This window comes from Paenibacillus farraposensis, assembly GCF_020736845.1.
In the GTDB taxonomy this organism is placed as follows: domain Bacteria; phylum Bacillota; class Bacilli; order Paenibacillales; family Paenibacillaceae; genus Paenibacillus; species Paenibacillus farraposensis.
This window is the reverse complement of the sequence record NZ_JAFFQR010000008.1, coordinates 1-57,671: the sequence shown is the minus strand read 5'-3', so window position 1 is coordinate 57,671 and position 57,671 is coordinate 1. Positions and strand designations below refer to the sequence as shown.

Below are 57,671 nucleotides of genomic sequence, written 5' to 3'. Positions count from 1 at the left end.
AAGGGTTTGGACGCGTACGCTATACCGTGTATCCGGCTGTCCGTGGGGATGGCGATACTTTTGTAATCTGTCAGTCGGACGGAGCCAATCAGTTGGAGCTGAGCACGGGCAGAGCTAAAATCAGATATGCGGTTCACCACAAAAAAAGCTGGTTTCGCAGCCGTAAAACAGTCCAGATCCAGGTGACAGCCGAAGTTCCTGTTCCACAGAAGGCGCTGTGCTATGTGAAGAAGCGTGGCGGTTATCCGGCAGACCGTGAGGATGGAACCTTGTATCCGTTCACGTCACCTTTTGCGGCAGGACGGAATGTGTTGCCCGCGATTGAAGTGGGCGGAGACGAATATGTGCGGTTGTTTTTTACGGACGGCCAGAAATATGGCACGATATATGAATTAGTTCCTGAATGAAAGGAGGCCGCAACCGATGAGTTTTCTTAACAATTTATTCCGAAGAAAGCCTCAGGCCGCGCCAAGGCCATTATTTTATGATATTGTGTGCCCGTATTGCTTTAGTAAATTTTCACCGGAGGAAGTGGTTTTCCGTGCCTCTCATCATCGTGAAGATGACGAGGACTATGCTTTGGGGGAAGATGAGCTGTTGAATAAATATCGGGAACGCTTCGGCTTGGACAGCGTGCATGATATGGAGGCGATTCTTCATCCCCATGATGTCCCCGAGGAGCATCGATTATATTCCGATCATATACTGACAGGTCTGACGGACCGTTATGGTGAGCTGACGCGTCATCGCTTGTGTCCGCACTGTCATAACGGGCTGCCTGTGACTGCAGGCAAGGTGCCAAGTAATATTATTTCGATTATTGGGGCTTCGCAGGCTGGAAAATCGGTTTATATGACCTCCCTGATCCACACCTTGCAGCATACGACGGCCGATCATTTTGATGCAGCCTGCATGCCGCTCAATACAGAGATCAGCCGCAAATTCCGCAGCATGTATGAGGAACCGCTGTTTGAACGGGGCGATCTGCTTACATCGACACAAAAAGAAAAGATGCAGGAGCCTTTTATTTTCCAGTTTGTATTTAAGGATGAGGAAAAGCCGCCGCTGACGCTGGTATTTTTTGATGTGGCCGGCGAGGGAATGGTCGATCAGGACTACCTGGGGCTGCACGGACAGCATATTAAAAATTCGGCGGGTATTTTGTTTATGGTCGATCCGCTGCAAATTCGCTCGATTCGGGAGCGTATTAAGATCAACCTTGGTGACAAGCCGGGTGAATGGGTGTCGCAATATGATGAACCGCGTGATGTCGTCCTTACGCTGTTCGGTGATTTTATCGCTTATCAGGAAAAGGGGAAAACAGATATTCCGACCGCAGTCGTCCTGACCAAAAGCGATATGCTTACTGCGCTGGCAGATGACGAAGGCACCTACATCAAGACGAACAGCAACATTTTTAATCCGATGGAGCATCGCAAGTATGTGGATTTGGATGAGTTCGCGAACATTGATGGCGAGGTCCGGCGCTTTATCGAGAAGGTGGATAAGCCGTTCAAAGGCACGATGGATGTATATTTTACAAATACGGCCTATTTTGCGGTTTCTGCCTTGGGCAGCAATCCGGTCGAGCAAAAGCTGCAAGGTCTGGTTAGCCCGATCCGTGTGGATGAGCCATTCATCTGGCTGCTCTACAAATTAAAGTACATTGAGGGGAGAGAATCACAGTGAGTTTTTCTGCCTCTCATTTGATTCAGCAGCAAATGTACACCCGGGAACGGCGTGGAATTTTCCGTCCCACGGAAGGCTTCGATACGGTGGCCAACTCCAAAGGGCTGGATGCTTCCTTTATAAAAAAGGTGCTCCATCCTTTATGCGTATATGATGCGCCTGCTGCCTTAACAGCGCGTGGCGAGAAGGAAGAGAGCGTCTATCCTGAAGCTATGCATCTGGTACGGACAGAATCCGGGGATGTCGTGCTGGGACGAGGCATCTATAAAGCGACGGATTTTACCGGGCTGCGGAGCGCCTTTTTCACGCATAACTATGTGATTCCGGCCGGACATGGTGAATCTCCGTCTGATTACAAACAGTGGCTGAACACATCCTTTGTCGATGTCCATGACATTGAGCAGGGAACGGAATTGGCGGAATTGGAGCGTCTGCCGGGTGAAAGTGTATTTCCGTCAATCGACCCGTCTGCGGTGCTGACTCAATTGAAGCTCAGCCAAGAAGTATTCAAGCAGCTTTTATACGCTGTTATGATGTCGGCGACGGGGCGCAAAAAGGTATATGTCGCACTGAATGTTCCGGCAGAGGCGGTAGCATCTTCAGCCAAGCTGCTGCTCGGTGTGCTGTATGCGGCTTTACCTTACGCATTTCGTAATAAAATCGGATTTCTTACATATGCCAAAGAACCGAACAGCAGGAAAGGGATTCACTTGATGTTTGTGGAGCCTTTCAGTATACGGCCTGGGGACCGGAATGTGGACAAGGATTTTGTATTTGACCTGACCGGCAATGTTCGAATCCTTAATGTGGATGCAGAGCAGATAAAACAGCCTTATTTTGACTGGATTGCTCGCACACTGTTTCATGGCGGGACGCCGGACGATTTCTTCAAATTTGCCGAGCAAATGCTGACAGATATGGACGCAGGGCGAAACCTGATGCTATCCAGCTATCATGAGCTCGTTACGCTGTACAGGATCGAACAGGGAGAGCGCGCATTATATAACGAACAGCGAGTCGCTGTGTTGCGAAGCCTGACTGATTATTTATCGCCACCTGCTGCGCTGCCGCGAAAAATGCAGCTGGATAATCTGTTCTTATCATTCTTTGATCACGAATTCGACCGTGTAAAGGATGGATATATTCCAGAGGCAGGTTTGGTCGATTGCTTTAAGGACTATTATAAGGTTCATGCTCGCACGAGCGAAAATCGACTGGTCGAATATTTGATCCGCTCGCTGAATAACGCCTATACCGCCAGAAATACGGAAGTCGTAACGTATATTTATCATACCATTGAAGAGAATCCGTCGTTAGGCAAGGCGTATTTTACAAAGGTGCTGGGTAATCCGGCGCTTACCCAAATGTTGTTCATTCCTTACATGGACAGTCAGATAAAGAGAACACAGGATGTAAAGGGACTGCTGGCTGTCGTGCACGAATGGGGCAGCCGGTATATCGAAGTGTCAGCGAATGCCGATTTTCAACAGCTGGCTGAATCCGCATTGCTGGGCAGATTACGTGCCGAAAGAAAGCCGGTAGAGGCTGTGGCCGCCATCCATCAACGCTTGCATCAATGGGACAGCAGCGCTGCCGAAGCGAAACGTTCCCCATTGGAGCAATCCGGATTGACGGAGCGCTTGCAGGAAGCGTCCAATCGGTATCTGCTTACCGAAGTAGAGCTTAAAGAAATATCACCTGACCAGGTCGTACAAATCCCGTTCTTCACCCGGCCTGATCTGGTACAATGGGTCGGCAAGCTGCCCGCTCCTCTCAAGGGACAAGCGGTGCGTCTGATAGCGGCTTATGACTGGTTCAGCACGGAGAATCCGGAACCATCGGTACTGGACGGCCTGGAGCCGACCGAGGTAGAGAAGGTGCAAGACTGGGCATATGGCTGGCTGCCTCAGCAGCTGACGGAAGGCCATTTTGCCCGGTTGCTGCCCGCATTTTACCGCTCTGACGGTCCGGGCGAAGGCATGTTGGATTTTGCCCGTCTGGTCAGCTCTGTCCGCAAATGGGCGAAAGATAACGATACGATGTTTCGTTTTATCCGCTGGTCCGAGGGACAGCCTGAATTTGCTACGCCGCGGGGCGGTTTTGAACCGGCCTACCGACGCGCCTTGCTTTTGTTTTTCCAAAAGGAAGGGCGCGAGGGCCTTCACAAAAAAACGCTGTGGCGTCAATATTTTGAACCCGCAAATCCGGTCTTCAAAAATTTCTACCTGTCAGCGAAGCGCGAGACGGATACGTCTCTGGTCAAAACGCTGCGTCGCTTTCGCAAAGGCGGCATCATCTCGGGAATCGTGCTGATTGTTATTGCAGGTACGCTGAGCGGCCTGAAAGTTGCCGGGGTGATCGGCTCTGGCAATACGCCTGCGCCTGCTAGGGCTCCAAAGCCTGTGCAGCAGCCTGCAGCAGAGCCTACAGTACCTGCAAAAGTGGAGCCAAAGGCGATAGTGACCCATTTATCCAACACCAAGTCGACTACGAGAATGGTCAAGCTGTTGTTTGCGTTTCAAACATCGGCAGAACAGGCAGCATTTAAGCCTTCAAAACTTGTCATTATCGGTGCGGATCAACAGGAGCATTCGTACGAAAATTTTACGCTTGCTGAACAGAACGACAAGGATGCAATTGATAAAACAGGCAAGGGACAGCCTGGTGATGCAAAAAACGGCAATGCCGCTACAGGAGGTAAGACACCGGGAACTTCTGGAGAGGGTAACGGTATAACAGCCGATAAAGCTACAGGTAATACAACGTCCGCTGCTACTCCTGAAACAACGGCTAACCAGGGCACAGGTTCAGATACTGGAGCAAACACAGATACTAAGGCACCGATTAAGTATGATTTGAAAAAGTATCCTTATCGTACGCTGCTGACCATTTGGCAACGGCTGGAGCTGGACAATGCCAGCACGGTTACGGTCGATGGGAAAGAGTATCCGCTAGTCCAAGTGAAGTCAGCTGACTAGTTAGTTCCAAAAATTTCCCATGTTTAAGCAACGATGCATTTTTACCAGCAAGCAAAAAGACGGGCTCCCCTTACAGGACTCGTCTTTTTGCTATACATCGGATTTTGAATAAACTGGAGTTAACGGAATAGTGCTATAAAAGGATAGCAGTTGCTGTAAAATTCGACGTTTGTAGGTGTGATGGATGCTCTTAGGGTTTTATCGTCAAACCTTTAAATTGGACAGCTCATCCAACGTGATTACATAATTACTTTGATAAAGCGTTGTCAGGGTGTCTGGATTAGGAGGAACTCATAAGATGTTCGCCATACCAGGGCAGAAGCAGAGCCATCCCGATTTTTCCTCTGTCAGATTTTGTACGCTTGGGAACGGTGTCGTTCTCCGTCATGGCCACCATTTTCGTGCCGACGGTTAAATTAACTAGCTGGTAGAAAACCCAATTTAATGATGAAATAAACGGATATTCGAATTGGCCATTACAATTCCATATTCGTTTGCTGCTTCTATAACTTGCTTATCACGCAATGAATTTCCGGTTTGAACCAAGTACCTAACACCACTTTGAGCAGCTCTGTCAATATTATCACGGAAAGGCAGCAAAGCGTCGGAAGTATAAGAAACTTCTTTTAAGCCTGTTATCCAATTTTGTTTCTCAGCCTTCGTAAGCCGCTCAGGTACCACATTAAAATATTGTCTCCATTGCTTTTCTTCGGCAGATGTAAAGTCCTCATTCGTCCAACCGTCAATGGCATTATTTACTTCAGTACGGGATATTCCAGCACGGAAAACCATTTGTTGTGCGATTGGATGTTGTCTTAACCACCAATTATCAGCTTTTCCAGCTGCAAGTCGAGTACAATGAATCCGTGATTGCTGCCCTGCACCAATTCCAATCGTTTGGCCGTCAAGCGCAAAACAAACGGAGTTTGATTGTGTGTATTTGAGGGTGATCATAGCAACTAGAAGATCCCTTTTAGAGTTATCGGGAATTTTTCGTTGTTTGGTTACAATGTTATTAAAGATTTCTTCCGAAATCTTAGCTTCATTTCTTTCTTGTTCCATTGTGATACCGAACACTGATCTTTGTTCAATTGAATTTGGTACATAATCAGGATCGATCTCTAAGATGAGATAATTTCCGTTCTTTTTCTTTTTTAAAAGTACCAGAGCATCCTCGTCATATCCTGGTGCAACAATGATATCGGAGACTTCTTTTTTAAGTAAATTTGCTACAGTTACATCAACTTTGTCACTAAAAGCCGCACAGTCACCAAACGAAGACATCCGATCCGTCCCTCTGGCTCTTGCGTAAGCGGTAGCCAATGGGGACAACTCTAAGCCTTCAACAAAATAAGATTTGATAAGCGAGTCACACAACGGGGAATATACAGCTGCTCCAGCTGGACTTACATGCTTAAAGGAGGCTGCTGCCGGTTGACCAATACTTTGTCTAAGTTCTCGAACAAGTTGGAAAGCATTTAATGCATCCAAAAAGTTAATGTAACTTGCCTCGCCATTTAAAATCTTTAAGGGCAGGTTTTCTCTGGAGTATATTTTAGCCTTCTTTTGATGTGGATTCATTCCATACCTCAGATTAACTTCTTTCATTCAAAAAACCCCTCTCAGAAAATGAAAAAAGTATTCGGACAGACTTAAGTCCAAATACTTTGCCCAGGCGTACGGCTGCTATTCTGTGTGCTCCCTCATGGTTCACCATGTTCGCGCCAGTAACACACAGATTAATTCTTAAATTGATTTTACAGAATAGATTGACTATTTACAAGTTATTGCTAAATTTGCTGAACGGATAGCCATTCCGCTATACTGCCTGTTTAATCCCCTCTCTTCTTGTCAGTATGAACTATAGTTTATTATGACGAAGCAGGCGATTGACTGTCTTTTTCATGCAAATGGAAGATTTCGTCACTTATAACCGTTTTATAGGAACACATATTTCGCAAAAGTCATTGTTAACCATATTACCGGTGTATTTTTCTAAAATTGGTTTGTTGTCAATATGAAATCCCATTTTGTGCAAAGTAGGAAAAATTTCAGCCCATGCTGCGATCACAATACATGCATCATATCTACATTTCTCAGGAGGTGTTGTTTGTGGGTTGTCTTGTGGAATTCCTAATAGTATAGCCGATTCGGCAGGACCATACGGTCCAACTTGTCGTACATACGCAATGCGATAGTTCGGGAGAGTTTCGATTCTTTCTCGTGGTTATTTCTTACATTTTGTATGCTATTATGATATAAAAAAATTCACTTCATTTTTTTAATTGGAAAAATTTCAGTTCAATTCCTCGGGAGACGTTTGTTCAATGAGTTATACGAGAAAACCGGACTCATCTGTGAACATGAAGAGTCCAGTTTTTCCTTTTCCGCAACGTCAACCACTGATTTTGGGTTTGATACATTTAATTTTAGCCATATATTTACGGTTCTTGCACTGATTGCGCTTGTGACGAGGAGACTTTACGCGTTTCAGTTTCAGCGGGGTTTGCACCGTAATACGCCTGCTGTCGAACAAGGATAATCTTTTTATGCAAATTCATGCCAAAACAAGGGTATAATATTGAAGGAAAAGTTCACCCATGGAAGGATGGAGTATCCGGTATGACAAGAAACCTTCAATATGTACCCTACGGCTATGAGCCTCCGACCGCAACGCATAAGGGAACGATAGTCTACTATGATACATTTGAGCAGATTACAGTTCGAGCGCTGGAGCTTTTTGTCGAAACGGGAACGGCATTATCTTTTACAAAATTGGTGCTGTATCCGCTGCATGAAGAAACGGCCAGAAGAATGTGGAAGCAGCCGGTACGTTCATATTACAAGCGGGTGAACGAGCTTGGAGAGTGGCAACGGGAGCAGGCTTTTATTGCTGTTGTGATTGAAAGCTGGGAAGGCAAGCGCAAGAAATATACGCCGATTGAGGCTGCCATCCGTTTTTTAATGGAGAAATATGCGACACCGCTTTTTTTGTATATGACTCCGGAAACGGCGAATTTGTGCGCTTCCTATGCATCGTTTGAAGAATGGATCAGAGACGTCAGATTAGTGATTTCAAGCGAGCCCCCGGAACTTCATCCAAAGCTTGCCCAATATCGTAACCGCTGGAATACGATAGAAGAAGCGACGAGCCGTCACGGTAAGGTTGACAAGGAGCAGGCTGAGTTATAGAATGAATTTAATCGTAAGGGTTACTATTGTAATGCAAGAACAAAAGAAAACACCCGAAGCGTCTTGAAATGAAAAAGCACTCTCCGCGATTGAAAAAGTACACGATCCATCGTGAAACCAGATCATTTGAGGTCTCTTATGCCAATTGATGAAGTATTGGCATGTTCAACATGAATAACAACCGTCTTTCTCAATAAAAAGGCTGTTCCATGACTGTTAAAGGTCAAAGGAACAGCCTTTTTATAACTGATTTTCATACGAAGCATTGCTCCCATTGGTCGGTAATAGATGATTTATCCAGCTGTTCCCCGATAAGCGTGACATACCCCTGGCTTACCGGAAGCGCCGTAGGCTGCCATTCGAATTGATTTCCCGAAAATTGCAAAAGCATTGTGCCTTCCTGTGAAAGCATGCAATAGCCTTTTGCTCGAAGCAGGGAGGAGCCGAGTCCGGTCAGGAAATGCTCCAGGCGCTGCTTTTCCAGAGGCTGCGGAGAATATTGGTGCAGAGTTAAGCTTTCCAGACGGGAAAATGAGTCGGACTGATGTGAATCATGGGTGTGGCTGGGCGCAGAAATAACTTTGAATGCTGTACTTGTGGAAATACTGACGGTTCGTCCGATCTCCTTGGCTGTAGCGGTCGAGGACATTGCGGTTGCACCGATTGGCTGGGCCTGTGCTGATGAGGATTGGGTCGCCTGAACAGGCTTTGCGGCAGCGGATGCGGAGGCCAGGACAAGCTCCAGCAATGGTCCAAGATCAACCTGGCTATATGTAGCCGTCTGCAGCTTGGCCGTATCATTATGTTTGCGAATGCTTTTGATGACCTTCGCCACTTCACGGCGACTTGCCGCATCCGTCTTGTTCACCACAATGAAGTCTGCGGCGCGAAGCTGTCCGTGCAGAGTTCGAACCAGCTGCTTGTCAGCGGTGAAGCGGCTGTTGTATTCATGAAAAAGCTCTGCGTCCACTACACTGATGCTATGAACCAGATACAGCCGATTCGCCAGCAGGGGGGAGCGCAGCTCTTCCAGCACTTGCTCAGGGTTCGCTACCCCAGTGGTCTCGATAAAAATGACATCCGGCTCTTGGCTAAGCAAGGTATGCAAAACACCCGCCAGCTCGCTTCTTTTGCTGCAACAGATGCAGCCCTCCAGCAATCCCTCCACAGCCACATCAGGCATTTCCTCTGAAATGATGGCCGCGTCTACGTCATATTCACCCATTTCGTTCATTAATACAGCCGCACGCAGCGGAATTTGGCGGGTATGGGCCAGCAGGCGCAGCAACAGAGTCGTTTTGCCGCTTCCGAGAAAGCCGCTGATTAGAATCACAGGGATCTTGTTCATCATTCATCCTCCTTGTAGGGTAGTGTGCCGCATTCAAGCGTCAAAAGCAGCTACCGAGTCTGCTTGGGTATAGACATAAGCATAGTGACAGTACATAGGCAAAGCACATCATAAAGGCATACGAGCCGACCGTCCCATTGCTTAGCGAAAGCTTTTCATCACGCGGGATAAATGCCTGAATACAGGCCGTCAATAATGCGCCTATAATGAGATATTTACTCATGTCCAAGAATTCATTGCCAGCATGAACAAAAAAGCCCTGCATGGTACGGTTGTGCCGATGAATCTGCTGGTCGTTTGGCTGCTGCTTGCTAAAAGACAGGAACGGTCGTTTGAGCGGGAGCACACGCACAAAGGCGTATACGATCAGCCCAATGATTGCAGAAACGGCAAAGGCCGGCCCCATGCGAACAGCTGTGACCTCTGGATGGGATGGAAAAGCCATTATCGTTGCACCCAGCACGACACCCGGTACAGGATGCGCAGGCGTCATTTTACGTATCCAGTTGACTCATATCCACCCGGCGGAACCAGCGGGAAGATCGTGTAACGAGCACAGGAACAAGAAAGGCGAACGGAATGATAAAGGGCAGCAGCTTGAACAGCGAACTGTTTTTCATTACACGTCTCCTTGGGATAAGGGTTGGTGTCTACATCCTATGCCTGTTATAGGACAAACATGATTGCAAGCAGGAAGTTTTTACGGTACGATTTTTATTAAAACGTTGTAAAAGCAAGGAGAATTTTATGATACCGATTGTTGTTTTATCCGGATTTTTGGGCAGTGGTAAAACAACTCTTCTTCAGCATGCGCTGGCTTATTATAAGGAGCAGGGCCTCAAGCCGGCTATTTTGATGAATGAGTTGGGCGATGTGAATCTGGACGGAAGTCTGGTGAACGGTCAAGCCCCCATGAAGGAAATGCTCAGTGGCTGCATATGCTGCACGATTCGCAGGGACCTGGGCATTGAATTGATGAATCTTGCCGGGGAATATAAGCCGGATGTGATTATCGTCGAATGCACAGGAGTAGCCAACCCCATGGAAATTGTAGATGCTGTGACCGATGCTTCGCTGTATTCCTCTATGATTTTACAATCCGTTATTACGGTGATCGACGCGCGCCAATTTTTGGATTTTGTCTCAGGGCATGTGAAGAGCAAGTCGCTTCGTTTGATGCAGGATCAGCTTCGGTGCGCTTCCAAGCTGATCATTAACAAGACCGACTTATTGGCCGCAGGGGAGCTGCAGAAGGTACAGACATTCGTCAAGGAATTAAATCCTTATGCGCTGACCGTAAGCACCCAGCGGGGCGATGTGGACAGGGCTGCTTTTTTCTCCATTCAAGGAGAGGACCGCATGGATGTCTCGCTTCCCAAGGAGACCGTAGCCGATACCGTTCAAGAGCACCATCATGACCATGGACATGGGGAGTCTTACCATTCCTACGATCATGTAGTTGTTCACACGCATTTTTTCGGACAGCCTGTGCCGCGCGCCCGGTTTGAACAGCTGTTCCGCAGCTTGCCTGCTGAAATTTATCGTGCCAAGGGAATTGTGCGTTTTCTCGAACAAGAGGGGCAGATGATGTTCCAGTTCGCTTACCGAGAGCTGGAAATCATTCCGATTCGCCCGCAAAAGTCGGTGAACGATGTAGCGGTCCTTATGGGCGAAAATTTCGCTGCTTCTGAAATCGAGGCACGGTTGAAAACGCTGGAATCGGCCCGGAAGCCATTGACCCGGTCATGACCTCAGGAATGGGCAAGGTCTGCCTATCAAAGACCGAATCTCATGCCCATGCAGCTGCCTGCGGATCAGGCAACACAGCTCAAACAACCGATTCATCTACAAACGGACAGCAGCAAAACAAACGTTTTATCGTGCTGCCCCTGTCCGCAGCGGCTGAAGGCATCCGCGTACCCATGGCATTAAAAACCTTGGCTGCAGGTCTGTACCCGGACAAAGTGAAGTAAACAAACAAAAGAGGTGTCAAAACATTGACGAACCTTGCCTAAACTGTTAAACTTGCTAATGCGTAAAGGTTACGTTTATCGAGCGCTTCTTTTTTTAACACCAAATCGTAATAATTACGGTAGATGGGTTATGATCATAAACGACCTGGAGAAGCTGCGCAATGATAATCGCTCAGATGGCTCCAGGCTTTTTAAAGGAAAGGAAGATTTGTGTCATGTTATTGGCCTCATTGGAACAAGTCACTTTTGGCTATGGAGACGTTCCTAACTTGGTGGATGCCAATGTTGAGATTTTTTCAGGAGAATTTGTGGCAATTACCGGACCGAATGGTGCTTCCAAATCAACCATGCTCAAGCTGTTATTGGGCTTGCTTCAGCCTTGGCGGGGCAAGGTATTTATGTCTGATCGCACAGGTGAAGGCAAGAAGCTGGTGGTTGGATTTGTGTCGCAGCAGATCGCTGCCTTCAATGGCGGATTTCCGAGTACAATTCTGGAATTTGTCCGTTCGGGAAGATATACACATGGCTCCTGGCTGCGCCGGATGCGGCCTGAGGATCATGCTTTGACGGAGCAGGCGCTTCGTCAGGTCGGAATGTGGGATTTGCGTCATCGCAAGATTGGTGAATTGTCTGGTGGACAGAAGCAGCGCATTTGTGTAGCGCGAGCGCTTGCCCAGGAATCGGATTTGCTTATTTTGGATGAGCCTACAACAGGTATGGACCAGGAAAGCCGCTATCACTTCTATGATTTGATGAATCAGCAGGTCAAGGAATATGGAAGAACGGTGGTCATGGTCACGCATGGACTATCGGAAGTGCAGCACTACTTGGACCGTATCATTGAGCTTGAGAGAAAGGAAGATGGCGGATGGAAATGCTGCACTACGACTTCATGCAGCGGGCATTTTGTGCCGGTGGGGTAATTGCACTGCTGGCCTCGGTGCTAGGAGTATACCTGATGCTGCGGCGTCAGGCTCTGATGGCGGATATGCTTTCGCATGTATCGCTGGCAGGGGTGGCAGCAGGCGCCTATCTGGGTATGAACCCGACGATCACCGGTTTTATTGTAGCTGTGATCGGCGCGATTATCGTTGAATATGTACGCAGATCCTATAAAACATATAGCGAGATTTCTGTCGCCATTATTATGGTTGGCGGCTTATCGACGGCTGTTATTTTGATGAATCTGAATCAGAGCATTAATAAAGGATTTTCCGCTTATTTGTTTGGTTCGGTGGTAGCGGTCAATCCAACGGAACTGATATTGATGATTGCCGTGGCTGTGATCGGAGGCATTTTCTTTTTCGTCTTCCGGCGCCCCTTGTACCAAATTACCTTTGATGAAGAAACGGCGAAGACCAATGGTCTTCCTGTCAAGGCGATTTCATTTGCGTTTAGCATTTTGACGGGAATGATTGTAGCTGCTGCAATGCCGATTGTCGGCGTGCTGCTGGTCTCTTCATTAATTGTACTCCCTGCTGCGCTGGCGATACGAATTGCACCGAGCTTCGCGGCAGCCATCTGGATTTCGATGATCACCGCCCTGATTGGCGTATTTATGGGGCTGACTGTCTCGTATGAAATGAGTACCCCTCCGGGAGGAACCATTGCCCTGGTGCTCTTATTATTCCTGATCTTGGGAGTGGGTATTCATAAGCTGGTCCGCAAGCTGAACAAGCAGCAGGCTTCCGGGCGGAAAAATACAGAGAGCAATTAGAAATAGTAACGATATCGAATAAACAGTTAAAGGAGCTATGAACATGAATACGTGGTTCAAAAAATCATTCGTATTGTCCGCGGGGCTGGCACTTATCCTGTCCGGCTGTGGGACCCCATCTGATAATGCGCCTACCAATGATTCCCAAACCGGACCGGGTACGACGCAAAGCGGTAACAAGCTGAATGTGGTGACCACTTTTTATCCGATGTATGAATTCACCAGACAAGTTGCCGGAGACCATGCGAATGTAACTGCCCTAATCCCGGCTGGTGCCGAGCCGCATGACTGGGAACCGAGCGCCAAGGATATGGCACAGGTCAAGGACGCTGACGTATTTGTCTACAACGGTATCGTCGAAGGCTGGGCAGAGCAGGCTTTGAGCAGCGCGCCGAGCGACAAGCGTGTTGTCGTTGAGGCGAGTAAAGGGCTGCAGCTGATGGAAGGGACTGCTGAAGAAGGCGAAGAAGCGCATGCCGAGGAAGGCCATGATCACGATCATGTGATGGATCCCCATGTATGGCTTGATCCGGTATTAGCCCAAAAGGAAGTCGAGTCGATTGAAGCGGGGCTTGTAGAAGCCGATCCTGCCAACAAGGCGGATTACGAAAAAAACGCTGCTGCTTATATCGCCAAGCTGAAAGAGCTGGATACAGCATTCAAAACAGGCCTAAAGGATGCAAAACGCAAAGACTTCATTACGCAGCATGCCGCTTTTGGTTATTTGGCCAAGCAATACGGCCTGACTCAAGTGCCGATTGCCGGACTTTCACCGGAACAAGAACCTACACCGGACAAGCTGGCAGGGATCATCAAATTTTCCAAGGAAAACAATGTGAAAACCATTTTCTTTGAAACCCTCGTAGATCCAAAGGTTGCTCAGACCGTATCTACTGAAATCGGCGCAAAAACCGATGTTCTGAATCCGCTCGAAGGACTGACGGATGAAGACATGAAGAACAATCTGGACTATCTTGGTGTTATGAAAAACAATCTGGAGGCTTTGAAAAAAGCTTTGAACGAATAAGTCTGTAAACGGACATCGGAGCGACTCCGGTGTCCGTTTTTATGTCTAGATAAGTTTGGCCTAAAAGTTACCATCATGCTACTACACGATTTGTCTTCGGAGGAAGCGGCATAATAGGTAACTTTTTAAATTCAGCTTATATAGTGCCAAGGTTCCAGTAAATCCCTAGTACTTTGTAATCTTCACTCTGCAGGAATGAAATTACGTCATTGTGAAACTGTTCATTAAAAACTAATGCTGTAGTAGCTAGTTTCAAATGACTTTTATAATTCAATGGTAGCGTTTTTATTTTTACAGATTTTTTCTATTAATTGTGCTCATTTTTTCACCGATATTGAATCTTGAGTGTACCATTTATACCTACAACTAACTTTCAACGGATTGGAGCGATTACTTTGGCAACAGTTATAGTAGTGGATGATTCATTATTTATGCGATCTATGCTTAAAGATATTCTTCAGGATTTAGGTCACTCTGTTATTGCTGAGGCAGAGAATGGACACGATGCTGTTATGAAATACGTACACTTTCGTCCGGATTTAATCACGATGGATATCAATATGCCCAAAATGGATGGATTGGAGGCCACTAAAAAGATTGTAGAGCTTGATTCACAAGCCAACATTTTAATGTGCTCTGCTCTAGGGCAGCAAGAAGCGATTATCAAAGCATTTAAAGCAGGTGCCAAGGACTTTATCGTTAAGCCATTTGAGATGGAACGGGTCGTAAATGCCGTCTCAAAAATGCTTGGCAGCTAATGAACTCTAGCTTTTAATACATAATTATTGAATAACTTGAAATAAGCATTCCATGGTTATCTTTTATGAATATGGAGATGAATAGAATGAGCAATCGGGTACTGTCCCAAAAAGTGTTTATAGATGAACTGATCACAACGATCAGGAGCGGTGGGCTTGTCCCCGTAAATTATGAGCATCTCACGAGTGAAAAACGAGACAGAATGGATGCTCTTAACAATGAACTTACGGTGCGTATAGAAGGATTGAAGACGGATTTAATTCCTGCTTCGACACATTCCATTCCTTTTTCCAATGGCGAGGTGATGTTTCTGGCTCGTCCTATTGTGCTCATGGGAGATCATACCGAGGGTTACTTTGTGTTCTATCGGGCAAAAGAGTGTGAAAGTCCAGAAGAGGTTCGGTTTATCACAAGCTCTTATCAGTTGCCACATCTGTTGCTTGAATTATCTTCCACTTTAAAAGAGCATGACACGAACGAGCTGATTGATATTCTGACTTACTGGGATGGGCCTCTCTATCCGCTAAAAGATTTGAATAAAGAAGATATTAAGCTGTCCACCTATGAATTTTAAGCAAGCTTCAAGCTGCGGCCGTTCACTGCAGGCAATCTGTAATTGTCTTGCAGGAATGCGGTAGTGTCCAATCCCCTGAGAGTATCCAAACATCTCAGCGGATTTTTTTTACATTGATAATCAAACGCATGTTCGCATATAATACAAACGTACGTTCTGATAAGGAGTGAAGGACATGCTGGAGAAATACGTGGGACAGATCGTGGAAATCGTGTATATGGACCGAAAGGGTAAGCTGTCTCATCGACGTATTGAGATGCATCGGGTACGAAATGGCTTGATACGGGCTACTTGTTTACAGACAGGTCAGCCGCGTGTTTTTCGACTAGATCATGTACTGGCATGGCATCCTGTAACCCAAACAGCATAGGAGGGCTTTACGATGGGGAAAAAGCTTGAAGGAAATGGCATCTGGGAAAGCTCGCGCATGATCTTGCCCGAGCATCGGGATGCGTATCTGAGATTGATGAAGGAGCAGGCCAGACGTGACAAGCCGACCCTGGACGACCAGGAAATGTGGCAGATAGAACAGGCCATTATCACCTCCTATAACGAACGGAGGTCTATTACGCTGCGCGTATTTAATCCGTTTGATGATGAGGAGCTGTGTGGGCTTGTAACCGTGATTAACACGGGCCGGCGAGAAGTGAAGCTATCCCGTGGGGAAGAGGACTTTAGCTGGATTAAGCTGGAGGAAATTATAGAGGCGCATATATAAACAGCATATATAAACAGCATATATAGACAACATATATAGGCAATCCTGGGATTGTAGCCGTAACAGCCCGGGTTTAAAATGAAGCAATGATCAGGAAGTAATGCCACAAACCACAATGAAAATCGTCGAAATGACCATTTTTATTGTGGTTTTTTATTCTATTTTGGGAATTTAAAACAGTTTTTGTCCAAATTCCGGTCTGAAATGTCCATGGAATCAGGATATTTATTTCATATAATAAGAAAGTGAATTAATTGAAAATGATTATCAATATCAAAGGAGTGACTCGAGTTGCCGAAAGCTACAACAGCTACAACAGCTATCTCGCAAAACACCCGTTATCTGGAGAGCCAGGCTGCACGTGAATCCAATGCCAGATCGTACCCCCGGCGTATCCCGATTGCCATCGCCGAAGCAGAGGGCATCCATGTCAAGGATATGGATGGAAAACACTATATAGATTGCCTGGCCGGGGCCGGAACTTTGGCACTCGGTCATAACCATCCGGTGGTCATTGAGGCGATCAGAGAGCTGCTGGATCAAAAACGCCCTCTGCATACGCTGGATTTGACCACACAAGTGAAAGAGCAATTCATCGAAGAATTATTCGCCAGCCTGCCACCTGAATTTGCCCGTCAAGCCAAAATCCAATTTTGTGGTCCGACCGGGGGCGATGCGGTAGAAGCGGCAATCAAGCTGGTCAAGACAGCTACAGGCCGTCGAAGCATTTTTTCCTTCCAAGGCGGCTATCATGGTTCGACCCACGCGACGATGAGTCTCAGCGGTACTTTGGGACAAAAAGGGCCGGTACAGGGCTTAATCCCGGATGTTCATTTTATGCCCTACCCCTATGCTTACCGGTGCCCGTTTGGGGTAGGCGGAGACCAGACCCAGGTGCTTAGCAGCCGCTATATTGAGAACCTGCTGGACGATCCTGAGAGCGGAATTGTTACGCCATGTGCTTTTATTCTGGAGGTTGTTCAAGGAGAGGGCGGCTCGATTCCCGCACCGGTCGAGTGGATTCGCGAAATACGCCGTATCACGCAGGAACGGAGCATCCCGTTAATTATTGACGAGGTGCAGACCGGACTTGGACGCACAGGGAAGCTGTTTGCTTTTGAGCATGCGGATATTATCCCCGATGTGCTGGTCTTGTCCAAAGCGATTGGCGGCAGCCTGCCACTGTCAGTTGTAATTTATAACGAAGCGCTGGATGTATGGAATCCGGGTGCGCATATCGGTACCTTTCGTGGCAATCAGATGGCCATGGCTGCAGGACTTGCAACATTGAAATATATAAGAGAGCATCATATCCCAGACCATGCTGCAGCCCGAGGCGAACAATTCATGAGCCGTCTGAATGTATTGAAGCAGCAAGCAGGCTGCATCGGTGATGTACGTGGCCGTGGGCTTATGATCGGAGTAGAGATTGTGGACGACAGGCAGCCGGCGGATCGATTGGGACATCATCCTGCCCACAAGAAGCTGGCTGCTCGAATACAGCAGGAATGCCTGCAACGCGGACTCATTTTGGAGGTTGGAGGAAGACATTCTGCGGTGATTCGCTTTTTGCCGCCGCTAATTGTAACGGAGCGTCAAATCGACGACATATTCCTTATTTTCAGTGAAGCGGTGCATGCAGCTTATGCCGGGTTGCAGCACGAACACGTCTAAGCAGGCTACAGGATGAAAATACACGCTGTGTCTGATCAGTGGAAGGTCGTTATCACGGTAATGCTCGGCACCTTTACGGTTTTGCTGAATAACAGTTCGCTGAATCCGGCAATTCCGTCTTTCATTCAGGTGTTCGATACGAACGCGGCCACGGCGAGCTGGCTCATTACCATTTTTCTAATCACGATGGGGATGACGATGCCTTTAACCGGGTATTTGGCGGACCGCTTTGGAAAAAAGAAAGTCTACCTGAGCGGACTTGCACTCTTTGTGGCAGGCTCCTTGCTCGGTTCGATATCGTGGGGGCTCATCGCTGTAATCATTTGTCGTGGAATGCAAGGGATGGCGGGTGGACTGATGATTCCGTTATCACTGGCGCTGATTTTTGAAGCCTTTCCCAAGGAGGAACGCGGCAGGGTTACGGGAATATGGGGAATTGCAATTATGGCCGCCCCCATGATAGGGCCCACCGTCGGGGGAATCGTTCTATCGCTTAGCAGCTGGCAGGTGCTTTTTCTCATGAACGTGCCGACGGGACTGGTGGGGCTCCTGCTGGGAATACGTTACTTGGCCGCTGCGCCCAGCAATCGGTCACGCACCTTTGATCGCAGCGGATTTATAACGATCACCCTGGGTGTAGGCTGCATGCTGCTCGCGCTGGGCAGAACAACGACAGGAGCAGATATCGTTGACCCGCTGCATATTTTGCTGTTTCTTGGCGGAGCGATTTTGCTGGTCGTGTTTGTGCGCATGGAGCTGGTCAAGAAACAGCCGCTGCTGAACGTTCATATTTTTAAAATACTTACCTACAGCCTAAGTGTGATCGTGGCGAGTGTCCAGGCGATTGCGATGTTTGGCAGCATTTTTCTGGTTCCGATGCTGGTTCAACAAGTGTACGGCTACGACGCCATGATGACAGGACTTGTGTTTTTGCCTTCTGCCATATGTACAGGCTGGTTCGTCACCATAGCAGGCAAGCGGCTGGATCGCAAGGGACCCAAAGGGATTATCAGTGCTGGACTTATTCTTACGTGTGCGGCTACGGCAATGCTCGGAATGCTTCAGATCCATTCACCGCTTTGGGTCATTTTTGTCCTCATGATGCTGCGGGGAGTTGGATTGGGGCTATCCAATATGCCAGCCACAGCCGCCGGGCTGAATGCAATTCCGGATGATCTGGTAGCCCAAGGTTCTGCGATGAATAATGTCATGCGCAGACTAACCTCCTCGCTTGGCATGGTTGTCATTTCGATTTATTTTGAAATTCGCAGGGCTCAGCTTCTGGTAGCAGGCTATTCGGTAGAAACGGGGACGCTGCAAGCGATCAGGGAAGGCTTTATCGGAATGTGCATACTTATTTTACTCACCATTCCTGCGGCCTTTTTCCTCAAGCCGCCCGCATCCCTTCCTGAAAAAAGAGCATGCCGTACATCCCGTGATCCTTCGGAAGTGAACGCATCTGCGTCTGCACCTAAAGCTTGAACGGAAGGGAGAGAAGAAGATACATGCTGATACAATCAATGGAGACTTTCGCTGCTGCTAAAGAACGGCCCCAAAGCAGAATATGGGCGGAACAAGCAACACTGCGGGCTTTGGTTAACAGCTATTTGCGGGAAACACGGCAATTTGATCCGAGATTTGATCCGAGAATCGATGGGCAAGCACAGGAAATGAGGGTGATTCTGCCCCAGCTTGGGCGACAAATTGGAGGCACGCTCGATCATTTTTCTGTGACCGGGCAACATGTGTATGGGAACGATTGGTACGAGGTGGAGGAAGAAGGAGACCGCCGATGGCTTGGGATCGAAGAGGTCATGCAAAGGCTGCTGGATGAGTTGGGTCATCGCGCCAATCCGGAGCAGCGGGAAGTGGAGCAGCAAAACATGAAGCAGCGTATTCACAATAGTCTGCACAAAATGACGCTTTTTATGGACAGGCATCTGAAACTTGCAAGCGGGAGTACATCCACAGGCTCAAGCCAAGAAGTACACTTGATGTATGTAGACTCAGAGCAGTCTTTGTTAATGGGGCATCCCTTTCACCCTTATCCGAAAAGTACGGAAGGGTTTATGGAAGATGAACTTCCGTTATACAGTCCCGAGATGAGCGCGGTGTTTCAGCTGTTTTATTTTGCGGTTCATCAGGATCATGTACAGGAGGAATGGCTTGGTGAACAGCATCGCAGGGATGCCATTGACCCGTCGGTGCGGCTCCGTGCCCAGCGTCAATGGGGAGAGGAGCTGGAACACTTTTGTATTTTGCCCATGCATCCCTGGCAGGCTGAGCATGTGCTGCACCAACCACATATTCAAAGCTTGATACTTGAGCGGAGGCTGATTCCTATGGGGGTACTGGGGCCTGCTTTTTATCCTACTTCTTCGATACGAACAGTATGGAATGTGGAAACCGGAAACGGCTATAAGCTGCCGTTGCATGTACGGATTACCAATCTTGTACGCGATAATACGCAAGAACAGGCTCGGCGTACATTGGATGCTGCCAAGGTTATCCATCATCTTGCAGGCGAATGGTCATCCTATGTCCAATCTGACGCCTTGAAGGTATTAACAGAAACGGGATATACCCGTGTATGCTTTAAGCCTGATAAGGAGACGGAAGGACTGGGGAATTCAGATGCAAAATATGACACAGGACAGGAGTCTGAGTCTGATCCAGTGGCGATAAAGAAAGCGGTTCACGAGCTGGAGCAGTTGTCAGACCAGTTGACCGTTCTTTACCGTCCGATGGATGTGAACCCGGAATCGACCTATGTCATGGCTTCTTTGCTCGAACCGCTGCCGGGTGAACAGGAGCCGCGGCTGATTGGAGTGATTCGGGATCATTCTCCCGCCGAAGCCAGAGAACAGCCGAGCCTGTCCGCTTGGCTGGAACGGTACCTTCACGTATCGATGGTACCCATGCTGCGTTTGCTTGCAGTGAAAGGCATTGCCTTCGAAGCCCATGTGCAAAATTCGCTTCTGTCCCTACAGGACGGATGGCCGGAATGTTGTTATGTACGGGATTTGGAGGGGGTGAGCATTGTACGTGAACAGGCTGAGACAGCCGGATGGGTCGGTTCATTGATTTCCGAGGATAGTCCCGTGTTGTACGATGCACAAGAGCCATGGCTGCGTACCCGTTATTATTTTTTTGTTAATCATTTGGGCGCTTTGATTCATGCGCTTGCGGTACATCAGCAGCATAGCGAGGAGGAGTATTGGCGGGTCGTTCGTAAGGTACTGAAGCAATTACAGACACAAATAGAAACACAGAATGCAGTGCGAGTACAACGGAAGCCGGTAAAAGATTTGCAACCAGATGTCCACGCTTGTGCCCGACTAGCCACCTACATCCAGGATCTATTGACTGATCCCACCCTGCCTGCCAAAGCCAATTTTATAAGCTGCTTTCAATCCAAAGGGGACACCCCTTCGTTTATTCCGATTCCCAATCCAATTCATATTCGTGAGGTGACTTCATGACTATAGCGAACATTCCCGTAACTAACAATTCAGATAACATGTGCATAGGCAAGCTTTTCGCAACTTTACCTGACACCGCTTCATCCACTCAGCGCTTCATTCAAGCGCTTCGTTCAGATATCTTTTCGCAGGTGGAGCAGCGTATGCTCCGGCAGCTGATTCAGGCCGTATTATATGAGAAAATTTTGCCTTACGACACCAACAGCGATGCTGTGGGAGATGGCCGCCAACATTTTATATTGGATGGCAAAGATGCTACAGGTCACCCCGTTCAATACCGTTCTGTCGGCAAACGAATGGACAGCTTCGGGCGTATTCGGCTGCTTCGTGTTCCGATCATACGGGTAGGAACAGACGGAAGCAAAACGACAGCCACGCTGGCTGATTTTGCGAACGAAGTGCTCAGCGTCGCACAGCAGGGAGAACGGCTTCAACGCTTTATAGAAGAGCTGGAGCAAACGCTGCTCAAGGATGTGCAGGCGCAAAGCTATTTGACAGCGCCATCGCTCACAGAAGACCAGCGCCGGTACGATGAGCTGGAAGGCTGTTTGGGGGACGGTCATCCATACCATCCATGCTATAAATCCAGAATCGGCTTTACGCTGGCAGACAATGAACGGTATGGTCCCGAGTTTCAACAGCCGATTCGGCCTGTGTGGCTGGCCATTGCCAAGAGCCACAGCCGGGCCGGACATTCACAGGCGATGGATGCTGAAACATTTATTCGCCAGGAGCTGGGCGAAAGCGAGATGGCCCGCTTCCACGCCTTGCTGGACAGCTGTGGTCAGCAGCCGGAGGCTTATCGGCTCATGCCTGTCCATCCGTGGCAGTGGCAGCAGGTCATTTTGCCCCGGTTCCATCAGGAACTGGCGGATCAGCAGATCATATGGCTCGGTGAAGCAAACGATGTGTATCAGGCCCAGCAGTCGATTCGCACCTTATCCAACCGGACGGCACCGGAGCGAGCTTATGTGAAGCTTTCGCTCAGTATTACGAACACCTCCACCAGCCGGATCATGGCCGGGCATACGGTACTGAATGGAGCGCTTATTACGGACTGGCTGCACGGTCTGCTGGAACATGATGAATACGCCGCACAACAGGGATTTTTTGTGCTGCGCGAAGTTTTAGGGATCACCTATGACTATGAGCAATTGCCCGAATACCGCCAGGCGAAAACGTACGGTTCGCTAGGGACGGTTTGGCGGGAAAGCATACACGGCTATTTGCAGCCGGGGGAGGACGCGATCCCTTTTAACGGATTATGTTATGTGCAAAAAAACGGGGTTCCACTCATTGATCCATGGGTACAGCAATCCGGTGTAGAGGAATGGACGCGCCGTGTGCTGGAGGTTACGATATCGCCGATTATTCATATGCTGTACGCGCATGGGATCGGTATGGAATCTCACGGCCAGAATGTGATTTTGATTCACCGGAACGGACAGCCAACCCGGGTGGCCTTGAAGGATTTTCATGATGGTGTCCGGTTTTCCGTGAACCATCTGGCGGAGCCGGATCAATGCCCCAATCTTCATCCTGAACCAGCGAGTCATGCCAGGATTAACCGCAATTCCTTTATTCAAACGAATCATCCGGATGATGTGCGCGACTTTACCTACGATGCTTTTTTCTTTATTGCAGCCGCTGAACTGGCGATGTTTCTGGCCGAACATTATCAACTGGCCGAGCAGCGGTTTTGGGAAATGTCTGCACAGGTCATTCATGCTTATCAGCGCCAGCATCCTCAGCATGAGGAGCGCTTCCGCCTGTTTGACTTGTTCGCCCCGACCGTACAGATTGAAGAATTGACGAAAAGACGTCTGCTCGGCGACGAGGACCTTCACTTCAAGCCAGGGATGAATCCGCTATATGCACACCGGGAGTCCGCATGTTAACGATCAATCGGCTTCAGGAGAAGCTGCGGGCAGGACAGCAGGTATTTGGCCTGATTGCCACCATCCCGGCGGCGCTTACGGTCGAAATGATCGGACATGCCGGATATGATTTTGTCATCATTGATATGGAGCATGTCATGATCAATCCCGAAACCGTGGAGCATATGATTCGTGCTGCGGAAGCTGCACAAATCACGCCCTTGGTGCGCGTGCCTGAGGTCGATGCCAAGGAAATATTGCGTGTGCTCGATAGCGGAGCACAGGGCATCGTCGTTCCGCATGTGGAGAGCAGGAGGCAGATGGAAGAGCTGGTGCAGGCAGCCCAATATAGCCCGGTGGGCAAGCGAAGCCTGAACAGTGGCAGACCTGCGGCATTCGGCAAGGGAAGTCTGGTGGACTACGTGAGACAGGCCAATGAGCGAATCATGCTGGTGCCGATGATTGAGAGCCGGCTGGGCGTAGAGCGTATTGCAGACATTTTATCCGTACCGGGCCTTGGTATGGTGCTGGAAGGTGCCGCAGATTTGTCGCAATCGTACGGTGTACCCTGGCAGACCGATGCGGCGATTGTGCAGGAGGGGCTGTGCCGGGTCTGGGAAGCTTCACGCGAAGCCCGTATTCCGTACTGTGCCATTCCGCGAAAGCCAGGGGAATACACCGCCTGGGTAGAGCAAGGGGTACATGCCTTCGTGCTGGGGGATGAGCGTGGAATTGCTTTTCGTGCCTTGCAAGCCAGAAGGTCTAACTTATGCTAGCACTCAACATAAAAGGAGGATGTACATGAGTCAACTTGATACAGCATGGCCTGCGGGGCGGGACGTTCCCGATGTGGAAAAGCTTATCCGGCAAACACGGGAACAAGAGCAGCAGCCCGTATGCGCATATATATATGACCTGGTTGCATTGAGAGAGCGGGCGCACCGTTGTGTGAACAGCCTGCCGGACGAATGCAAATTGTTTTACGCGGTCAAAGCCAATCCCGATCCTCAATTGATTGCCAGCCTGCTCCCCATAGTAAAGGGCTTTGAAGCGGCATCCATTGGAGAGATTCGTACGATCCGCGGAGTATCAGGCGATGTACCGATTATTTTTGGCGGTCCGGGCAAAAAAGACGCCGAAATTGAGGAAGCGCTGGAGCGGGATGTCATGCTGATTCACGCCGAAAGCCTGCATGAGGTGCAGCGTATCGGCTGGATTGCAGAACGCAGACAACAGCGCGTATCGATTTTGCTGCGCATTAATTTGCGGCGCACTTTGCCCGAGGCAAGCATTACGATGTCCGGTCGGCCTACTCAATTTGGCATTGACGAAATTCAGGTGCCGGAAGCGATCCGACTTGTCCAAAGCCTGCCGTTTGTGCAGCTGGAGGGTTTTCATATGCATTCCCTCTCGAACAACCTGGATGCCCGGCTGCATGCTCAAATGGTTGCTACCTATTTGCAATGCGTGCAGGGCTGGATGCAGGAATACGCCCTGTCCATTCGCTATCTGAATGCAGGGGGCGGCTTCGGCATTTCGTATACCGAGCCGGAGCGCAGGTTCGAGTGGAATGATTTTATGGAGGAATTGCATCAAGTGTGGGAAGATTACCATATTCCCGGTATCCAGTTGATTTTTGAGCCCGGGCGCTATATTGTGGCACACTGTGGGTATTATGCGACAGAAGTGATCGATCTCAAAACCAATCATGACCAGCATTATGCCATTGTTCGCGGGGGAACCCATCACTTTCGGTTGCCGGTGTCGTGGCAGCATAATCAGCCGTTTGAGGTGATTGCGGTTGACGATTGGCCGTACCCTTTCCCGCGAACAGAGTGGCGGCAAACAACGATTACGATTGCAGGAGAGCTTTGTACTCCCAAGGATGTGCTTGCGCATGAGGTCGATGTAGAGCAGTTGCGGATTGGAGACATTCTGCTGTTCCACATTGCGGGAGCGTATGGATGGACGATTTCACATCATGATTTCCTCAGCCATCCCCATCCGCATTTCTACTATATAAACGGAACTTGAGAGCTACCTACAGTGCCACTGTGCAGACAGATGGTGCTTAAGCAGAACGAATCATTAAGGAGGAATGAAACTGTATGAAGACCACATTAAGCACGTCCCCGGTGCCTTCATCCGAAGAAGCGACGCGGCTGCAAAGACAAAAGCAGGCTGAAAACCATGTGATGCATGATCTCATCAATACACTGCTGGCGGAAGGATTGTGGGAGCAGGCCGATGTTGAGCTATTGTCTATCCCGCAGTGGCAAAGCTACTGTACCAGCGTTCATCCCGAATTAGATGAGCTATTTTCTTTTCAGGATCATGATGAAGCTGCTGAATCCCAAGGAGGCGCAGCTGCAAATGGTGCCGCTGTACGCCTATACCGATGGTGGGTGGATCGGGAGCAGCAATGCAGTATCATTTTCCCGGTCCAGGCTGCAGTGGTTCAGCCTTATCGCTACCTACGGTCAGGCGGAGTGTATGAAATTCGGCGGCAACCAGAGGGGAATGAATGGGATGCACAATGGCTTCACCCGGTAAAACTGATGCAATGTGTGATTGAGCAATGTCTGGATGAGGAATACCGCCGTCAGGAAGGAGTGGGACGGTTTGTTCAGCTGCTGGAGCAGACGATCCGGCAAATGGCATGGTCACTGGATAGCAGACTGGCGGATGACAATATACTGGGGATGTCGCCCACTGAGGCTTTTCAACGCCTGGAACAGCATTCCTCGTTGCGCGACCGTCCTTTTCACCCTGTATCCAAGGCCAAAACAGGCATGGATGAGGAGGATTACCGAGCATATATCGCTGAATTCGGGCAACCTATCACGTTAAGCTGGGTGGCCCTTCGCAAGGATGCCTTGACGACCGGCGTAGGGATTGCACAAGGGCCTCATTTTGCGGATACAGCAGCTGGAACGAAGGAAGCCAAAGCGGAGCCAGGCATACCCCATCTGTACGATGGACAGCAGCCGATTGATCTTCTTCTCTCTGGTTCTGAACGTCTGCTCGTAGAGCAGGAGCTGGCGGAACGCGGACTAGCTGCGGATTATATCGCATTGCCTGTCCATCCGTGGCAGCTCACGCATATGCTGCCCCGGCATCTGCATGCCGCACAGGCAGACAATGTGTGGATCCCGCTCGATGTGAAGGCAGGCACTTTTCAGGCGACCTCGTCAGTGCGTTCCTTGGCTCCGCAGGCTGGCGGCCCCCATTATGTGAAGCTGCCGCTGGGCGTATTCTCACTAGGGGCATCACGTTATTTGCCTGCTGTGAAGCTGATCAACGGGGATCGCGGACAAGCGTTGTTACAGCAAGCCAAGGCACGTGATCCGCAGCTTCAGGAGCGATTGTATCTATGCGATGAAGGCTCCTGGTGGGCTTACATGCCGAAAAATGGCAGCCTGTATGACGATTCGCCCCGGCATTTGGCTGCGCTGGCGCGGATATATCCGCACGAGCTGATTCATGATCCTGCCGTTCGCCTCATTCCCATGTCTGCGCTCGCGGCAGGTCAGCATTCTTTTTTCCGGGAGTGGGCCGCTGTGCGCGGACTTCCTGACACCGCAGCTTCGGTAAAGCAACTGTTCGGTGAAGTATGCCTGACGTTCTTTGAAATTATGCTGCGTCTGTTCCGCATCGGACTCATGCCGGAGATCCATGGACAAAACTGTGTGCTGATTTGGAAAAATGGCAAGATCGAGCACATTTTGCTGCGTGACCATGACTCCGTGCGTCTGCATCTGCCTTGGCTGACCGAGCAGGGGATTGCCGATCCGGATTACCAGATCAGACCCGGCTATTCCAACAGCCTATACAATGAAACACCAAAGAAATTATTGTTTTACCTGCAAACATTGGGGATTCAAGTCAATTTGTACGCCATTATAGATACACTTTCCGATACTTATGGTATAGAAGAGCCGTCCCTATGGTCTGTGTTAAGGGTTCAATTGGAGAACGCCATCCAAAGTGTTCCCTTCAAGCCTGATGTCCGCCGGGAAATCGAGCAAATCATATTCGAAAAACCGGACTGGCCGCTCAAGCTGCTGATTAAGCCTTTGCTGGAGCAGTCGGGTGTACCTGGCAGTATGCCGTCTGGCCAAAGCCGTATACAGAACCCATTTCTTTATGTGGATGAAACAACAATTATTTCCTGATAATATCGTAGCTACGATATCAACACAACAAATGAACAAAATTACTGAGATTATTAAAAGAATAGATCGATTACAGGCCCTCCAGAGCACGGCATTCAGCATTTAACGCCGATCTTTGGGAGGGCGTCCTCCTTTCTTCTCCTCGCGTTCCTTATTTTACTAGATTTCAACGAGTTGTACGTTGGCGTACAGGTGCTAGATCCAGGTTATTTAACGACTCGATTTGTCGGGGTTTGCCAAACCGAAGGATTTTTGCCGTTATTGCTCATCGAAGACTCCATCCGAGACAAGTCGGCACAATATCACTAGGGTGTATTAGCATGCTGTTCAATGTGAGTAGCCCAATAACGATAATGCCGAAAGGGCGCCAAGCAGATGGCTTTAGCCTCAAACTGGTTATGCCGATTGAGAGTCAGAGGCTTCCATAGAATGATATTGTTATTTTTGATAGAGCATGTTATGATTATGCCAAATAAAACCCATTATTTTCAATCAAATTACATATTTATACTTACTAACTTTATACTTCTTCTATATTAATACATTTTATTGAATAAATAACTGTAATTACTAGGAGCACAGAGATAAGTATGTATCGACTCCCCTCTCGTAGAGCGCTTCTAAACATAATTTGTAAGCGTCTTCATTTTTTTGTTTCTATCTCTTATCATTCTTCACAGCAGTTCTCCTTACGGGTAGAGGTCTGAGCATATTCTTGAGTTTGATAAATTTACGGGTAGCTCGGATTTGGACCATATAAAAAAAAACGGAGGTAATATTATGATTAGAAATTGTCTAGTTTTATTTCTTTCCTTCGCTTTATTGCTCGGTGTCTTTCCCATGCTAAATGTGGATGCTGCCAATCGACCACTGGCTAAACTACCTGGGAACTCCAATCCTCTAATGGATCATAAATTGGGAGCTGATCCCTATTCATTGGTATATGACGGAAGGGTGTATATCTACATGTCAAGTGATATGTATGTGTATAACAATAATGGATCGATTAAAGACAATGACTTCAGTACACTGAATCGCATCCAGGTCATATCCTCCACGGATATGGTGAACTGGACGGATCACGGAGCGATACCAGTTGCAGGTGCCAACAACAAGAACAACGGTAGAGGTATAGCCAAATGGGCCTCTAACTCCTGGGCTCCAGCAATTGCGCATAAAAAAATAAATGGCAGAGACAAGTTCTTTTTATATTTCGCTAATGGCGGAGCAGGTATTGGCGTCCTGACAGCGGACACGCCAATCGGACCTTGGACAGACCCCCTCGGAAAAGCACTTGTGACACATAGTACACCCGGGATGGCTGGCGTGACTTGGCTTTTTGATCCGGCTGTACTGGTGGATGATGATGGTACAGGATACCTGTATAGTGGTGGCGGAATTCCTAATGAATCCGATCCGGCTTCCATTGCAAATCCGAAAACTGCCAGAGTCATCAAATTAGGAGCAGATATGATCAGTGTGATTGGAAGCGCTACTAACATTGATGCTCCTTACATGTTTGAGGATTCTGGCATTCATAAGTACAACGGCAAGTACTACTATTCGTACTGTATCAACTTTGCGGGAACACACCCGTCACAGTACCCTGCAGGTGAAATCGGCTATATGGTTAGCGACAACCCGATGGGTCCCTTCACTTATAAAGGCCATTTCCTAAAAAATCCGTATACGTTCTTCGGCGTTGGGGGCAACAACCACCATGCTGTATTTAATTTTAAGAATGAATGGTATGTCGTGTACCATGCCCAAACGGTCAGCAAGGCTCAAATTGGAGCTGGAAAAGGCTATCGCTCTCCGCATATTAATAAGCTGGTGCATAATGCGAACGGGAGCATCTCTGAGGTGCAGGGGAATATGACAGGAATCGCTCAGTTATCCAAACTGAATCCGTATACTAGAGTTGAAGCGGAGACCATTGCATGGCAAGCAGGTGTTACGACCGAACCCACGCAAGCCAGCGGCGGCCCGATTAGCAATCTGAATGTAACCAACATCCACAATGGGGACTGGATCGCTGTCGGAAAAGCCGATTTTGGCTCTAACGGAGCGAAAACATTCAAAGCTAATGTGGCCACGAATGTCGGTGGCAATATTGAAGTACGGCTTGATAGTGAGACAGGACCTCTGGTCGGTACTTTGAATGTACCTTCAACTGGAGGTATGCAAATCTGGAGAGAAGTACAGACCACGATCAGCAATGCCACTGGAGTTCACAACATATATCTGGTTTTTACTGGGGCAGGCAGCGGCAATCTCTTCAATCTTGATTCCTGGCAGTTCACTCCCAACACTGGGGTCAATACGGAGACAAAGGTTGAAGCCGAGAATATGAATATTGACAGTGCTTATTAGTTATTGAGGGGAACTGCAGGTTTCGGAGAACAGGAGATCAAACTCACCTTGACGAGCGATGACGGAACCTGGAATGCCTACGTGGATTTCATTGAATTTTCAGTAGACCGCTTGTATAAACAGTAGTTGTTTTGGGCCTTTTGCAAAACCGGGACATCTGTCCTGTTATTCCAAGTAAACGCAAACGGGGGGTGAAACGCCCAGGCACTCTATAGTTTACTACACTAGGCCCATATATAATGAGGACACTAAATATGTAAGCACTCTATTATTTGGTTCCCGACAGACCGCCGGAGTAGATAGCTGGTTAGGTTCATACAACGGAGCAAATCCGTTGTACGCTGAATATGACTGGGTAAAATATACGAGCAATTGGTAGGATTACAGCAGAAGAAGCAGCCCTATAGGGCTGCTTTTGCCTGTCCAAGGAGAGATTGCATTATTTTAACACTGATATCCAATTTCCAATCTCCTAAATTAGTGCAATAAATGTTGTAAAGTTAGTATGGGCAGTTGCCTCCTTCATTCATTATTATTAAGGTTGTAATCCACATTACATAGACTGGGGGGAACAAAGTTGAATGAAAGTAAAAAAAGACGAATCGGCAGCATGCTGATGGTAGGTGTGTTGTTAATGTCGGCCGTGTTGAGCGGGTGCAGCAGCAATGGCGGTCACAAGCCGGCTGACTCAAATACTACACGTGCCAAGCTGGAGATTAAGAATGGTAAATACGATCCACCGGTAACGATTACGTATTTGCGACCTTGGGGGCCAGATGTTAAGTTCAAACCTGGAGAAGACCAGGACAGCAATGTTCATACCAAATGGGCAAAAGAAAAGCTGGGAATCGAGCTGAAAAATCAGTGGGTTTCTCCATCCACGAACAATGCATTTGAGACAAAGCTGCGTTTGTCGCTTGCATCAAACGCTGACATGCCCGATATTATTTCTTATCGCGGCGAATTTAATTTGGTTCGCGAACTGATTGAATCAGGGAAATTTGTGGAAGCTGGCGAATTGTTTGATCAATATGCTGGCGAGACATGGAAGAAAGCCATCAATGAAGACCCTTCGGTTTGGTATCCATACATGCAAGATGGCAAGCGAATTGGTATTCCGATTCTTGATTATGCTTATAATGGTGACCCTGTGATGTGGATTCGAGAGGACTGGATGAAGAAGTTCAGCCTCAAAGCACCAAAGACATTGGATGACCTTGAAACAATTATGGAAGCGTTCGCGAATCGAGATCCGGATGGGAATGGCAAGAAAGATACTTACGGACTGACGATTGGTTTCAAAAACTGGCTAAATACTTGGATGTCTGATGCTGGATGGGTATTTGGCGCGTATGGCACGATGCCAAACCAGTGGAATTTGACAAAGGATGGGAAATTAGAATACGGTTCAGTGACTCCAGAAGCGAAACAAGCCCTAGGAAGAATCCGGGACTGGATGAGCAAAGGCTATTTACCAGAAGAAGCAGGTGTATATGACGAGACGAAGGCCGCCGAGGAATTCACTGCTGGTAAAGCAGGGATCGTGGTTGGTCCTCACTGGATGCCGTCATGGCCGTTGGAAGACGTCAAGAAGAATAACCCGGAGGCAGAGTACAAAGCGTATCCGATTCCTGCAGGCCCAGATGGCAAAGCTGGCAGACACGGCACATCCAATGCCAACGGAGTTATCCTCATCAATAAAGATATGAAGAACCCAGAAGCCTTTTTCATGTATCAAAATTATCTTTTTGATCATTATGCCAATCCTGAGACTAATGGCGAGTTCGAATACGGATTTGCGGAAGGATATGATTGGGTTATGGTCGATGGCAAACCAACAGCGGATGCTGGACTCGCAGGAGGGTACGCTCCCGAGAAATATACGTTAACCTTTGATGGAGCACGTATTCCAAGTCTGAATATGGCAGCGCTGACAAGCCGTAAAGAGCCGACAACTCCATTTGAGAAAAAAGTCAGGTCAGGCGTATCGGAGCCTATGCTTGAAGCAGCCCAAATTGTTATGAACCAAAAGGATATCGTATTCAACCAAATGTTCACTGGTGCGCCAACGATGACAATGCAGATGAACAACGATATTCTGGCTAAAATGGAGAAGGATACATTCTCCCAAATTATATATGGAAAGTCCCCGCTTGATTCATTTGATTCATTTGTTGAGAAGTGGAAATCATCAGGCGGAGACCAAATTACGAAAGAAGTAAACGAGTGGTATCAGTCCGTTAAGGGTGGAAAATAAGGCAGGTTAGAACGTTGCAGCTATGAGATGAAGTTACAGTTGAAGCAGGCATTGCGGAAGATATCTTCTACAATGCCTGTTGTCGTTTGGAGGGGAACATGAGGAGCGTACGTCCAAATGCTTTAGTCCGGCAAGTGCTCCCGGTATTCTTGCGGTGTCACATCATAAAATTTCTTGAATACACGAATGAAATATGCAGTATTGTTATAGCCGACAAGCTTTGCTACTTCAAAAACTTTGGCTGTTGAAGTTCGTAAGTAAAATGCAGCCCTCTCCATTCTTAACCGATATACATATGCGGTAAGCGCTTCTCCAGACTCGGTTTTATAGACTTTGGATAAGTACACAGGGTGCAGATGTACGTGATCGGCAATTGCAGGCAAAGATACGTCGGTAGCCAGATGAAGATCCACAAAGCTATTTACAGTGTGCACAATAGTACTGTGATTGTCTTTTAGCTCTTGTTCCGCGTCATTGCGGATGTGTCTCAGCGTACGGATTGACCAGTCCAGCAGTTGATGTACGGTAGAATAGCTGGGTGCTTGAAAATAACGATAGGACTCGCTTGGAAGTATGGCAGATAATTGCCTGCCATTTTTATGAATGATGTAAGCAAATGCACCGGCTAAAGCATGGTACACTTCAATCAATGGCTCCGCTATATCGTGATTTTCAGCCGAATGCAGCAATTCCCCGAAAATTTGTTTGATTTTATGCTCTGCCTGCTCAAAGCGTCCTGCTTCAAGAAGGTTAAACAACGTAGGCGGCTTGTAAAGAGATCTGATCGTATGAAGCGGATCTGCATCCGTTTCGTCGGAAGATGTCACGAACAAGCCTTGAACTTGTCCCATTCTCTTTCGCATGGACATCACAGCTCGCTCGTAAACTTCCCCGATTTGGTACGGGAACTTTCCCCAGTTGCCGACCAAAATCGAGATAGCTCCCTTCAAATACAACTGTACATTAGTTTGAACCTGGGCAGCATAGTGCTCTAGCAAGGTCTTAGGGCTCTCTTCTGTACTGGTGGAAACCTTGCTTGTCAGACGGACGCTAACCAGAACAACAATGTAATCATGAGCATCTCTCGTATGCCAGATATGAAAATGGTTATGCATGACCTCGCTTATAATATTGCAGATGGCATACTCCATGAGCGTGAGATCACGGTCTGCCATCTCGGATAAATGTTCCTCCATCCGAATAATGAGCATGCCTAGCTCTTCACCCTCGGCATAGGGCAGCCCAAGCAGATCAAGCTTGTCAGCGAGCGTCTTTTGGTCATAGCTTTTGCCTGTCAGCAATTCATTAAGCATCATGGATTGCAGCAATGGCAGGTTCTCCTGAAAGGCATTCAGCGCTCTTTGATACGATGCCGCCGCCTCCCATTTTTTCTTGATGCGGCTGACAAGCCGTTTAACCGAATCCATTAAATCCTCATCACTGACCGGTTTTAGCAGATAATCGAAGCTTTCCTGCGCAATCGCTTGCTTTGCATATTCAAAATCGGAGTAGCCTGATAACAGAATGGAATGCACTTGTGGCCATCGTTCATGTATGGTCGCAATCAACTCGATGCCAGACATTCCGGGCATCCGAATATCAGTAATGACGATGTCGATATCGTTGTTCTCTATAATTTCGAGTGCCATCACCCCTGATAGCGCCTCATGGACAATGCCAATTCCGCATTCTTCCCACGGAATCGTCTCGGCTAGTGTTTCTATGACCGAACGTTCATCGTCAACTAATAAAATCTGCAGCATGGGGGATCACCTACTTGTTATATTTGTCTTGCCATACGATGTCGACTCTAACACCGCCCAGTGAAGAATGACCATAGAACAGTCCCGCATCCTTACCATACAGAAAGGATAAACGCTGGTGGACATTCCATGTTCCACAACCCATGTTCTCATCCAGCGGTTTCAGAAGATCGCTCTTCATGAGCTCAAACTGCTCGTCAGACATACCGAATCCGCTGTCTTCCACCGTAATGGTGTTGGTATTGTCCTTGCAACTTGCATATATTTTGATTTGGCCATCTGCTGGCTTAGGCTCGATTCCATGAATGATCGCGTTTTCAATAATGGGTTGCATCGTTAGTCTTGGAACCGTTTTGTCTAAAATAGCTTGGGGAACATCAATTGTAAATTGCATGCGCTCCAGTCTAAGCGACTGAATCTCCAAATAATTTTTTACCATCGCCAGCTCCTCGCGGATCGTGGCCAGATCATTTTCTGATCTTGTAATGTACCGATAGTACTCCCCCAAATTTAGAGCCATTGCGACTACCGCTTTTTCGTTTTTCATCCTGGCCATGTTTTTGATATAAAACAGACAGTTATAGAGAAAATGCGGATTGATCTGGGATTGAAGTTGTTTCAGTGTCGCTTCGCGCCTCCGCAGCTTTTCCTCGTATACGTTCTCGATCAGCACTTGAATGCGCTGTGCCATAATGTTGAAGCGCAAGAATAATAGGCTGAATTCATTGCGTTCCGAGTAGTTCAGGCGAATGGAAGAATCTCCGTTCGATAAGCGATTAGTTCCTTTCACCAGTTGAAGAAGCGGAACTTGTACGCTGCGATAGAGCGTCAATAGAACGATGATACTCATCACCACCAAAACGGCTACGGATGCATAGAATAAATTTCGGCTGCTCGTGATAGGTCTTAATATTTGCTGCATTGGCACATAGTCTACATAATACCAGCCCAAACTTTTGGATTGGATATAGGAAACGTAATATTCGGTCTGATCAAGCGTGGTACGAATTCCTCCACTCGACATCAGTTCCGATGATTGTAGTGTAGCTAGGATGGACTTCGAATTATCACCTGGCGAACTGTTGCTGATCAAACCAAACTTGGGATGAAACATGAATGGATCTCCTTTGTTGTTCAGTTTGTTCTGATCCAGCAGCGTGGTAATATGATGGATTGGAAAGCTGATTTTGGTAATTAATTTGGCCTTACCAGGATTGGACATCGCGGTAGTCGGGCTGGTTGTACGCCAGACAAAACGGTTATCCTCATACGTCCACGACTGCGAAAGTGGCTTGGTAAATTCGTTTTCCCTGTAAGGTATGTAAGCATAATAGTCGGTTGAGATTACTTGTTTCATGCGCGGGAAGTACAAACTGATCGTTGAATGCCATTTGCTTGCTGCGTTATACAAATTCATTTTCTCTAGAATGGCACTACGCAGTTTGACACGCTCATAGGGGATGTCCTTGTAGTCGGGACGCTGAAATTCCAGAATACTGGAATCCTGTCCAATCGCCATCCCGTAGAGCGACAACTGATAAATGTTCGACTCCACAGATTCGGCAAAAGTAGACAAACGATTCCTCGTGTTGTTCTGGATTTCATGCTCAATTAGGCGCACACTTTCCTGATTGGAATAGGTATACAGGAATAACACCAAAATAAGCAGCACCACAAATAGCAGTAATATTTTAGTGAACACATTTAAGCGGGTTAGCAAAGCTAAACCTCCTCATTCTCGTTAAAATATCAATATTGTTGTTGCAATATTAGGATATAGATCACAAATGAGCGTTGCTATAATCTTACTATACAAGACCATGAGGACTTGGAAAATACAAATTTGGAAATATGGGGGATGTAGGAGTGAAGGAACATATCTTAGTAATGCAGAATAGGCATAAGCGACTCATCAGGACTAAACAGCCATGGAACATGCAACGGAACTGGTCTTTGCATCTGATGCTCATGCCAGCAGTGTTGCTTGCTCTGGTGTTCCAGTACATACCGATGGGTGGTATTATCATTGCTTTTCAGGATTTCAAGCCTTATCTAGGCTTTTCAGGTTCCAAATGGGTAGGTGGGGATAACTTTCGATACTTGTTTTTATATCCCGACGTAGGTCAAGTAATCTGGAACACGCTTGTCATCGCTTCTTTCAAAATTGTTGCAGGGCTGATTGCTCCTTTACTATTCTCAATTTTATTAAATGAGGTACGCTTGATGGCGTTCAAAAGAATAAGCCAAACACTCGTATATTTGCCGCATTTTCTGTCATGGGTTATTCTCGGAGGCATATTGCTGGACATTCTTTCTCCGCAAGGCGGTATGTTGAACCAGTTTGTGGTTGCGCTTGGAGGAGATCCAATCTTTTTCCTCGGAGATGGAACCTGGTTCCGAATTATACTAATCGTTAGTGATGTCTGGAAAGAATTCGGATTTGGGACCATTGTATTTCTGGCATCTCTTGCTGGCGTTAACCCTGCTCTATATGAGGCGGCCGAAGTGGACGGGGCTAATCGTTTCAAGCAGACGCTCCACATTACGCTTCCGGCTTTGATGCCAATCACAATCGTTCTGATGACGCTTTCCATCGGGAACATCTTGAATGCAGGATTTGACCAAGTCTTCAACCTGTATAATCCGCTTGTTTACGATAAAGGCGACATTATTGATACATTCGTTTATCGATTGGGGATATTGAATGGAAAGATGAGCTTTGCGACAGCCGTGGGCTTATTCAAGTCCGTTGTAGCTACCATTCTGATTGTCATATCATATCGGCTTGCTTATAAGCTGGCCAATTATCGTGTGTTCTAGGAAGGAGAGTCCAAGATTGTATTATAAAACAAGCGGATACCGAATATTCAGCCTAGCAAACTATGTTTTTCTTGGAATTCTATCGTTGCTCTGTGTCTTGCCTATCATCCATATCCTAGCCGTTTCATTCAGCAGTACGGCGCCGGCTTCCTCGAATCTAGTCAGTTTCTGGCCTGTTGGGTTTACGACGGACGCCTATGAAAAAACGTTTGGCAATTCCAATTTTATTAACTCTCTGCTCATATCTGTCAAGCGGACCGTACTCGCGACCATTATCGGCATGGTCATCGTGCTTATAACAGCCTTTCCACTATCTAAGGAAGATATCAACTTCAAGGGACGTTCAATGTACATCTGGTTTCTGGTATTTACCATTTTGTTCAGCGGCGGACTTATTCCAAGTTATATTCTCATTCAGAAGCTCGGTTTAATGGATACGATCTGGGCACTTATTCTACCAGGAGCCTTATCGGTGTGGAATGTCATTCTTATGATAAACTTTTTTCGCGGATTGCCGAAAGAGTTGGAAGAAGCTGCTTACTTGGACGGCGCAGGCCATTTCAAAACATTAATTTTGGTCTACGTTCCATTGTCGCTGCCGGCAATTGCAACGTTATCCTTATTTACAATGGTGTTTCAATGGAACTCTTGGTTCGACGGCATGATTTATATGTCGGATATTAAAAATTATCCGCTCGCCTCGTTGCTGCAGACGATTATTGTTCAGCAGGATCTCAGCAAGATCAATGTCGATCCTGCGATGCTGGAGAACGTCTCCCAGCGAACAGTACGAGCAGCACAGATCTTTATCGGTGCCCTTCCAATTTTGCTCGTTTATCCGTTCTTGCAGCGCTTTTTCGTTAAGGGATTAGTGATTGGGGCTGTAAAGGAGTAGGAATTGCAAGGAAATACAGCAGAGGCTAACACGCCGCTGGAAAACAGTGTGTGCCGAAATGGGCAGAAGATGGACATTTCCTGGACGTGGGATGGTTCACCAGCCAATACCTCATTAGGTTCCGATTTGCTGGGACAGTACCAGTGAAAAGGTAGAAACAATAGTTTCGTCGTTAATTACTTTTGATGTTCAATGTTGACCACCCAGGGAAGGACCGACGACTTTATGCAACGTGGAGTTGTTTCAGCCTTTATAGGCTTGAGCGCAATTCCATTTTGCAAAATCAGACCCAGTCTATATATAATGAAAATAGTTCTCATGGAAATGAGAATAATTATCAATATATATAGAAAGGCTGAGAGTCATGAATACGCGGGATCAAACCTTTCCTTCATTTCTTTATAAACTGCAGGATATTCAGCATGTGCGCGCTGGTCGCTCTTCCTCCCGGCAAGAAATGTCTTATCATACATTGTTATTGTTCAATAAAGGAGAAGGGGATATAGCCATTGATGGAATGACATATCCCCTCTACTGTCAAAAGGGCTTTATGTTCGCCCCTGGCGCAGTCATGAAGCTTCATATGATGTCAGGCGCTCCGGCGGATTATTACGTCATCCGTTTTTTGGCATTGCAGCCGTCCGGGACGCCGGACTGTTACATATCCGCGCAGGCCATCGGGCCGCAAGAATGGATCATCCCCCACTTTCGTTTTGTGATGGATATGGTTGAGGAGATCGAGAGGAAGCACCATGGCAACAGCGTGTGGGATCAAATGAGAGCCAACATCGTATTTCAGGAAATGCTGATGTCCTTGTTTCAGCATAAGAGCCGTGGTCCGAAGCCCGATGTGGAGCAGGCGGTGACGCTAACTCTCCATCATATGGAGCAGCATTATGCGTCCGATATTTCGCGGGACAAGCTGGCGGAGATGGCAGGGATGAGCGCTGACTATTATTCGCGTATGTTCAAAAAATGGATCGGCAAAAGCCCGATAGAATATTTGACAGACATTCGTATAAATCATGCCAAGCAAGCGCTGGTGCTTACCCGTGATTCCTTTCGTTCCATTGCACACAGTGTCGGTTTTAGCGATGAGTTCTATTTTAGCCGCAAATTTAAAGCCGCCACGGGGCGCTCCCCCTCAGCCTTTGTCAATACAATTCGCTATACGGATAAAATCGCTTCACTCAAGCATCTGCTAACAGGCCATTTGGTTGCACTCGGCATTGAGCCGTATGCGGCGGTGATTAACAAGGCATACCCTGTCACCGAGGGCTTTCGCAATACCATATCAGTAGGTGCCGTTCAGCCCGATCTGGAAAAGCTGATGTCGGCCCGGCCTGACCTGATTCTAACGTGTGAGTTCAGGGATTTTGAGAAGTCGAAAAAGGAGAAACTCTACGAGCAGATTGCGCCCACCGTCACCGTGCCCTTTTTCCAAAACTGGCGTACCCATTTTCAGTCGATTGCCCGTATTGTTGGCAAGGATGCGGAAGCGGCGGAATGGTTGGAGCGCTATGAAATGAAAGCAGACAGGATTGCCCGAAAGGTCAGACAAAAGCTCGGTGGGGAGAGTGTGCTGATCGTTGGGGTGGGACACCAGAAGATGTGTGTGTATGGACAGCGCAATGTAGGCACGGTGCTGTATGGAGACTTGAAGCTGACGATGCCCGCGGGAGTAGAAGAGATTGCCCATTACCGTGAGATAACGGTGAATGAGCTGCATGAATTTGATGCAGACCGTATCCTGCTGACGTGTTATCGCCATTATGGAAACGCCTGTGAGGAACAAGCAATTCAGCAGGAGTGTCTGGCTCTGTGGCGCTCTCCCGAATGGCAGCAACTGAAGGCGGTGCGCAGCGGGGCCGTACACGATATGTGTGATAGCCGGCACCTGTACACATGCTATACTTCGTTGTCTCATGATTTGTTGTTAGACAAATCGTTCGAACTGCTGTTGTCTGATTCGTCTAAATAAAGGACGCTAATATCCATGTTCATCATCGCCCTCCTCTCTATAATTAATAATGAGAATCAATATCATTATTGGTCGTCCAAACAGGGGGAATAAAGAATGTTTCGAGCATCACGCAAGGGGGGTATATGGGCTGCGCTCATCGTTGTATTGCTGCTGTTATCAGGCTGTGGTGCCGGGGGAGCAGGTACGAATGCGAATTCCGATGGAGCAGCGGCAACGGATCAGGGAACGGCGGATGCACAGGGAGCATCTTCAACCGAATCGGTGCGTACCATTGAGCATGTGCTGGGGAAGACCGAAATTAAAGGTACGCCCAAACGGATCGTAACGCTGTATAACGGAGCCACAGATGTAATGATCGCCTACGGTGTCAAACCGGTGGGGATGGTGGAGGCGAATGGAACCGAGCCGGTGTATGACTATTTGAAAAAAGATCTCGAAGGGGTTTCGACCGTTGGGCTGGAGACGCAGCCGAATATGGAGGAAATCTATAAGCTGAAGCCGGATGTCATCATTGCAACCAAATTTCGTAACGAAGCGACGTACCAGCAAATGTCGGAAATCGCACCTACGGTCGCCGTCGATCAGCTGTATGAGTGGAAAGATACAGTGAAGCTGATCGGACAAGTGCTGAATCAGGAGGACAAGGGCGCACAATTGCTGGCAGATTGGGATCGGCGTGTAGCGGATTTTAAAACGAAAATGGGCCATCGCCTGCCGATCAAGGCTTCGATCGTTAATTTCCGGGCAGACCATGCGCGCATTTATTATATGGGATTTGCCGGTCAGATTTTGAAGGAACTGGGCTTTAACCGTCCTCCTGAGCAGGAAGGGGACAAATGGGGAATCAAAGTCAACAGCAAGGAAAGCATTCCGGACATGAACGCAGATACGTTGTTCGTGTTTAACTCGGGTAAGGATCAGGCTGCAATTGAAAAAAATTATGAGGCCTGGACAAGTCATCCTTTGTGGAAAAACCTTGATGCATACAAGAAAAAAAGCATTTTCAAGGTCAATGAAGTGAACTGGAATCTGGCCGGAGGCTATTTGAGCGCAAACCGGATGCTGGACGATCTTTATCAATTGTATCATCTGAAGCCATAAATAAATATTGCACAGCAAGACGGACATACAGCAGAGGGGTGAGGGGGTTATATCCCTCAGCCTTCTTTTGTGTTGTACATTACTGCTGAAAGAGTGAGGCTATACATGCGATGCTAACGACGAATGTAAGAAAATGGACTGGACTTGGTGTATGCCTGATCCTGCTCGCGGGCGCCTTGTTCCTTGGCCTGCTGCTGGGCAGAACGCTGATTTCACCGCAATTTGTGATATCCTCCCTGCTGCATTATGATGCTCAAAATGTAGAGCATGTGCTGATACATACCGAACGTCTGCCGCGTGTGGTCATTGCCGCCGTTGTGGGTGCGAGCCTGGCGACGGCGGGGGCCTTTATGCAGGCGCTGACCCGCAATCCGCTGGCTTCGCCCAGTACGTTTGGCATCAATGCGGGTGCTTTGTTCCTCGTTTCTGTCGCCGCGGTGGTGTTTTCGGTTGCCTCCATGATGTCCCTGATGGGGTTCGCCTTGATCGGCGCGGGGTTGGCGGCTGTACTGGTGTACGTCATCGGTTCATTAGGCCGGGACGGCTTGACACCCATCAAAATGGTATTATCCGGCTCTGCCATCCACGCCTTGTTTATGTCGATGATCCAGATTATTTTGGTGATGAATGAAACGGGGATGCAAAATGTATTGTTCTGGATGGCCGGCTCTGTCAGCGGCCGTTCGCTGGAGATGCTGCAGCCGGTATTCCCTTTTATGCTGTCGGCCGGGATCGCGGCTATGCTTATGGGCAGAGCGGTGAATCTGCTAGTGACCGGGGAAGATGTGGCGAAGGGCATGGGCCAGAATACGCTATGGGTAAAAAGCGCGATGGGCCTAATTATCGTGGTCCTGGCCGGTTGCTCTGTTGCGATTGCCGGTGCGATTGGCTTTGTCGGTCTGATCATTCCGCATGTGGCACGTGCTTTGGCAGGCGCGGACTACCGCTGGATTATCCCTTTTTCGGCGGTACTGGGAAGTCTGTTACTGGTATCAGCCGATACGGCCGCCAGGGTGCTGATTTCACCGCTGGAAATTCCGATTGGCGTGATTACCGCTTTGATCGGGGTACCCTTTTTCATCTACATTGCCCGTAAAGGAGGGGCGTGGAAATGAAACGCAGGCAGGTGAGACATAGTGCCAGCGCAGACAGGTTGATGGGCATGAAGCGTTATGTGACGCTGCGAAGCAGGCACGGCAGATTTCATATCCAGTTGGAAAAGAAAGCATTATGGATGATGGGCGGATTAGCTCTGGCGCTTCTGATCATGGGTGTGGTTAGTGTCGGCTGGGGGGATACCTATGTACACCCTGCGGAAGTTCTTCAGGCGATATGGGGACACAGCTCAGGCGAACATGATTTTATTTTGTATAGACTGAGGTTTCCGCGGGCGCTTACAGGTGTGCTCGTTGGGGCAGCTTTAGGCATCGCGGGAGCGGTGCTTCAGGGCATTATTCGCAATCCGCTGGCATCCCCGGATATTCTCGGCATTACAGGCGGGGCCTCGGTAGCAGCGGTGACGTTCATTGCTTACGGAGGAACGCTTTTGAGTATTCAATGGCTGCCTGTGGCGGCAGTCATCGGTGCTCTGGTCGTATCGCTGCTTGTGTATCTATTGGCCTGGAAGGACGGCGTAACGCCAATCCGATTGCTGCTGGTCGGGATTGGTCTAGCTTCTGCCATGAGTTCGGTTACAACACTGATGCTGGTGATGAGCTCATCCTTCACCGCCGGCAAGGCATATATTTGGCTGACAGGCAGCGTATATGGCGCATCGTGGAACAACGTATATACGATGCTGATCTCTATCGGAGTTTGTTCACCGCTTGTTCTCTATTTTGCGCGCAGCCTCAACACACAGGCGCTGGGGGATGATGTGGCGACCGGCCTGGGTGTGGAGGTGCAGCGGCATCGTGTGATATTGCTGCTGCTCAGTGTGATTCTCGCCGGAACAGCGGTGGCCGTTGCGGGAGCGATCGGTTTTGTCGGATTAATTGCACCGCATATTGCTCGGCGATTAGCAGGCTGCTCCATGGGCAGCCTGACGCTGGTGTCAGCACTGGTGGGGGGCATGCTGGTGTATCTCGCGGATTTGCTGGCCCGAACGGTCTTTTACCCTATCGATATTCCCGCAGGCGTTTTTACAGCAGGGGTAGGGGCACCGTTTTTCCTGTATTTGCTGCTTCAGCGGCGGGATCGGCACTAAGGGCTGGGGTGAGACAATGGTTGAATCTAGATGATTGAACCATTTGAGAAGGTTGAATCAACGTTAATACGACTCAAATAAATGACTTTACGATAACAGGAGGGAAGCAGATGGGTTTGGAGATGAAGGACCTGAAGATCAGCTATGGAGCAGATCCGGTTATTCAAGAGTTGGACCTGCAAATACCAGAGGGAAAAATTACGGTGCTGGTCGGCAGCAATGGCTGTGGAAAATCGACGATTTTACGTGCCATGGCACGGCTGCTGAAGCCTGCGGCGGGAGCGGTGCTGCTGGATGGGCAGGCGATTGCCCGGCTCCCCTCCAAGCAGCTTGCCAAAAGGCTGTCCATTTTGCCGCAGGGACCCTCGGCCCCGGAAGGGCTAACGGTATATCAGCTGGTCAAGCAGGGCAGATATCCGCATCAGAGCTGGCTCAAGCAGTGGTCGGCAGAGGATGAGGCCCAGGTGCACAACGCACTGCGGGCAACACAATTGGAGGCCTTTGCCGACCGTCCGGTAGATTCTTTATCCGGCGGACAACGTCAGCGTGCGTGGATTTCCATGACTTTGGCGCAGGGAACGGATATGATTTTGCTGGATGAGCCGACAACTTTTTTGGATATGACACATCAAATTGAAATTCTGGACCTGCTGTTTGACCTGAATGAACGCGAAGGACGTACCATTGTCATGGTGCTGCATGATCTGAATCTGGCCTGCCGCTATGCGAACCATATCGTCGCGGTGCACGACAAGCGTATTTATGCGCAGGGCAAGCCGGAACAAATCATGACCTCAGAGACGGTGGAAAAGGTGTTCCAGCTGCGCTGTCAAGTCATTCCCGATCCGTTATACGGGACACCGATGTTCATCCCTCACGGAAAGGGGAGGAAGGCGGATGCTGTACGGCAAAAGGTCTTTGTTTGAGCCTGCGGAGTGGTTGTATCTCACGGAAAAACTGCGAATTAGCCGCGAGATACAGGCACCCATTGGCCGGTACGATCTATCCGCTGCCGGTTTGCTTGATGCTTCAATATGCACGATGTATCTGGATCGCCTGTCAGAGCTGCATGATTTTTCCTCCCGTCAGGTAGCAGCCTCTGCCTTGGCGAAACGGTACGGTTTTTTGATTGTATCCCCAGCTCTGTATGCGATGTCAATGTATAACAAGATGCTGGACGTCGAGATTGCCGATTGTACGATTCGCTCTGATTTTGCCAAGGATACGTGGCTGCCAAGGCTGTATTTGCATCGGCTGCAGGTTACGGAATATGGTGGCGAAAAGGAACATGAGCATAAGGGCAACAGTGATATAAACCAGCGTCATGCTTGGCGTGATGATGTGATCCGGCGGGTATTTGCAGAGCATTTGGCTCCGGTGTGGCGTTCGGTTGCGGCTGCTGCTTCCATTCCGAGGGCCATATTATGGGAAAACACCGCCATCTACGTCTATGCGCTGTATGAAAACCGCATCCGGCAGGAGATGAATGGAGAGAATCGGTTGCGGGCAGAAGAGGATTTTAAATACTTGATTTGTGAAGCACCGGCTCACCTGTTTGGTGAACGGCACAATCCGCTGGCGCGGTATGCTGGTTCTGTGCATGCACAGCATGCCCCAATAACATCCGTGTCCACCGTATCTAACGCTGCTGTGAAACCAGTACGTGTTCGCAAAACCTGCTGCTATTTTTATCAGATGAAGGAAAAGGGCGGTTATTGTTCTACCTGCCCCAAAATACATGGCAAGAGCTAGACTGGAGCTATGATGTCGAAAGGAGCTGGCTTACATGTTTCGAATTCAACCTCGGATTCAAGGGGTGACGAAGGAGCTGCTGGAGCTTTACCGGCGTATTAGTGCTTCCACGATAGGGCATTTTACGGATTTTGGCTGTATGCAGGGAGCGCAGCCCTTGTTTCGTCCTATCCGTATGCTGGGAAATGCGGTTACGGTAAGGCTACCCCATCTGGATTCCACTGCCATAAGGCATGCATTGGAGCTGGCACAAGCGGGTGATGTGCTTGTTGTCGATATGTCTGGAGACGATGCCAGAGCCTGCTGGGGAGAATTCAGAGCCTATGTAGCGATGAAAAAAGAACTGGCCGGGGTGATTGTTTCCGGCTGTGTAACGGATGTCAGCGTGTTGAACCAATTGCGATTTCCCGTTTATTCAAAAGGAATCAGCGCGTTGACTACACGCACACTCGAACTGGAGGGGGAGGTGAATACGCCGATTAGCCTGTTTGGAGTCGGTGTCCATCCGGGCGATCTCATATTGGCCGATGACGATGGCGTATTTGTGCTAAAGCCCGAGGAAGCTTGGGAACTGGGGGAAAAAGCTGTGGAAAAACAGCGCAGGGAAGAGCTTGCCCGCAAGCAGTACGGATATGATCAGCTTCTGAACGCCGGGCTGGAAAGGTAAACATTCATCCGTTACACTGGACACATGCCTATCAGCTTCAGCTTCAGATTGTGGCAATACGGGTAGTTTACTTTATGACATCTGGGAGAGAGGAGGGCATGAGGTGCTGAGCAAGCACCATCGGTTTGCCGACATGCCTTTACACAATCATGATTTTATTGAGATGAATTATATGTATTCCGGGAAATGCAGACAGATGATTGATGGAAAAGAGATCGGTCTGGAGCAGGGACAGATATGTATTATAGATACCCATGTGCCGCATAGTATTTATGCGCTTGGCGAAAATGATATTTTGGTCAATTTGCATATTGAATACAAGTTTCCAATGAATCATTTGGCTCCATTGGCCACCATCGTATAGCTCCCCTGGGAGCTTTGGAGGCATAGGTTTCGACTTCTGATGGAATACGGCCTACAACCACAATTTCAATCTCCCTAAAGTTGTTTTCAATGCCCTTTTGGAGCGTTTTAATTAACTGGGTATGCTCTATTTCAGGGCAGGAATGAGGGATAGGGAACAATATCGAGAATCTTGAAGTGTCTTCTTGAATCACATGAGCAGATTTCCGGGCAGGATCATCCGTAGAAGTTTCCCATATGCGACGATAAGGCAATTGCTCTGGTAAATCGAGCTCTTTCAATCTCATTTGAATCCTTTGAAAATAGCATCTATTCAGTTCCTCTACAAGAATCTGAATCTGCTTATTTCTAAGGAATGTAGTGTTATTTCCATTTTCGTTGCGATATTGGATATATATCAAATCAGGGATGTTTACAAATTTAGTACAAAGAAACGTTCGGACCAGCATATCGTAATCATCTGCTACCAGTAGTTCATTGCGATGGCCTCCGATCAGATGATAACAATCCCTCGTCCACGCACGGGGATGATTGGGTAAACCGACCAAATGGCGAATGGTTTTGCCATTAATGGTCGTATGTTTTTGTGCATTTTGCCATCTGTTCATTTCATGCAGCCAGACTCGATAATGAATACTGTAACCAAAACCACAATCCCAGCCATACCAATGCGCATGATTGCTCCGTACATACACCTCAGCACAATCCCCATAAACAAAGCCGCAGTCAGGGTTTTGTTGAAACGCCTTGACGATTTTCTCCAGACAGTCAGGAGTTAGCTCATCATCATGATCGACTTCTACTAAAATTTCCCCTGTACATAGCCCTGCCGCAAACCTTTTGATGGCCCCTATATAGCCATTACGGGAATCCTGCCGATATCTCCGCACACGGTGGTCATCTAAAGGCAGTAAATACTCCTTGTAGGTCTCATCTTCATCACCGGAATCATCCACAATTACCCATTCCCAGTTCTTGTACGTCTGCTTCAATAAAGATTGATAAGGTCGCTGAATTTTTTCTTTTGACCTGTAACTGGCAGTAAACACGGATACTAAGGGAGTATCTGAAGAAAAATGTGCTGGAGGAATCGTTCTATTCTCCGGGAGAGGATCTGTTGCCTTGAGCCAGCAGAAAAATAAATTTATGGGTTGAATTTCGTCTGGTGATTGGAAGTGTAGCCAGCGTTTTTTTTCGTGACCAGGCAACGCTTTTAGTGCTGAAAATTCTCCCCACTCTTCTCCGAGCGAGACGTAGACCCGAGGTTTTTGGAAGCTATTGTCTATAAGTGGTTGATCAGCTTCATACAAGGTTATTGTAATGTGATTTTCTTCCAATCTATCTATCAATGCTTTTACATCATCCTTTAAAACCTTCTTCGACACATACAAATGAGTTATCAGTAGCGGAGTGAAATTCAATGACATGATCATTCCCCTTTACCAGTTTCGAACACCATCGAGAGGGAGGTACCGATTCAGACGTGAGTTATTGTTTTTATTGAAGCATCCATTTTCCTGGCATCATTTTATTTCCCAGTAATATATATGTATGTGTATGTGTTCGGGGATGTGAGGAAAAGGTCAGCCCATATGAACATAGCGAATAAATCGTCTGAAACCTCCGGCTTAGGCACTTAGCAAAAAGAAAGGTGGAGTAAGCGTGGAATGCCCATTAGTAAGTGTAGTTATACCTGCATATAACCGGCCGCATACACTAAAAATCGCCATTGACAGCGTGTTGGAACAAACTTATCCGAACATCGAAATCATTATCTGTGATGACAGTACAACGAATGAAGTACAAGAAATGCTTAAAGATTCTTATTTAGATTCTTTTTCCCAAATTAAATATTATAAAAATGAGAAAAATCTTTTTCTCGGAAATTGGCATAAGTGTTTTGATTTAGCGTCAGGTGAATATATCAATTACTTGATGGATGACGACATATTTCATAAAGAAAAAATAGCAAGGATGATCTATTTTTTTGAAAAATTCGAAAACATCACACTGGTTACCTCGTATCGGCAAACCATTAATGAATCCGGGGCTATTCTCCCGCCGATCTATGCAACGAAAAAACTATACGAAGAAACAAGGATCATGGACGGAAGAATGTTGGCAAACATTGCATTAACTCGTTGTTTAAATGTGATTGGTGAACCTACGACAGTGCTATTTAAAAAAACAGATCTTACCGAACGGTTTGGAGTATATAAAGGAAAACAGTATTCTCTTCTTAATGATTTAGCTTCTTGGTTGAACTTGCTATCCAAAGGAAAAGCCGTTTATATTCCTGAAACACTTAGCTATTTCCGAATACATCCCAATCAAAATAATCGGACGCTTGGTCAAAATGCGTTCACGGAATGATTAGATATTATGATTGTCTCAAGGGATGACGGATTTCTTGATACGAACGATTTGTTTCAAACTGCACTTCATTCTTATCATGAACGTATAGAGGGTCGTCCACAATTTGATGCAGATAGCAAGCGAATTGAAATGATTTTAAAAACATTGGAATCATAGCTTGTTCATCCGATATGCGAAGGAGGCTGGCTCATGTTCGATATTCCCTTTTTACGTCCTAATTTAGTAAAAAAGGAACGATTTATGGCCAATTTTGAGAAAATAGAAGAGACGCGGATTTACTCCAATTATGGCCCCTTAAATAAACCTGTTTGAGGAGCGGGCCATTGCACAAATGTTCGATGGAATCGGTTCGGCTGTGACCGTTCATAACGCTACCATTGGCTTGATTTTGGCGATTTCTCAAAGCAAGCGACCACAGGGGAAATATGCAGTTATACCAAGTTTTACTTTTGCTGCCACCCCACTTGCTGCTGAGTAGTGCGGGCTTGAACCCTACTTCCTTGACATTGAGCCGGAGAATTGGCAAATGAATAGGGAGCAGTTAGAGCGGGCAGTCAAGCTGCTGGGAGATGAGATTGCGGTAATCGTTCCCTATGCCACTTTCGGTACTGCCATTGATTTATCCGTATACAATAAGCTGCAAGAGCAAGGAATTCCGGTAGTCATTGATGCGGCTGCCAGTTTTGGAACTATAACTCCCGAGGAAGCCGCACATTTTGGCAAAGGCTTCGGAGGGGCCGTTGTATTCAGCTTTCATGCCACCAAATCTTTTGGTATTGGAGAGGGTGGATTGGTCTACAGTTTGGACCAGGATCTCATCAAGCGAATTCGTCAGGCGGGGAATTTCGGTTTCTCCAGCAGCAGGGAGTCTGTCACCCAAGGTCTTAACAGTAAGTTATCCGAGTATACGGCTGCTATCGCTTTAGCTGCTCTCGATCATTTCAAGGCTGTACGGGAGAATAGAAGGACGATCTACGAATATTATCTTCAAGAACTGATCCAGGCAGACTTATTAGACCGAGGATGGTCCTTGCAAAAAGTACAAGGATCAGTTGTTCATCAATTTATACCTATTCTTAGCCCAGATCCTTACAGCAATCAAGAAGTTGTTGCATTATTAGCCTCTAATTCCATTGAAGCCAGAACCTACTTTTCTCCGGCGTGCCATCAGCAAAAGCAGTTCCAAAGTTATTCCCATTTTACTCTTCATGTTACCGAGCATATTGCCAAACATATTGTCAGCCTGCCCTTGTGGGAGGAGCTGGACGAGATTACTGTGCGAAGAATTGTGAACGTTCTGGGAAGCTTGGGAAAAGAGACAACCAGATGAGGAAAATCGTCATTTGGGGAGCAGGCGGACATGCAAGGGAAATCAACTGGTTATGTGAAGAGATGGGAGTTCAAGTGGCAGGTTTTTTGGACGAACGGCCTGAGATGAAAGGGCAGATCGTAAATGGCGTTCCTGTCCTGGGGACGCTGCCTGACATTGAAGCATTAAAAGATGAGGTAGAACTGATATGTGCGGGGGTGGGTGACCCGGCATTAAAGAAGCGCTTCGCTTATCATACAATGCAATCGGGATTTCGTATCGCAGCTCCGCTAATACATCCCCGTATTCGTTTGTCTCCAAGAAACACCATTGGAGAAGGAAGCATGGTCTGTGAGGGGGCGATCCTGACAGACAATATCAAGATCGGACAGCATGTCATTATCAATCGGAGTGTTAACGTGAGTCATGATGCGGTTATTGGCGATTATGTAACCATAGCTCCCGGTGTGAATCTGGCAGGCAATGTAACTATAGATGAGGGAGCCTATATCGGCATTGGAGCCTCGGTACGGGAGAAATGCCATATTGGTTGTTGGTCTATCATTGGTGGCGGGGCCTTTGTTAGAGACGATGTACCCGAATTTGCTATGGCCGCAGGTGTACCAGCAGTCGTAAAAAAACGGCTTGATATTCCCTGAGCCTCTTTCCTTTGAAACAGAGCGTAATCAAATTCGTAGTAATCTGCTTGGCAATGAAGTGATTTAACTGTCAAAAGGCTGTACCGGAAAAGGTTCTTATGGACTGCCCCCGGCACGGCCTTATTATATTTTAAGCTAGATGAATATACTCGTTTTTCAGGTTGGTAAAAATCAAAAATTATTTTTGATTATTTTTGTATTGCATATTTTCAAACCTAAACAAAAGTGTTATAGTCTCCACAAACCATAAATACCCACTGTAATAAAGTGTTTCAAAACTAAAACAGAACTTGGAGGTCTTTTTCCGATGGTACAAAGTCTGTGGAATTCTTCACAAGCATCTGAGCAAAAAACGACGCTTGAACAGCTCATATACCGTTCCAATCTCATCGGCACGGACAGAAGTGTGTGCAACTGGGGAGGCGGCAATACTTCGGCCAAAACGACGATTCAGGATTTCCGCGGGCGGGAAGTAGAAGTGATGTACGTCAAGGGCAGCGGTTCCGATTTGGCAACAATGAAAGCGCATAACTTCACCGCGCTTCGTATGGAGGATATCCGTCCTTTGTTTGAACGAGCAGAGATGCCTGACGAGGATATGGTTGCTTATTTGGCAAATTGTATGATAGATGCCAGGCATCCGCGTGCTTCGATTGAGACACTGTTACACGCATTTTTGCCTTTTAAGCATGTGGATCATACGCATCCGGATGCGATTATCAGCTTGTGCTGTGCGCACAACGGCAAGGAAATCGCGCAGGAAATTTTCGGCGACCGTTTTGTGTGGGTGCCTTATATCCGCCCTGGCTTTAAACTGTCGAAAATGATTGCCCAGGGTGTGCTGGATCATCCTCAGGCAGAATTGGTATTGATGGAAAAGCACGGTCTGGTGACATGGGGAGACACGTCCGAAGCGGCGTATGCGAAGACGATCGAAATCATTCAGGAAGCAGAAAGCTATATTAAAGGACGCCAGAAGGAAAAACAGCCATTTGGCGGCACAAAATATAAAGCGTTTACTCCCGATGAGCGCCGCATGATTGCGGCCCATGTCATGCCATCAATCCGGGGAGCGGTCAGTGATGAGAAAAAGATGATCCTCACCTTTGATGATGCAGAGGACGTGCTGGAGTTTGTGAACGGCCAGGATGCTGCCGCTTTATCCCAGGTCGGAGCAGCATGCCCGGATCATCTGGTTCATACCAAGATGAAGCCGCTCTTTGTAGATTGGACGCCGGGCGTAAAGGATACAGAGGGCTTGAAGGCCAAGCTTGCAGAGAGTATTGCAGCCTATAAGGAGCAATATCAAGCTTATTTTGAACGCAATCGCCATGAGGGAGACGTGAGGTTTGAGGCTGCGCCGCGTGTGATTTTGATCCCGGGTGTCGGTATGATCAATACAGGCAAAAGCTGGAGCAACGCGCAGGTGAGTGGTGCTTTGTATCATCGTGCGATCGCTGTCATGCGGGGGGCCACTGCGCTAGGACAATTCGTTTCGCTCAGTGAAAACGAATCGTATAACATAGAATATTGGCCGCTGGAGCTTTACAAGCTGTCGCTTGCCCCGGCAGAAGCAGAGTTTTCACGCAAAATCGCGTTTATTACAGGCGGAGCAGGCGGAATCGGCAGTGCAACCGCACGCCGTTTGGTAGATGAAGGTGCGCATGTCGTGCTGGGAGACCTGAATTGGGAAGGTGCGCACAAGGTAGCAGCGGAGATAAACGACAGCTATGGTGAAAACCGTGCCATCGCCGTAAAAATGGATGTGACGCAGGAAGATCAGATACAGGCTGCCTATGCAGAAACTGCGCTGACCTATGGCGGTGTTGATATCATCGTCAACAATGCAGGGCTTGCCACCTCCAGCCCGTTCGACGCGACGTCGTTAAAAGAATGGAATTTGAATGTGAACGTGCTGGGCACAGGTTATTTTCTGGTTGCGCGGGAAGCGTTCAAGCTGATGAAGGAACAGACGCTTGGCGGAAGCATGGTGTTCGTTGGCTCTAAAAACTCGGTCTACGCAGGTAAAAATGTTACGGCCTACAGCTCGGTCAAAGCGCTGGAAGCCCATCTGGCCCGCTGTATTGCCGCAGAGGGCGGTGAATATGGCATCCGTGTGAACACGATTTTGCCGGACGCTATTTTGCAAGGCTCGGCGATCTGGAACTCCAACTGGCGCAACGAGCGCGCCGCGGCCTACGGCATTGAACCATATCAACTGGAGGAGCATTACCGCAAGCGGACGACATTGCTGGTCAACATCTATCCGCATGATATCGCGGAGGGTATAGCCTTTTTTGCCTCATCCAAGGCAGAAAAAACGACAGGCTGCATGCTGACCATCGATGGCGGCGTCCCCGCAGCCTTTACAAGGTAAGACAGGAGAGGCATTAAATAAAGCTACACGTGATGAAAACAAGAACTGGCTTTATTAAAAAAACCTCAGTAAACGATAGATCCATTTCACTAATTCAAGCCACAGGACCATAGTACCGTAGGGTTCGTAATTAGTTGCAAACACGTAAATAAGTAATAATACTTATTTACGTGTTTGCATCCTTTATATACACACTAACACTTAAAAATAGAAGTGACTTTAGGGGTGGTCAGCAGCGGAGCGGGCGGAATTGTTCGAAAAAGCGATAGCGTTCGCCTTTATCCCCGGATTTTTACCTTCATATGTTCTATAAAAAAATCCGGGGATAACAGCGATCGGAAGAACAATCCGCACGCGAAGCGGTCTCCCCCGAAACTCACTTTATTTTCCAAGGAGGAACCACGATGAGTGACAAAGCCTATGCCTTATTTGAGGAACAGCAGCAGCAACGAGGTATTGACCTGGAGCAGGTAAAAAGAAAGCTGAAAGCGCTTAGCATAGAAACGCCATCCTGGGGCTATGGTGACTCAGGCACACGATTTAAGGTCTTTCAGAAAACGGGCGTGCCCCGTGATCCGTTCGAAAAGCTGGAGGATGCCGCGCAGGTCCACGCAGTAACGGGCTTATGCCCATCGGTCGCCATCCATGTTCCGTGGGACAAGGTGGACCATTACGGCAAGTTCCGCAGTCATGCGGAAAGTCTTGGTCTGCGGATTGGGGCCGTGAATCCCAATCTGTTTCAAGACGAGGATTATATGCTGGGCAGCGTCACCAATATCGACCCGGCCATTCGCCGCAAGGCAATCAACCATTTGCTGGAATGCGTAGATATTGCGAAGGAGACGGGCTCTAGCGATTTAAGCCTATGGTTCGCAGATGGAACCAACTATCCGGGTCAGGGGGACATCCGCAAGCGGAAAAACTGGATGCTGGAGGCACTCCGTGAAATGTATAAGGCGCTCACGGCTGAAATGCGCATGTTAATTGAATACAAGGCGTTCGAGCCGGCCTTTTACCATACGGACATTGCGGATTGGGGCATGGCGTACAACTACGCCACCAAGCTGGGCCCGCAGGCACAGGTGCTTGTGGATACAGGGCATCACTTGCCGGGAGCCAATGTGGAGCATATTGTCGCATTTCTCATTGATGAAAAGCGGCTGGGCGGCTTTCATTTTAACAGCTATAAATATGCGGATGATGATTTGATCGTAGGCTCGGCCAACCCATATGAGCTGTTTTTGATCTTTTATCAAATTTTGAACGCAGCTCAGGATGCGGATGCAGATATCCGTCATACCGTGGATAAAATTGCTTATATGATCGACCAGTCGCACAACATCGAGGCCAAAATTCCGGCCATGATTCGCTCGGTGCTGAATGTGCAGAATCAATATGCGAAAGCCTTGCTGATTAATCATGCAGAGGTGGAAGAGGCGGCCAGCCGTCAGGATGTGCTAGGTGCAGAGAATGCCGTGCGCCAGGCGTTTGAGTTTGATGTGGCACCGCTCCTCAAGGCGGTACGGGAAGAGCAAGGTTTGCCTGCTGATCCGATGAAAGCCTACCTGGCATCTGATTATGGCAAGCAGATTTTGCAAAGAGGCAAGGGCGGTGCAAGCTGGTGAGCATCCTCGCTTATGACTTGGGGGCAAGCAGCGGCAGGGTTCTGCTCGGACGATTGACGGATTCACGTATAGAGGTGGAGGAAATACATCGTTTTTCGAATGATCCGGTCAAGGTTGGCGAACGCCTGCACTGGGATATTTTGCGTCTGTATCACGAGGTTCAGCAGGGGCTGCTCAAAGCCAAGCACCTAGGGGTGAATCCGTCCAGTCTGGGGATTGACTCCTGGGCGGTCGATTTTGGACTGATAGGAAAAGCCGGAGAATTGCTGGGCAACCCATATCATTATCGGGATTGGCATACCCACGGGGTGATGGAGGAAATACAGGAGCGGCTGGGAAAAGAGTATATTTTTCAGCGCACAGGCATTCAGTTTTTGACCTTTAACACGATTTATCAATTGGCTGCTATGCGAAATAAGCGATCACCGCTATTGGAGCAGGCAGCGCACTTTCTGATGATTCCTGACCTGCTGCGTTATTTTCTGACAGGTGAAATGTACCATGAGATTTCGAATGCGACCAGCACGCAATTATATCATCCGCTGCAGCAAGACTGGGATGATGAGCTTTTGTCCGGAATCGGCATTCCCCGCTCCTGGTTTGGCAAGGTGCTGGAGCCGGGGAGTGTTGCAGGTACGATCCGTTCATCGGTCATGACCGATCTGGGCATTGGAGCCATTCCCGTAATTGCAGTTGCAGAGCATGACACAGGATCAGCTGTGGCTGCCGTACCTGCGCTGGAGCGCTCGTTTGCGTACTTAAGCTGTGGCACGTGGTCGCTGATGGGAACGGAAACCGCGCAGCCTGTGATCAACGCGGATACGCTTCGCTTTAATTTTACGAACGAAGGCGGAGTGGCCCGGACCTATAGACTGCTTAAAAACATCATGGGCCTGTGGATTTTACAGGAGGCGCGCCGGGAGTGGGAGCGGGAGGGAACCTCCTACTCTTTCCCCGAGCTAGTTCATATAGCAGAGCAGGCTCCGGCGTTCATCTCTTGGATTGATCCGGATGATGAACTGTTTTTGCATGCCGGAGATATGAAGACGCGCATACGCCAATACTGCCGCAATACCGGGCAGCCTTTACCGGAGACGCCGGGCCAGATCACACGCTGTATTCTGGAAAGTCTGGCCTTGAAGTACCGTTATGTTTTGGAGCTTACGGAGCATGTGTCGGTGCATCGGTTTAACGGTCTGCACATGGTTGGTGGTGGTATTCAAAATCGCCTCTTATGCCAGTGGACGGCCAATTCGATTCAAAAACCCGTATGGGCAGGACCGGCAGAAGCGAGCGCAATCGGCAATCTTGCGGTACAATGGATGGCACGGGGAAAGTTCGCCGATATATGGGAAGCACGCCGGATCATCGCCGATTCTATTGCGGTGGAGGTATATGAACCGGCCGAGTCAGAAGCGTGGGAGGATGCCTACGGGCGATTCCAGCGGGTGGCGGGACTTTTTGTACATTAAAGATGTGGAGTGAGATTGCCAATGCTGGTCGCAGAAAGATATGAAATGATTATACAGCTCGTGAATGAAAAAGGAAGCATGCGGGTGTCGGAATTGAGCGAGCTGTGCAAAGTAACGGAGGAAACGATCCGCCGCGATCTGGATCGTCTGGAGCAGGCGCGACAGCTGCGCCGCTCGCATGGGGGAGCGGTCAGTGTCAAAGACGAGCAGCCTGAAACGCCCTATGCGGTACGGGAAATTATGAATGCAGAGGAAAAGCGCCGGATTGCCGAAGAAGCGGTCAAACAGATTCAGCCGCATGATCGTATTTTGCTGGATGCCAGCACGACCGCCTGGTACATGGCGTCTAGTCTGCCGGATATTCCGCTCACGATCTTGACGAATTCGATTCGGGTAGCGACAGAGCTGGCCGGTAAGGAAAAAATCGAGGTGATTTCGACAGGGGGACAGCTGCTTCAGCGCTCACTGTCATTCGTGGGTCCGCTCGCGGAGCGTTCATTGGAAACCTATTATGTGGATAAATTGTTTTTCTCCAGCCAGGGGGTTCACCTGGAGCGTGGTATTAGTGAATCCAATGAACTGCAAGCTCGTTTGAAGCAGAAAATGGTCAGTATCGCGGGTCGCGTGATTTTACTGGCAGATGCAAGCAAATTTGGACAGCAGGCGTTTACGCATGTCGTGAAGCTTTCGCAAGTGTCCGACATCATTACGGATTCAAGATTATCGGACCCGCTTCGCAGTCAGCTCGCAGAGCTGTCGATTCCGGTTACGGTTGTGTGAATTTAAAAATGCCGAGGTAGAGGGTATCGCTCCGCGTTTCATTTTCATCTTACAATCGCTGCCTGCAGTGGGATTCACTAATGATAACAATGGATTTGGAAAGTTTATTCTAGAGAAAACAAAACTATGGAATATCAAATGAGCTTAAAAGATTATGAATATCAGCAGGAGAAAATAGCAATGAGATAAACTCAAAGGAGAGCTGTTAATCCAAATCATGTTAGAGTTGCTGGGGATTTTGAGACTTTCCTATTTATAACATAATAAAGACCCCGTGTGGGGTCTTAAGAATTTTTTCTAATTGTTACCTTAGTTGTTTGAGTGTCAGAACTTTTAGTGATAATCAGTAAGTACTTAATATTGTTTTTCTCTACTGATATTACTTTGTTGCTTTCGACTTCAGCTATTTCCCATCCCTCACCTTTAAGTTCTTCTTGATATGGAGCATTAAAATTTTCAAAAGGTTGAGGAACTTCGTAATTTTTTAAATCTTTAGCAGATTTTTTATCGACTTCGATGGCTGTGCTGGGAACAGGTAAATTGTTAAGTTCCTGACATTTTCATATTCAGTATTCACCTCATGAGTCGAACTGTTTGTTACATTTGAGCATGATGCAAGGATCATTAATAATACTAAACAAATCAAGCGCATAAAACACCTCAGTCATTTGGGGTTCTTTTTGCAGTACTCATTTTCCAGGCATAAACCTTGTATCCATTCGAATACCAAGTAGATAGGGGGGCGTCTTTTCTATCTGTTGTATGCTGGGTCAAAAAGAAATGACCATTCGTAAACTCAGTTATAATACCTGTATGATCAATGTCACCATCATTATTGAAGTCAGCATTTACTGGGTCTCCCATTGAAATATCGTTTGTATTAGATGCTAGTTTAGCCCTGTATTTCCAATGATTATAGAAGTTATGTACTCCCCCCCAGCTGTGAGTTGGTTTAAAGGGTAAGCCATTTCTAGTACCAAGCATCATCACCAGTTAAATATAAACCACTCCATTCCAGCATACCACCAGCATATAATGCCTGTGATACAAAGTTTGTGAAGTCATTCCAACATGCTCTGCTTACAGAACAACCAAAATAATCGGCGTAGTACTTAGAGTAAGTTGGATTTCTGTCATCCCACCATTTGTAAGCATAGTCTCTTGCATTAATTGAACCGTATCCATTTGCATATCTTAAAGGTTTTATGTTCGCCTTTTCTTGGTAAACTGAGGTTTCAACAACTGAAGGAGCCTCAACTGTTGAAGGATCAGATAAGGATACTGGTGCAAGTTCCAACAGTTCTGATAAGCCTTCCTCATTAATGGATTTTGCATATAATTTTGATTTAAGGTTATTAATAATCTTATTTTTCTCAGCGTTTTCGTATAAATCCACAAACTTAACTAACTTAACAATCTCTTGTCTGTCAGACGCTGAAAAGTTATCAAGTGATGTCCCTAATGACTTTATAAATCTTTGATATTCAATGTTGTCGAGATCTTGATTGATTTTAAGCTAGTTTTTAATGATCTTCTGCTCTACCATTGACTTAATGAGTTGAGATATGTGTATGTAGAAAATAAAGTCTTAGACCGGAATTGATAATTCTACAAGGTTTTGGAGCTGGGGTATCGTCAGCCTTTGAGAAATAAGTTTAAGACTGAATACTTAGGAGAAGGTGTTTGTACAGCAAACAGACATTGTTCTG

The 57,671-nt window shown here is 47.7% G+C and carries 49 protein-coding genes, 5 pseudogenes and 1 riboswitch (1 of these 55 running past the window's edge); of the genes and pseudogenes, 42 read left to right on the top strand and 12 right to left on the bottom strand.

The genetic code is table 11. The features are described from left to right. The 3 genes in view from JO375_RS01330 to JO375_RS01320 are tightly spaced (at most 16 nt apart) and all read left to right on the top strand, a layout consistent with a single transcriptional unit that may run on beyond the window. Positions 1–407, top strand: partial view of a beta-mannanase gene (locus JO375_RS01330; protein ID WP_229522881.1) — the 3' portion only. 247 nt of this gene lie to the left of the window's left edge; the window shows 407 of its 654 coding nt (coding positions 248–654); the start codon falls outside the window, past its left edge; the stop codon is at positions 405–407. Positions 408–423: 16 nt separating this feature from the next. Beyond that, positions 424–1,689, top strand: a complete 1,266-nt coding sequence (locus JO375_RS01325) for a TRAFAC clade GTPase domain-containing protein (protein ID WP_229522773.1) — start codon at positions 424–426, stop codon at positions 1,687–1,689. After that, the gene (locus tag JO375_RS01320) at positions 1,686–4,667 is read left to right on the top strand and encodes a GAP1-N2 domain-containing protein (RefSeq protein WP_229522772.1); all 2,982 of its coding nucleotides are present in this window, start codon (positions 1,686–1,688) and stop codon (positions 4,665–4,667) included. Before JO375_RS01325 ends, JO375_RS01320 begins: the two co-directional genes overlap by 4 nt. A gap of 158 nt (positions 4,668–4,825) precedes the next feature. Here the strand turns inward: JO375_RS01320 and JO375_RS24925 are convergent. The 3 genes and pseudogenes from JO375_RS24925 to JO375_RS01310 all read right to left on the bottom strand — a co-directional run. After that, positions 4,826–5,103, bottom strand: a pseudogene (locus JO375_RS24925) (beta-mannosidase); the annotation flags it as partial. A gap of 5 nt (positions 5,104–5,108) precedes the next feature. Next, positions 5,109–6,275, bottom strand: a complete 1,167-nt coding sequence (locus tag JO375_RS01315; RefSeq protein ID WP_229522771.1) for a phosphoribosylaminoimidazolecarboxamide formyltransferase — start codon at positions 6,273–6,275, stop codon at positions 5,109–5,111. A gap of 54 nt (positions 6,276–6,329) precedes the next feature. Continuing rightward, positions 6,330–6,409: riboswitch (ZMP/ZTP riboswitch) on the bottom strand. A gap of 185 nt (positions 6,410–6,594) precedes the next feature. Further along, a complete protein-coding gene (locus tag JO375_RS01310) occupies positions 6,595–6,882 on the bottom strand; it encodes a hypothetical protein (RefSeq protein ID WP_229522880.1) in 288 nt (95 codons plus the stop codon). Positions 6,883–7,289: 407 nt separating this feature from the next. Here JO375_RS01310 and JO375_RS01305 point away from each other — a divergent pair, with 407 nt between their 5' ends. Together JO375_RS01305 and rpmG are read left to right on the top strand one after the other, a co-directional pair. Beyond that, a complete protein-coding gene (locus tag JO375_RS01305; RefSeq protein WP_229522879.1) occupies positions 7,290–7,859 on the top strand; it encodes a hypothetical protein in 570 nt (189 codons plus the stop codon). A 35-nt stretch (positions 7,860–7,894) separates the two neighbouring features. After that, positions 7,895–8,008: pseudogene (gene rpmG, locus JO375_RS01300) on the top strand (50S ribosomal protein L33); the annotation flags it as partial. On the opposite strand, the gene JO375_RS01295 reads toward rpmG, so the two are convergent. Genes JO375_RS01295 through JO375_RS24460 form a run of 4 tightly spaced genes read right to left on the bottom strand, consistent with a single transcriptional unit; the run spans position 7,982 to position 9,827 of the window. After that, on the bottom strand, positions 7,982–8,134 hold the full coding sequence (locus tag JO375_RS01295) for a hypothetical protein (RefSeq protein WP_229522770.1): 153 nt from the start codon (positions 8,132–8,134) through the stop codon (positions 7,982–7,984). The pseudogene rpmG and the gene JO375_RS01295 overlap by 27 nt on opposite strands. Further along, positions 8,113–9,210 carry a CobW family GTP-binding protein gene (locus JO375_RS01290; RefSeq protein ID WP_322098682.1) on the bottom strand — a complete coding sequence of 366 codons (1,098 nt, stop codon included), beginning with the start codon at positions 9,208–9,210 and terminating at the stop codon, positions 8,113–8,115. The genes JO375_RS01295 and JO375_RS01290 overlap by 22 nt, the downstream gene beginning before the upstream one ends. Positions 9,211–9,247: 37 nt before the next feature. Further along, the gene (locus tag JO375_RS01285; RefSeq protein ID WP_229522768.1) at positions 9,248–9,700 is read right to left on the bottom strand and encodes a permease; all 453 of its coding nucleotides are present in this window, start codon (positions 9,698–9,700) and stop codon (positions 9,248–9,250) included. Between the two features lies 1 nt (position 9,701). Continuing rightward, on the bottom strand, positions 9,702–9,827 hold the full coding sequence (locus JO375_RS24460; RefSeq protein ID WP_267497643.1) for a hypothetical protein: 126 nt from the start codon (positions 9,825–9,827) through the stop codon (positions 9,702–9,704). A gap of 127 nt (positions 9,828–9,954) precedes the next feature. Between JO375_RS24460 and JO375_RS01280 the strand changes: the two genes are divergently transcribed. The 19 genes and pseudogenes from JO375_RS01280 to JO375_RS01190 all read left to right on the top strand — a co-directional run bounded on the left by JO375_RS01280 (position 9,955) and on the right by JO375_RS01190 (position 31,813). After that, entirely contained in the window at positions 9,955–10,956 is a 1,002-nt protein-coding gene (locus tag JO375_RS01280) for a CobW family GTP-binding protein (protein WP_229522767.1), read from the top strand. 113 nt (positions 10,957–11,069) lie between these two features. Further along, positions 11,070–11,180, top strand: a pseudogene (locus JO375_RS01275) (ABC transporter substrate-binding protein); the annotation flags it as partial. Between the two features lie 215 nt (positions 11,181–11,395). After that, a complete protein-coding gene (locus JO375_RS01270; RefSeq protein WP_229522766.1) occupies positions 11,396–12,103 on the top strand; it encodes a metal ABC transporter ATP-binding protein in 708 nt (235 codons plus the stop codon). Further along, positions 12,049–12,897, top strand: a complete 849-nt coding sequence (locus tag JO375_RS01265; RefSeq protein ID WP_229522765.1) for a metal ABC transporter permease — start codon at positions 12,049–12,051, stop codon at positions 12,895–12,897. Before JO375_RS01270 ends, JO375_RS01265 begins: the two co-directional genes overlap by 55 nt. A gap of 43 nt (positions 12,898–12,940) precedes the next feature. Then, a complete protein-coding gene (locus JO375_RS01260; RefSeq protein WP_229522764.1) occupies positions 12,941–13,924 on the top strand; it encodes a metal ABC transporter substrate-binding protein in 984 nt (327 codons plus the stop codon). A gap of 395 nt (positions 13,925–14,319) precedes the next feature. Further along, positions 14,320–14,682, top strand: coding sequence for a response regulator (locus tag JO375_RS01255; protein ID WP_267497650.1), 363 nt, complete (start codon positions 14,320–14,322; stop codon positions 14,680–14,682). A gap of 86 nt (positions 14,683–14,768) precedes the next feature. Then, positions 14,769–15,257, top strand: coding sequence for a hypothetical protein (locus JO375_RS01250; protein ID WP_229522763.1), 489 nt, complete (start codon positions 14,769–14,771; stop codon positions 15,255–15,257). A 175-nt stretch (positions 15,258–15,432) separates the two neighbouring features. After that, the gene (locus tag JO375_RS01245; protein ID WP_229522762.1) at positions 15,433–15,627 is read left to right on the top strand and encodes a hypothetical protein; all 195 of its coding nucleotides are present in this window, start codon (positions 15,433–15,435) and stop codon (positions 15,625–15,627) included. A gap of 12 nt (positions 15,628–15,639) precedes the next feature. Next, complete coding sequence (locus tag JO375_RS01240; RefSeq protein WP_229522761.1) at positions 15,640–15,975, top strand: YolD-like family protein; 336 nt, start codon at positions 15,640–15,642, stop codon at positions 15,973–15,975. A 291-nt stretch (positions 15,976–16,266) separates the two neighbouring features. Further along, positions 16,267–17,649, top strand: a complete 1,383-nt coding sequence (locus JO375_RS01235) for an aspartate aminotransferase family protein (RefSeq protein WP_229522760.1) — start codon at positions 16,267–16,269, stop codon at positions 17,647–17,649. Between the two features lie 12 nt (positions 17,650–17,661). Beyond that, the gene (locus JO375_RS01230) at positions 17,662–19,131 is read left to right on the top strand and encodes an MDR family MFS transporter (RefSeq protein WP_229522759.1); all 1,470 of its coding nucleotides are present in this window, start codon (positions 17,662–17,664) and stop codon (positions 19,129–19,131) included. Positions 19,132–19,154: 23 nt separating this feature from the next. Continuing rightward, positions 19,155–21,131, top strand: coding sequence for an IucA/IucC family protein (locus JO375_RS01225; protein ID WP_229522758.1), 1,977 nt, complete (start codon positions 19,155–19,157; stop codon positions 21,129–21,131). Beyond that, a complete protein-coding gene (locus JO375_RS01220; protein ID WP_229522757.1) occupies positions 21,128–23,029 on the top strand; it encodes an IucA/IucC family protein in 1,902 nt (633 codons plus the stop codon). The genes JO375_RS01225 and JO375_RS01220 overlap by 4 nt, the downstream gene beginning before the upstream one ends. Next, positions 23,023–23,784 (top strand): HpcH/HpaI aldolase family protein, encoded by a 762-nt coding sequence (locus JO375_RS01215; RefSeq protein ID WP_229522756.1) that lies wholly within the window; start codon positions 23,023–23,025, stop codon positions 23,782–23,784. Before JO375_RS01220 ends, JO375_RS01215 begins: the two co-directional genes overlap by 7 nt. A gap of 25 nt (positions 23,785–23,809) precedes the next feature. Further along, positions 23,810–25,042: a type III PLP-dependent enzyme gene (locus JO375_RS01210; protein WP_229522755.1), complete on the top strand. Its 1,233-nt coding sequence runs from the start codon at positions 23,810–23,812 to the stop codon at positions 25,040–25,042. Positions 25,043–25,116: 74 nt separating this feature from the next. After that, a complete protein-coding gene (locus tag JO375_RS01205; RefSeq protein WP_229522754.1) occupies positions 25,117–27,183 on the top strand; it encodes an IucA/IucC family protein in 2,067 nt (688 codons plus the stop codon). 780 nt (positions 27,184–27,963) lie between these two features. Continuing rightward, positions 27,964–29,556 (top strand): glycoside hydrolase family 43 protein, encoded by a 1,593-nt coding sequence (locus JO375_RS01200; protein ID WP_377569995.1) that lies wholly within the window; start codon positions 27,964–27,966, stop codon positions 29,554–29,556. Positions 29,557–29,848: 292 nt separating this feature from the next. Continuing rightward, positions 29,849–29,935: pseudogene (locus JO375_RS01195) on the top strand (beta-glucanase); the annotation flags it as partial. A 198-nt stretch (positions 29,936–30,133) separates the two neighbouring features. Further along, complete coding sequence (locus JO375_RS01190; RefSeq protein ID WP_229522753.1) at positions 30,134–31,813, top strand: extracellular solute-binding protein; 1,680 nt, start codon at positions 30,134–30,136, stop codon at positions 31,811–31,813. A gap of 122 nt (positions 31,814–31,935) precedes the next feature. Here the strand turns inward: JO375_RS01190 and JO375_RS01185 are convergent, their stop codons facing one another. Both JO375_RS01185 and JO375_RS01180 read right to left on the bottom strand, forming a co-directional pair. Continuing rightward, positions 31,936–33,576 carry a response regulator gene (locus JO375_RS01185; RefSeq protein WP_229522752.1) on the bottom strand — a complete coding sequence of 547 codons (1,641 nt, stop codon included), beginning with the start codon at positions 33,574–33,576 and terminating at the stop codon, positions 31,936–31,938. Between the two features lie 10 nt (positions 33,577–33,586). Continuing rightward, positions 33,587–35,296: a sensor histidine kinase gene (locus tag JO375_RS01180; RefSeq protein WP_229522751.1), complete on the bottom strand. Its 1,710-nt coding sequence runs from the start codon at positions 35,294–35,296 to the stop codon at positions 33,587–33,589. A gap of 215 nt (positions 35,297–35,511) precedes the next feature. Here JO375_RS01180 and JO375_RS01175 point away from each other — a divergent pair, with 215 nt between their 5' ends. The 11 genes from JO375_RS01175 to JO375_RS01125 all read left to right on the top strand — a co-directional run bounded on the left by JO375_RS01175 (position 35,512) and on the right by JO375_RS01125 (position 45,365). After that, a complete protein-coding gene (locus JO375_RS01175) occupies positions 35,512–36,396 on the top strand; it encodes an ABC transporter permease (RefSeq protein WP_322098681.1) in 885 nt (294 codons plus the stop codon). Between the two features lie 16 nt (positions 36,397–36,412). Further along, complete coding sequence (locus JO375_RS01170; protein WP_229522749.1) at positions 36,413–37,291, top strand: carbohydrate ABC transporter permease; 879 nt, start codon at positions 36,413–36,415, stop codon at positions 37,289–37,291. Between the two features lie 3 nt (positions 37,292–37,294). Further along, positions 37,295–37,438, top strand: a complete 144-nt coding sequence (locus JO375_RS01165; RefSeq protein WP_229522748.1) for a hypothetical protein — start codon at positions 37,295–37,297, stop codon at positions 37,436–37,438. 310 nt (positions 37,439–37,748) lie between these two features. Further along, a complete protein-coding gene (locus JO375_RS01160; RefSeq protein ID WP_229522747.1) occupies positions 37,749–39,272 on the top strand; it encodes a helix-turn-helix domain-containing protein in 1,524 nt (507 codons plus the stop codon). 96 nt (positions 39,273–39,368) lie between these two features. Continuing rightward, positions 39,369–40,376, top strand: coding sequence for an ABC transporter substrate-binding protein (locus JO375_RS01155; protein ID WP_229522746.1), 1,008 nt, complete (start codon positions 39,369–39,371; stop codon positions 40,374–40,376). 110 nt (positions 40,377–40,486) lie between these two features. Next, entirely contained in the window at positions 40,487–41,491 is a 1,005-nt protein-coding gene (locus JO375_RS01150; protein ID WP_229522745.1) for a FecCD family ABC transporter permease, read from the top strand. Next, positions 41,488–42,582 carry a FecCD family ABC transporter permease gene (locus JO375_RS01145; RefSeq protein WP_229522744.1) on the top strand — a complete coding sequence of 365 codons (1,095 nt, stop codon included), beginning with the start codon at positions 41,488–41,490 and terminating at the stop codon, positions 42,580–42,582. The genes JO375_RS01150 and JO375_RS01145 overlap by 4 nt, the downstream gene beginning before the upstream one ends. A 110-nt stretch (positions 42,583–42,692) precedes the next feature. Beyond that, positions 42,693–43,508: an ABC transporter ATP-binding protein gene (locus JO375_RS01140; protein ID WP_229522743.1), complete on the top strand. Its 816-nt coding sequence runs from the start codon at positions 42,693–42,695 to the stop codon at positions 43,506–43,508. Then, positions 43,480–44,334, top strand: a complete 855-nt coding sequence (locus JO375_RS01135; RefSeq protein ID WP_229522742.1) for an IucA/IucC family C-terminal-domain containing protein — start codon at positions 43,480–43,482, stop codon at positions 44,332–44,334. The genes JO375_RS01140 and JO375_RS01135 overlap by 29 nt, the downstream gene beginning before the upstream one ends. Before the next feature lie 34 nt (positions 44,335–44,368). Further along, entirely contained in the window at positions 44,369–45,001 is a 633-nt protein-coding gene (locus JO375_RS01130; protein WP_229522741.1) for an RraA family protein, read from the top strand. Between the two features lie 103 nt (positions 45,002–45,104). Further along, positions 45,105–45,365, top strand: coding sequence for an AraC family ligand binding domain-containing protein (locus tag JO375_RS01125; RefSeq protein ID WP_229522740.1), 261 nt, complete (start codon positions 45,105–45,107; stop codon positions 45,363–45,365). Here JO375_RS01125 and JO375_RS01120 read toward each other — a convergent pair. Beyond that, on the bottom strand, positions 45,301–46,791 hold the full coding sequence (locus tag JO375_RS01120) for a glycosyltransferase (protein ID WP_229522739.1): 1,491 nt from the start codon (positions 46,789–46,791) through the stop codon (positions 45,301–45,303). The two genes, JO375_RS01125 and JO375_RS01120, sit on opposite strands and share 65 nt — an antisense overlap. Before the next feature lie 235 nt (positions 46,792–47,026). Here JO375_RS01120 and JO375_RS01115 point away from each other — a divergent pair, with 235 nt between their 5' ends. The 7 genes and pseudogenes from JO375_RS01115 to JO375_RS01085 all read left to right on the top strand — a co-directional run bounded on the left by JO375_RS01115 (position 47,027) and on the right by JO375_RS01085 (position 55,962). After that, on the top strand, positions 47,027–47,737 hold the full coding sequence (locus JO375_RS01115) for a glycosyltransferase family 2 protein (RefSeq protein ID WP_229522738.1): 711 nt from the start codon (positions 47,027–47,029) through the stop codon (positions 47,735–47,737). Between the two features lie 334 nt (positions 47,738–48,071). Then, positions 48,072–49,070 (top strand): annotated as a pseudogene (locus JO375_RS01110) (DegT/DnrJ/EryC1/StrS family aminotransferase). Then, positions 49,067–49,708 carry an acetyltransferase gene (locus JO375_RS01105; RefSeq protein WP_229522737.1) on the top strand — a complete coding sequence of 214 codons (642 nt, stop codon included), beginning with the start codon at positions 49,067–49,069 and terminating at the stop codon, positions 49,706–49,708. The pseudogene JO375_RS01110 and the gene JO375_RS01105 overlap by 4 nt, the downstream one beginning before the upstream one ends. Before the next feature lie 307 nt (positions 49,709–50,015). After that, positions 50,016–52,085, top strand: a complete 2,070-nt coding sequence (locus tag JO375_RS01100; RefSeq protein ID WP_229522736.1) for a bifunctional aldolase/short-chain dehydrogenase — start codon at positions 50,016–50,018, stop codon at positions 52,083–52,085. 404 nt (positions 52,086–52,489) lie between these two features. Beyond that, on the top strand, positions 52,490–53,710 hold the full coding sequence (gene rhaI, locus JO375_RS01095; RefSeq protein WP_229522735.1) for an L-rhamnose isomerase: 1,221 nt from the start codon (positions 52,490–52,492) through the stop codon (positions 53,708–53,710). Beyond that, entirely contained in the window at positions 53,707–55,182 is a 1,476-nt protein-coding gene (rhaB, locus tag JO375_RS01090) for a rhamnulokinase (RefSeq protein WP_229522734.1), read from the top strand. The genes rhaI and rhaB overlap by 4 nt, the downstream gene beginning before the upstream one ends. A 21-nt stretch (positions 55,183–55,203) precedes the next feature. Beyond that, complete coding sequence (locus JO375_RS01085; protein WP_229522876.1) at positions 55,204–55,962, top strand: DeoR/GlpR family DNA-binding transcription regulator; 759 nt, start codon at positions 55,204–55,206, stop codon at positions 55,960–55,962. A 660-nt stretch (positions 55,963–56,622) separates the two neighbouring features. On the opposite strand, the gene JO375_RS24455 is transcribed toward JO375_RS01085, so the two are convergent. Next, positions 56,623–56,949: an amidase domain-containing protein gene (locus JO375_RS24455; RefSeq protein ID WP_267497642.1), complete on the bottom strand. Its 327-nt coding sequence runs from the start codon at positions 56,947–56,949 to the stop codon at positions 56,623–56,625. Continuing rightward, positions 56,933–57,358, bottom strand: a complete 426-nt coding sequence (locus tag JO375_RS24450; RefSeq protein ID WP_267497641.1) for an amidase domain-containing protein — start codon at positions 57,356–57,358, stop codon at positions 56,933–56,935. Before JO375_RS24450 ends, JO375_RS24455 begins: the two co-directional genes overlap by 17 nt. Positions 57,359–57,671: the final 313 nt, after the last annotated feature.

Bases quoted from the DNA above. Each gene is read 5' to 3' on its own strand.
- JO375_RS01325 (WP_229522773.1), top strand. From the start codon at position 424: ATGAGTTTTCTTAACAATTTATTCCGAAGAAAGCCTCAGGCCGCGCCA.
- JO375_RS01315 (WP_229522771.1), bottom strand. From the start codon at position 6,275: ATGAAAGAAGTTAATCTGAGGTATGGAATGAATCCACATCAAAAGAAG.
- JO375_RS01305 (WP_229522879.1), top strand. From the start codon at position 7,290: ATGACAAGAAACCTTCAATATGTACCCTACGGCTATGAGCCTCCGACC.
- JO375_RS01295 (WP_229522770.1), bottom strand. From the start codon at position 8,134: ATGGGAGCAATGCTTCGTATGAAAATCAGTTATAAAAAGGCTGTTCCT.
- JO375_RS01290 (WP_322098682.1), bottom strand. From the start codon at position 9,210: ATGATGAACAAGATCCCTGTGATTCTAATCAGCGGCTTTCTCGGAAGC.
- JO375_RS01285 (WP_229522768.1), bottom strand. From the start codon at position 9,700: ATGACGCCTGCGCATCCTGTACCGGGTGTCGTGCTGGGTGCAACGATA.
- JO375_RS24460 (WP_267497643.1), bottom strand. From the start codon at position 9,827: ATGAAAAACAGTTCGCTGTTCAAGCTGCTGCCCTTTATCATTCCGTTC.
- JO375_RS01280 (WP_229522767.1), top strand. From the start codon at position 9,955: ATGATACCGATTGTTGTTTTATCCGGATTTTTGGGCAGTGGTAAAACA.
- JO375_RS01270 (WP_229522766.1), top strand. From the start codon at position 11,396: ATGTTATTGGCCTCATTGGAACAAGTCACTTTTGGCTATGGAGACGTT.
- JO375_RS01265 (WP_229522765.1), top strand. From the start codon at position 12,049: ATGGAAATGCTGCACTACGACTTCATGCAGCGGGCATTTTGTGCCGGT.
- JO375_RS01260 (WP_229522764.1), top strand. From the start codon at position 12,941: ATGAATACGTGGTTCAAAAAATCATTCGTATTGTCCGCGGGGCTGGCA.
- JO375_RS01250 (WP_229522763.1), top strand. From the start codon at position 14,769: ATGAGCAATCGGGTACTGTCCCAAAAAGTGTTTATAGATGAACTGATC.
- JO375_RS01245 (WP_229522762.1), top strand. From the start codon at position 15,433: ATGCTGGAGAAATACGTGGGACAGATCGTGGAAATCGTGTATATGGAC.
- JO375_RS01240 (WP_229522761.1), top strand. From the start codon at position 15,640: ATGGGGAAAAAGCTTGAAGGAAATGGCATCTGGGAAAGCTCGCGCATG.
- JO375_RS01230 (WP_229522759.1), top strand. From the start codon at position 17,662: ATGAAAATACACGCTGTGTCTGATCAGTGGAAGGTCGTTATCACGGTA.
- JO375_RS01225 (WP_229522758.1), top strand. From the start codon at position 19,155: ATGCTGATACAATCAATGGAGACTTTCGCTGCTGCTAAAGAACGGCCC.
- JO375_RS01220 (WP_229522757.1), top strand. From the start codon at position 21,128: ATGACTATAGCGAACATTCCCGTAACTAACAATTCAGATAACATGTGC.
- JO375_RS01215 (WP_229522756.1), top strand. From the start codon at position 23,023: ATGTTAACGATCAATCGGCTTCAGGAGAAGCTGCGGGCAGGACAGCAG.
- JO375_RS01210 (WP_229522755.1), top strand. From the start codon at position 23,810: ATGAGTCAACTTGATACAGCATGGCCTGCGGGGCGGGACGTTCCCGAT.
- JO375_RS01205 (WP_229522754.1), top strand. From the start codon at position 25,117: ATGAAGACCACATTAAGCACGTCCCCGGTGCCTTCATCCGAAGAAGCG.
- JO375_RS01200 (WP_377569995.1), top strand. From the start codon at position 27,964: ATGATTAGAAATTGTCTAGTTTTATTTCTTTCCTTCGCTTTATTGCTC.
- JO375_RS01185 (WP_229522752.1), bottom strand. From the start codon at position 33,576: ATGCTGCAGATTTTATTAGTTGACGATGAACGTTCGGTCATAGAAACA.
- JO375_RS01175 (WP_322098681.1), top strand. From the start codon at position 35,512: ATGCAACGGAACTGGTCTTTGCATCTGATGCTCATGCCAGCAGTGTTG.
- JO375_RS01160 (WP_229522747.1), top strand. From the start codon at position 37,749: ATGTCTTATCATACATTGTTATTGTTCAATAAAGGAGAAGGGGATATA.
- JO375_RS01155 (WP_229522746.1), top strand. From the start codon at position 39,369: ATGTTTCGAGCATCACGCAAGGGGGGTATATGGGCTGCGCTCATCGTT.
- JO375_RS01150 (WP_229522745.1), top strand. From the start codon at position 40,487: ATGCTAACGACGAATGTAAGAAAATGGACTGGACTTGGTGTATGCCTG.
- JO375_RS01145 (WP_229522744.1), top strand. From the start codon at position 41,488: ATGAAACGCAGGCAGGTGAGACATAGTGCCAGCGCAGACAGGTTGATG.
- JO375_RS01140 (WP_229522743.1), top strand. From the start codon at position 42,693: ATGGGTTTGGAGATGAAGGACCTGAAGATCAGCTATGGAGCAGATCCG.
- JO375_RS01135 (WP_229522742.1), top strand. From the start codon at position 43,480: ATGCTGTACGGCAAAAGGTCTTTGTTTGAGCCTGCGGAGTGGTTGTAT.
- JO375_RS01130 (WP_229522741.1), top strand. From the start codon at position 44,369: ATGTTTCGAATTCAACCTCGGATTCAAGGGGTGACGAAGGAGCTGCTG.
- JO375_RS01120 (WP_229522739.1), bottom strand. From the start codon at position 46,791: ATGTCATTGAATTTCACTCCGCTACTGATAACTCATTTGTATGTGTCG.
- JO375_RS01105 (WP_229522737.1), top strand. From the start codon at position 49,067: ATGAGGAAAATCGTCATTTGGGGAGCAGGCGGACATGCAAGGGAAATC.
- JO375_RS01100 (WP_229522736.1), top strand. From the start codon at position 50,016: ATGGTACAAAGTCTGTGGAATTCTTCACAAGCATCTGAGCAAAAAACG.
- rhaI (WP_229522735.1), top strand. From the start codon at position 52,490: ATGAGTGACAAAGCCTATGCCTTATTTGAGGAACAGCAGCAGCAACGA.
- JO375_RS01085 (WP_229522876.1), top strand. From the start codon at position 55,204: ATGCTGGTCGCAGAAAGATATGAAATGATTATACAGCTCGTGAATGAA.
- JO375_RS24455 (WP_267497642.1), bottom strand. From the start codon at position 56,949: ATGATGCTTGGTACTAGAAATGGCTTACCCTTTAAACCAACTCACAGC.